60 protein-coding genes (2 of these 60 cut by a window edge) are annotated in these 57,671 nt (G+C 45.3%); 50 read left to right on the top strand and 10 right to left on the bottom strand.

Going from position 1 to position 57,671, the window contains the following annotated elements; all coding sequences use genetic code 11:
• Positions 1-279, top strand: the 3' portion of a protein-coding gene (locus AC58VC_RS01185) for a metallophosphoesterase family protein (protein ID WP_497367059.1). 219 nt of this gene lie to the left of the window's left edge; the window shows 279 of its 498 coding nt (coding positions 220-498); its start codon lies off the left edge, out of view; the stop codon is at positions 277-279.
• 25 nt (positions 280-304) lie between these two features.
• Here AC58VC_RS01185 and AC58VC_RS01180 read toward each other — a convergent pair whose 3' ends face one another.
• Positions 305-580 (bottom strand): MoaD/ThiS family protein, encoded by a 276-nt coding sequence (locus AC58VC_RS01180; RefSeq protein ID WP_497367058.1) that lies wholly within the window; start codon positions 578-580, stop codon positions 305-307.
• A 1-nt stretch (position 581) separates the two neighbouring features.
• Complete coding sequence (locus AC58VC_RS01175; RefSeq protein ID WP_497367057.1) at positions 582-1,682, bottom strand: WD40/YVTN/BNR-like repeat-containing protein; 1,101 nt, start codon at positions 1,680-1,682, stop codon at positions 582-584.
• Positions 1,683-1,846: 164 nt separating this feature from the next.
• On the opposite strand from AC58VC_RS01175, the gene AC58VC_RS01170 reads away from it, so the two are divergent.
• Positions 1,847-2,884 carry a YheC/YheD family endospore coat-associated protein gene (locus tag AC58VC_RS01170; RefSeq protein WP_497367876.1) on the top strand — a complete coding sequence of 346 codons (1,038 nt, stop codon included), beginning with the start codon at positions 1,847-1,849 and terminating at the stop codon, positions 2,882-2,884.
• Positions 2,885-2,957: 73 nt separating this feature from the next.
• Here AC58VC_RS01170 and AC58VC_RS01165 read toward each other — a convergent pair whose 3' ends face one another.
• Positions 2,958-4,085: a glycosyltransferase gene (locus AC58VC_RS01165; protein WP_497367056.1), complete on the bottom strand. Its 1,128-nt coding sequence runs from the start codon at positions 4,083-4,085 to the stop codon at positions 2,958-2,960.
• Between the two features lie 79 nt (positions 4,086-4,164).
• Here AC58VC_RS01165 and AC58VC_RS01160 point away from each other — a divergent pair, with 79 nt between their 5' ends.
• The 13 genes from AC58VC_RS01160 (at position 4,165) to AC58VC_RS01100 (ending at position 17,953) form a co-directional block, all read left to right on the top strand.
• Positions 4,165-5,007, top strand: coding sequence for a class I SAM-dependent methyltransferase (locus AC58VC_RS01160; protein ID WP_497367055.1), 843 nt, complete (start codon positions 4,165-4,167; stop codon positions 5,005-5,007).
• Positions 5,000-5,695: a glycosyltransferase gene (locus AC58VC_RS01155; protein WP_497367054.1), complete on the top strand. Its 696-nt coding sequence runs from the start codon at positions 5,000-5,002 to the stop codon at positions 5,693-5,695. Before AC58VC_RS01160 ends, AC58VC_RS01155 begins: the two co-directional genes overlap by 8 nt.
• 4 nt (positions 5,696-5,699) lie before the next feature.
• Positions 5,700-6,785 (top strand): glycosyltransferase family 2 protein, encoded by a 1,086-nt coding sequence (locus AC58VC_RS01150; protein WP_497367053.1) that lies wholly within the window; start codon positions 5,700-5,702, stop codon positions 6,783-6,785.
• Positions 6,782-8,686, top strand: coding sequence for a glycosyltransferase (locus tag AC58VC_RS01145; RefSeq protein WP_497367052.1), 1,905 nt, complete (start codon positions 6,782-6,784; stop codon positions 8,684-8,686). Before AC58VC_RS01150 ends, AC58VC_RS01145 begins: the two co-directional genes overlap by 4 nt.
• Before the next feature lie 85 nt (positions 8,687-8,771).
• The gene (locus tag AC58VC_RS01140) at positions 8,772-9,077 is read left to right on the top strand and encodes an alpha-helical endospore appendage domain-containing protein (RefSeq protein WP_497367051.1); all 306 of its coding nucleotides are present in this window, start codon (positions 8,772-8,774) and stop codon (positions 9,075-9,077) included.
• Positions 9,078-9,243: 166 nt separating this feature from the next.
• The gene (locus tag AC58VC_RS01135; RefSeq protein ID WP_497367050.1) at positions 9,244-9,567 is read left to right on the top strand and encodes an alpha-helical endospore appendage domain-containing protein; all 324 of its coding nucleotides are present in this window, start codon (positions 9,244-9,246) and stop codon (positions 9,565-9,567) included.
• Positions 9,568-9,599: 32 nt separating this feature from the next.
• Positions 9,600-9,983: an alpha-helical endospore appendage domain-containing protein gene (locus AC58VC_RS01130; protein WP_497367049.1), complete on the top strand. Its 384-nt coding sequence runs from the start codon at positions 9,600-9,602 to the stop codon at positions 9,981-9,983.
• Positions 9,964-10,521 carry a hypothetical protein gene (locus AC58VC_RS01125; protein WP_497367048.1) on the top strand — a complete coding sequence of 186 codons (558 nt, stop codon included), beginning with the start codon at positions 9,964-9,966 and terminating at the stop codon, positions 10,519-10,521. The genes AC58VC_RS01130 and AC58VC_RS01125 overlap by 20 nt, the downstream gene beginning before the upstream one ends.
• A 151-nt stretch (positions 10,522-10,672) precedes the next feature.
• Positions 10,673-11,836, top strand: a complete 1,164-nt coding sequence (locus AC58VC_RS01120) for an exosporium glycoprotein BclB-related protein (protein ID WP_497367047.1) — start codon at positions 10,673-10,675, stop codon at positions 11,834-11,836.
• Positions 11,837-11,937: 101 nt separating this feature from the next.
• A complete protein-coding gene (locus AC58VC_RS01115; RefSeq protein ID WP_497367046.1) occupies positions 11,938-13,107 on the top strand; it encodes a BclA C-terminal domain-containing protein in 1,170 nt (389 codons plus the stop codon).
• 141 nt (positions 13,108-13,248) lie between these two features.
• Positions 13,249-15,516 (top strand): type IA DNA topoisomerase, encoded by a 2,268-nt coding sequence (locus AC58VC_RS01110; protein ID WP_497367045.1) that lies wholly within the window; start codon positions 13,249-13,251, stop codon positions 15,514-15,516.
• Between the two features lie 13 nt (positions 15,517-15,529).
• Positions 15,530-16,204 carry a uracil-DNA glycosylase gene (locus AC58VC_RS01105; RefSeq protein WP_497367044.1) on the top strand — a complete coding sequence of 225 codons (675 nt, stop codon included), beginning with the start codon at positions 15,530-15,532 and terminating at the stop codon, positions 16,202-16,204.
• 54 nt (positions 16,205-16,258) lie between these two features.
• Complete coding sequence (locus tag AC58VC_RS01100) at positions 16,259-17,953, top strand: M3 family oligoendopeptidase (RefSeq protein ID WP_497367043.1); 1,695 nt, start codon at positions 16,259-16,261, stop codon at positions 17,951-17,953.
• On the opposite strand, the gene AC58VC_RS01095 is transcribed toward AC58VC_RS01100, so the two are convergent.
• The gene (locus AC58VC_RS01095; protein WP_497367042.1) at positions 17,950-18,882 is read right to left on the bottom strand and encodes a zinc dependent phospholipase C family protein; all 933 of its coding nucleotides are present in this window, start codon (positions 18,880-18,882) and stop codon (positions 17,950-17,952) included. The two genes, AC58VC_RS01100 and AC58VC_RS01095, sit on opposite strands and share 4 nt — an antisense overlap.
• 203 nt (positions 18,883-19,085) lie before the next feature.
• Between AC58VC_RS01095 and AC58VC_RS01090 the strand changes: the two genes are divergently transcribed.
• On the top strand, positions 19,086-21,332 hold the full coding sequence (locus AC58VC_RS01090; RefSeq protein ID WP_497367041.1) for a PAS domain S-box protein: 2,247 nt from the start codon (positions 19,086-19,088) through the stop codon (positions 21,330-21,332).
• A 57-nt stretch (positions 21,333-21,389) separates the two neighbouring features.
• Here the strand turns inward: AC58VC_RS01090 and AC58VC_RS01085 are convergent, their stop codons facing one another.
• A complete protein-coding gene (locus AC58VC_RS01085; protein WP_161411863.1) occupies positions 21,390-21,620 on the bottom strand; it encodes a hypothetical protein in 231 nt (76 codons plus the stop codon).
• Positions 21,621-21,881: 261 nt separating this feature from the next.
• Here AC58VC_RS01085 and AC58VC_RS01080 point away from each other — a divergent pair, with 261 nt between their 5' ends.
• From AC58VC_RS01080 to AC58VC_RS01065, 4 genes are all read left to right on the top strand, one after another.
• Entirely contained in the window at positions 21,882-22,538 is a 657-nt protein-coding gene (locus tag AC58VC_RS01080; protein WP_161411862.1) for a deoxynucleoside kinase, read from the top strand.
• A gap of 447 nt (positions 22,539-22,985) precedes the next feature.
• On the top strand, positions 22,986-24,188 hold the full coding sequence (locus AC58VC_RS01075) for an FAD-dependent monooxygenase (RefSeq protein WP_497367040.1): 1,203 nt from the start codon (positions 22,986-22,988) through the stop codon (positions 24,186-24,188).
• Between the two features lie 66 nt (positions 24,189-24,254).
• Positions 24,255-25,235, top strand: coding sequence for an NAD-dependent epimerase/dehydratase family protein (locus AC58VC_RS01070; RefSeq protein ID WP_497367039.1), 981 nt, complete (start codon positions 24,255-24,257; stop codon positions 25,233-25,235).
• A gap of 79 nt (positions 25,236-25,314) precedes the next feature.
• Positions 25,315-25,623, top strand: coding sequence for a DUF4870 domain-containing protein (locus tag AC58VC_RS01065; protein ID WP_477501653.1), 309 nt, complete (start codon positions 25,315-25,317; stop codon positions 25,621-25,623).
• A gap of 58 nt (positions 25,624-25,681) precedes the next feature.
• On the opposite strand, the gene AC58VC_RS01060 is transcribed toward AC58VC_RS01065, so the two are convergent.
• Positions 25,682-26,434 carry an MBL fold metallo-hydrolase gene (locus tag AC58VC_RS01060; protein WP_497367038.1) on the bottom strand — a complete coding sequence of 251 codons (753 nt, stop codon included), beginning with the start codon at positions 26,432-26,434 and terminating at the stop codon, positions 25,682-25,684.
• 244 nt (positions 26,435-26,678) lie between these two features.
• Between AC58VC_RS01060 and AC58VC_RS01055 the strand changes: the two genes are divergently transcribed.
• From AC58VC_RS01055 to cyoD, 5 genes are all read left to right on the top strand, one after another.
• Positions 26,679-26,936: a hypothetical protein gene (locus tag AC58VC_RS01055; protein ID WP_497367037.1), complete on the top strand. Its 258-nt coding sequence runs from the start codon at positions 26,679-26,681 to the stop codon at positions 26,934-26,936.
• Between the two features lie 275 nt (positions 26,937-27,211).
• Positions 27,212-28,195: a ubiquinol oxidase subunit II gene (gene cyoA / locus AC58VC_RS01050; RefSeq protein ID WP_497367036.1), complete on the top strand. Its 984-nt coding sequence runs from the start codon at positions 27,212-27,214 to the stop codon at positions 28,193-28,195.
• Positions 28,196-28,229: 34 nt separating this feature from the next.
• Positions 28,230-30,215 carry a cbb3-type cytochrome c oxidase subunit I gene (locus AC58VC_RS01045; protein ID WP_497367035.1) on the top strand — a complete coding sequence of 662 codons (1,986 nt, stop codon included), beginning with the start codon at positions 28,230-28,232 and terminating at the stop codon, positions 30,213-30,215.
• Entirely contained in the window at positions 30,215-30,832 is a 618-nt protein-coding gene (cyoC, locus tag AC58VC_RS01040) for a cytochrome o ubiquinol oxidase subunit III (protein ID WP_497367034.1), read from the top strand. The genes AC58VC_RS01045 and cyoC overlap by 1 nt, the downstream gene beginning before the upstream one ends.
• 1 nt (position 30,833) lies before the next feature.
• On the top strand, positions 30,834-31,160 hold the full coding sequence (gene cyoD / locus AC58VC_RS01035) for a cytochrome o ubiquinol oxidase subunit IV (protein ID WP_497367033.1): 327 nt from the start codon (positions 30,834-30,836) through the stop codon (positions 31,158-31,160).
• Between the two features lie 72 nt (positions 31,161-31,232).
• Here cyoD and AC58VC_RS01030 read toward each other — a convergent pair whose 3' ends face one another.
• Positions 31,233-31,367: a hypothetical protein gene (locus AC58VC_RS01030; protein WP_497367032.1), complete on the bottom strand. Its 135-nt coding sequence runs from the start codon at positions 31,365-31,367 to the stop codon at positions 31,233-31,235.
• Positions 31,368-31,545: 178 nt separating this feature from the next.
• Between AC58VC_RS01030 and AC58VC_RS01025 the strand changes: the two genes are divergently transcribed.
• Positions 31,546-33,027, top strand: coding sequence for a L,D-transpeptidase family protein (locus AC58VC_RS01025; protein WP_497367031.1), 1,482 nt, complete (start codon positions 31,546-31,548; stop codon positions 33,025-33,027).
• Positions 33,028-33,113: 86 nt separating this feature from the next.
• On the opposite strand, the gene AC58VC_RS01020 is transcribed toward AC58VC_RS01025, so the two are convergent.
• Positions 33,114-34,229: an aminopeptidase gene (locus AC58VC_RS01020; RefSeq protein WP_497367030.1), complete on the bottom strand. Its 1,116-nt coding sequence runs from the start codon at positions 34,227-34,229 to the stop codon at positions 33,114-33,116.
• Between the two features lie 167 nt (positions 34,230-34,396).
• Here AC58VC_RS01020 and AC58VC_RS01015 point away from each other — a divergent pair, with 167 nt between their 5' ends.
• Positions 34,397-34,939, top strand: coding sequence for a hypothetical protein (locus AC58VC_RS01015; protein WP_497367029.1), 543 nt, complete (start codon positions 34,397-34,399; stop codon positions 34,937-34,939).
• Positions 34,890-36,095, top strand: a complete 1,206-nt coding sequence (locus AC58VC_RS01010) for an MFS transporter (protein ID WP_497367028.1) — start codon at positions 34,890-34,892, stop codon at positions 36,093-36,095. The genes AC58VC_RS01015 and AC58VC_RS01010 overlap by 50 nt, the downstream gene beginning before the upstream one ends.
• A gap of 44 nt (positions 36,096-36,139) precedes the next feature.
• On the opposite strand, the gene udk is transcribed toward AC58VC_RS01010, so the two are convergent.
• The gene (gene udk / locus AC58VC_RS01005; RefSeq protein WP_127456463.1) at positions 36,140-36,775 is read right to left on the bottom strand and encodes a uridine kinase; all 636 of its coding nucleotides are present in this window, start codon (positions 36,773-36,775) and stop codon (positions 36,140-36,142) included.
• 112 nt (positions 36,776-36,887) lie between these two features.
• Positions 36,888-37,205, bottom strand: coding sequence for a hypothetical protein (locus tag AC58VC_RS01000; protein WP_497367027.1), 318 nt, complete (start codon positions 37,203-37,205; stop codon positions 36,888-36,890).
• A 308-nt stretch (positions 37,206-37,513) separates the two neighbouring features.
• Here AC58VC_RS01000 and AC58VC_RS00995 point away from each other — a divergent pair, with 308 nt between their 5' ends.
• From AC58VC_RS00995 to AC58VC_RS00890, 22 genes are all read left to right on the top strand, one after another.
• Entirely contained in the window at positions 37,514-37,894 is a 381-nt protein-coding gene (locus AC58VC_RS00995; RefSeq protein ID WP_497367026.1) for a hypothetical protein, read from the top strand.
• Positions 37,895-37,907: 13 nt separating this feature from the next.
• Positions 37,908-39,443, top strand: a complete 1,536-nt coding sequence (locus AC58VC_RS00990; RefSeq protein WP_497367025.1) for an ATP-binding protein — start codon at positions 37,908-37,910, stop codon at positions 39,441-39,443.
• Positions 39,440-41,005, top strand: coding sequence for a DUF3369 domain-containing protein (locus AC58VC_RS00985; protein WP_497367024.1), 1,566 nt, complete (start codon positions 39,440-39,442; stop codon positions 41,003-41,005). The genes AC58VC_RS00990 and AC58VC_RS00985 overlap by 4 nt, the downstream gene beginning before the upstream one ends.
• Before the next feature lie 76 nt (positions 41,006-41,081).
• Complete coding sequence (locus tag AC58VC_RS00980; RefSeq protein WP_186456120.1) at positions 41,082-41,222, top strand: hypothetical protein; 141 nt, start codon at positions 41,082-41,084, stop codon at positions 41,220-41,222.
• A gap of 332 nt (positions 41,223-41,554) precedes the next feature.
• Complete coding sequence (locus AC58VC_RS00975) at positions 41,555-42,502, top strand: metal ABC transporter solute-binding protein, Zn/Mn family (RefSeq protein WP_497367875.1); 948 nt, start codon at positions 41,555-41,557, stop codon at positions 42,500-42,502.
• A 43-nt stretch (positions 42,503-42,545) separates the two neighbouring features.
• Positions 42,546-43,307: a metal ABC transporter ATP-binding protein gene (locus AC58VC_RS00970; RefSeq protein ID WP_497367023.1), complete on the top strand. Its 762-nt coding sequence runs from the start codon at positions 42,546-42,548 to the stop codon at positions 43,305-43,307.
• A gap of 10 nt (positions 43,308-43,317) precedes the next feature.
• Entirely contained in the window at positions 43,318-44,259 is a 942-nt protein-coding gene (locus tag AC58VC_RS00965; protein WP_497367022.1) for a metal ABC transporter permease, read from the top strand.
• Positions 44,252-45,145 carry a metal ABC transporter permease gene (locus AC58VC_RS00960; RefSeq protein ID WP_497367021.1) on the top strand — a complete coding sequence of 298 codons (894 nt, stop codon included), beginning with the start codon at positions 44,252-44,254 and terminating at the stop codon, positions 45,143-45,145. Before AC58VC_RS00965 ends, AC58VC_RS00960 begins: the two co-directional genes overlap by 8 nt.
• A 118-nt stretch (positions 45,146-45,263) precedes the next feature.
• Positions 45,264-46,115 (top strand): patatin-like phospholipase family protein, encoded by an 852-nt coding sequence (locus tag AC58VC_RS00955; protein WP_497367020.1) that lies wholly within the window; start codon positions 45,264-45,266, stop codon positions 46,113-46,115.
• Between the two features lie 243 nt (positions 46,116-46,358).
• On the top strand, positions 46,359-47,909 hold the full coding sequence (locus AC58VC_RS00950; RefSeq protein WP_497367019.1) for an ABC transporter ATP-binding protein: 1,551 nt from the start codon (positions 46,359-46,361) through the stop codon (positions 47,907-47,909).
• On the top strand, positions 47,906-48,955 hold the full coding sequence (locus AC58VC_RS00945) for an ABC transporter permease (protein WP_497367018.1): 1,050 nt from the start codon (positions 47,906-47,908) through the stop codon (positions 48,953-48,955). The genes AC58VC_RS00950 and AC58VC_RS00945 overlap by 4 nt, the downstream gene beginning before the upstream one ends.
• Positions 48,952-49,587: an ABC transporter permease gene (locus tag AC58VC_RS00940; protein WP_497367017.1), complete on the top strand. Its 636-nt coding sequence runs from the start codon at positions 48,952-48,954 to the stop codon at positions 49,585-49,587. The genes AC58VC_RS00945 and AC58VC_RS00940 overlap by 4 nt, the downstream gene beginning before the upstream one ends.
• Positions 49,588-49,596: 9 nt before the next feature.
• Positions 49,597-49,866 (top strand): hypothetical protein, encoded by a 270-nt coding sequence (locus AC58VC_RS00935; RefSeq protein WP_497367016.1) that lies wholly within the window; start codon positions 49,597-49,599, stop codon positions 49,864-49,866.
• Between the two features lie 63 nt (positions 49,867-49,929).
• The gene (locus AC58VC_RS00930; RefSeq protein ID WP_497367015.1) at positions 49,930-51,072 is read left to right on the top strand and encodes a BMP family ABC transporter substrate-binding protein; all 1,143 of its coding nucleotides are present in this window, start codon (positions 49,930-49,932) and stop codon (positions 51,070-51,072) included.
• A gap of 30 nt (positions 51,073-51,102) precedes the next feature.
• Positions 51,103-51,786 carry a biuret amidohydrolase gene (gene biuH, locus AC58VC_RS00925; protein ID WP_497367014.1) on the top strand — a complete coding sequence of 228 codons (684 nt, stop codon included), beginning with the start codon at positions 51,103-51,105 and terminating at the stop codon, positions 51,784-51,786.
• A gap of 52 nt (positions 51,787-51,838) precedes the next feature.
• A complete protein-coding gene (locus AC58VC_RS00920) occupies positions 51,839-52,294 on the top strand; it encodes a cupin domain-containing protein (protein ID WP_497367013.1) in 456 nt (151 codons plus the stop codon).
• A complete protein-coding gene (locus AC58VC_RS00915; protein WP_497367012.1) occupies positions 52,287-52,976 on the top strand; it encodes a cysteine hydrolase family protein in 690 nt (229 codons plus the stop codon). Before AC58VC_RS00920 ends, AC58VC_RS00915 begins: the two co-directional genes overlap by 8 nt.
• A 14-nt stretch (positions 52,977-52,990) precedes the next feature.
• Entirely contained in the window at positions 52,991-54,682 is a 1,692-nt protein-coding gene (locus AC58VC_RS00910) for a PucR family transcriptional regulator (protein WP_497367011.1), read from the top strand.
• A gap of 281 nt (positions 54,683-54,963) precedes the next feature.
• A complete protein-coding gene (locus AC58VC_RS00905) occupies positions 54,964-55,989 on the top strand; it encodes an ABC transporter substrate-binding protein (protein ID WP_497367010.1) in 1,026 nt (341 codons plus the stop codon).
• Between the two features lie 27 nt (positions 55,990-56,016).
• Positions 56,017-56,307 carry a thiamine-binding protein gene (locus tag AC58VC_RS00900; RefSeq protein WP_127456450.1) on the top strand — a complete coding sequence of 97 codons (291 nt, stop codon included), beginning with the start codon at positions 56,017-56,019 and terminating at the stop codon, positions 56,305-56,307.
• Positions 56,307-57,074: an ABC transporter permease gene (locus AC58VC_RS00895; protein ID WP_497367009.1), complete on the top strand. Its 768-nt coding sequence runs from the start codon at positions 56,307-56,309 to the stop codon at positions 57,072-57,074. Before AC58VC_RS00900 ends, AC58VC_RS00895 begins: the two co-directional genes overlap by 1 nt.
• An 18-nt stretch (positions 57,075-57,092) precedes the next feature.
• Positions 57,093-57,671: the 5' portion of an ABC transporter ATP-binding protein gene (locus AC58VC_RS00890; RefSeq protein ID WP_497367008.1), read on the top strand. The gene runs 186 nt beyond the window's last position; 579 of the gene's 765 nt are visible here — the first part of the coding sequence; its start codon is at positions 57,093-57,095; the stop codon falls past the right edge of the window.

Raw genomic sequence — 57,671 nt, 5'->3', positions numbered from 1 at the left:
ATCGTGAACGCCGGGAAATATCGAATCGGGCTTATTCATGGTGACGGCTTCCGTAAGACGACAGAGGAAAGAGCCCGTGAAGCATTCCGGGAAGAGCAGCCGGATATTGTCATTTTCGGGCATTCTCATGTTCCTTATAGTCAAACCATTGACGGGATACTGATGTTCAATCCAGGCTCGCCAACGGATAAAAGAAGGCAGCCTCAATATTCCTATGGCATTATTGAATTAGGCGATCGAATTCAGGCTCAGCACTATTTTTATGAGAGTAAAGCTTAGCTTTATGAATTCTGCAAGCGCAGGGTTACCCGCCGGAGACCGCTTGGAAAATAGTGAGTCGATCTCCGAGCTGAAGCGGGATATCTAGATCATCCAGCCAAGCGATATTCGTATCATTATAGTAAAGCAGGACATGCTTTCGAACTTGTCCTGTTTCTGTCCAAAGGTGAACTCGCAGCTTAGGGTAGCTAAGCAGAAGTTGATTAAGTGCTTCTTGCAAAGTGAGCGCATGCAAATCAAATTTCACTTTGCCGCCTGTGCAATCACGCAGCAAAGAGGGGAGACTGACCGTAATGTGCATACTAGTCCTCCAGAATTAGTGTTTTCACCGTGAGGATGCGCGAAAATTGGCCTGGAAGACGCTCCCAGTTTTCTCCGCGATCTAAGGAACAGAACACTTCACCAGATGTGGTGCCAAAGTAAAGTCCATATGGATCTAGATTGTCAACGGTCATGGCGTCGCGCAGCACGCTAACGTGGCGTTCCTCTTCCGGCAGTACATCACCGATCGGCTTCCATCTATGTTCGCCAGGTGCCATGCGATAGACGAGCAGCTTGCCGTCTCGCATCGAGCGCTGTTCGCTGCTTTCCAGCGGAATCAGGAACAAATCACCAGTTGGCGCTATGGTAATGGGGAAGCCGAAGGGCATGTCGCCTTCTCGCAGTGTCAGTCCTTCTTCAATCGGAAACCACGTGTCTCCGCCATTCAAGGATTGGAATACACCGCTATGCTCCTGCATATACAGCACATTCGAATTTTGCGGATCGAGCACCATTTTGTGCACACAATAGCCCACGCGCTCATCCGGCTGACCTGTTGGGACGCGGTTCAAACCGTTATTGCAAGGATGCCAGCTAGACCCGCCATCTAGCGTTCGGAAGACACCTACTGCCGAAATGCCAACCCACATTCGCTGGGCATTCCGAGGGTCAACGAGGATGGTATGTAAGCACATACCGCCTGCTCCGGGGAACCAATCAGGGCGAGTAGGGTGCTTCGTTAATCCATCTAACTCCTGCCAAGAAAGACCGCTGTCGCGGCTGACGAAAATACCGGCTTCTTCGACACCAGCGAAGAGGGTTTCAATCTCCGTCGCGTGGCCTTGAACGATTTGCCATATACGATTCAAAGAGAAACCGCTTTCAGTTGAATACGAAGGACTTTCTTCGATTTGTTCCCATGTTTCGCCTCCATTTTCAGAGATCCGAAGCGTGGCGCCATAGGCGGCGTGCGAGGTGCCGACATAAAGCTTATTTCCGTTGCGTGTGTCTCCAAGAATACTGTAGGCTTCCCAACCGGGTAGGAAAGGTCCTTGCAGTGACCAATTTCGTCTCTCCGTCGTAGAAGTATAAATAAAAACACCTTTATTGGTACCCACTAGCAATTGAACGCGCTTAGCCATAGATTCCCTCCTCATTGCTTCCTATTAGCCTACATTCGACGAATGTTAAAAAATTCCTTCTCGTTTTTCGTTTGCTTAGGTATTTACCGTGTTATCCACTAGTAGAGATACATACACTGACAATGTTCTAATTTGCGGATGGTGGTGTTGTATTGGTGCGAACGATGGTAGGCGTCTTGCTGGACTTAAAAACATATAAGGGGATTTCAAAAGGAAGAACTGGGAATGAACGTATTGCGTTATATAACAAAGCAGCTAACAAGCACGGACTCATGCCTTTTTACATGTGTTTAATGTATGTGAACAGGAACTCAGCTGTGGGTTATGTCTACTCCAATCATAGATATAAGCTTGTCCGTATGAAAATTCCTCGTGTTACACACAACCGCACTATAACTCTAACGCCATATTTAAAAAATAAATTAAGCCAGCTATCACGTTACAGCAACGTATTTAATAGGCAAAATCGTTATGATAAATATCGCATTCATCATCTCATTCATAAGAATGAACATCTCCGCAAGCATTTGCCGGAGTCTACGAGATACACGCGCAAGCAATTGGAACTGGCAATGTCCAAGCACACATCGCTCTTTATTAAGCCAACGAATAGCAGTGTAGGGAACGGCATCATGAAAGCTTCAAAGCAAGTAAGCGGAGCTTGGAAACTGCATGGCGTATTCAGAAAACCTAGGCTTGTATCCCGGAAGCAGGCCATTTTATTAATCAATAATAAAGTTCGTAATCAAACGTATATGATTCAAAAAGCCATACCGCTAGCGACTTACAAGGGCAGGCCTTATGACATAAGGGTGTCTGTCCAGCGAGGTGAAAGTGGACAATGGCAGATCACTGGCATCGTAGGCAAAGTCGCAGCTAGAGGCCGTCATGTGACCAATGTGGCGAAAGGTGGTCAAGTGAAGCGGTGCGAGGAGCTTTTTAAGTCGAGCGGGTTTCATGCCTCACAGCTTACGCAGGAATTACATCAAGCTTCGCTAGCGATAGCAAGGCATCTAGGCACTTGTCTGCCCCACATGGCTGATCTTGGACTTGATGTAGGTGTTGATGAAAACGGAGGCATCAAGTTAATCGAAGTGAACGGAAGAGATCAGCGATACTCCTTCAGAAAGGCGAAAATGCATGCAACTTTTTATCGAACCTATGAAACTCCTCTGAAGTACGCGAAGTTTTTGCTGAAATAACGACAGCACGAAATCACATTCTTGGGATGCCGAGAGTGGTTTTCGTGCTGGTTACCTGTATGGACTAGAAATATTAGGCTTCGATGTCATTCAGCCTGTTAAGCGCCTCTTTGGAAATGGTGTAGGTAGGGGACAGTTCATAGGCTTTTTCATAGGCGTTTATTGCCGCCTGGTTATTTCCTAATTTTTCCCAGCATAGACCTAGATAATAATAGGCGTGAAAGCTTCCTGTGCCTCGCAAGGTTAGATGCTGCCCTGTCGTTTCCCCTGACGCAATGCAGTGCCGAAAAACGTCAATTGCCGCAGCATACCACCCCTTCAAATAACAAATGACACCCTTATAGAAATGAAGATCAACATAATCGGGATACAAGGCAATAGCTTTCTCGATACCAGGCCAAGCGCCATCAATGCTGCCAGTGTTAAAGAGGATGGCATATTTCAGTTTATACAGCATAGAAGGGGGCATTTTACCCGCTTGAATGAAGCGAACAATGGATAGATTTACATACTCAAATGCTTTGTCATACTGCTGGGCTCGGTAGTATTCGCTGGCTATGTGGTATTCAATCCAGGGGTTAGAGCTTGCTGCCGGTAATCTTGCTTCCTGCTGTAGAAGGGTCATGTTGCGAGCAAACTTGTTTTTCTGAATCGTAATAGGCTCCATATATCCACGGTGAAATAATTTTAGCGGAATAGTACCCAATATTTCCGCGCTCTCACGATCAGGGTAAATGTCGTCGACATTCAGTGTTTCATGTATAGCATATTTAAACTTCAGCCCGATATGGTTGCGGAAAAAACGAGGATGAGCAATATGAAATGCTTCGTCTTCATTTGGCGATTCGCCAATATAATTAACTAAATGGAGGGATAAGACGGAGGCATGTGTTTCCTGCAGCACCTTATGCAAATCGAAATCACCTAGAGGCGAGAGCTCCTCATCAGCATCTAGATAGAGGATCCAATCTGATTTGGCATGCGTTAGCCCATAATTCCTGGCATCGGCAAAATGGTTATTCCATTCGTAATTAAGGACAGAAGCTCCCATATAATGGGCAATCTGGCTGGTTTTGTCTAATGAACCTGTGTCTACGATGATCATTTCATCGATCCAATTGTGGACACTTCGTAAACAGGCTTCGATTAGGCTTTCTTCGTCTCTTACAATCATGCACAGCGAAACTGTAGGGCGGCTCATTCAAAGGCACCTCCGGTTTATACACTTATGGCCATAGATATGCGAATACCTTCATTTAAATGAAAGAAGGGATGATCACATGCAGCCATGTCCGCTTTGTCAAGAAAATGAAAGCATGCTTTTCCATTCGTATGAGAAATTTACGCTTGTGATGTGCAAGTCTTGTCAGCTTATTTATCGGTTACAAGTCGACCATGTTCAGCAGGAACAACTAATTAAGAATATATATGATAGCACTTGGGTAGCGATGAGGGATATTTATGCCGTGAATACGTTTAAAGAACATGCATCTTTCAGCGCATTGCTGCTTGATATGTTTTTTCGTAAAAAAGGCAAGTTGCTTGAAGTAGGTTCAGGAACCGGAGAATTTCTATGGTTAGCCAGGGAAACAGGCTGGCAGGTGCAGGGGATCGAACCGTCAGCCGTTGCTTGCGAATACGCAAAGGAGCGATATGGTCTAGAGCTCAGAAATGAACTATGGGAAAAGAGTCTTTTTGAAGAGGATGAAAAGTTTGATGCGATTGTTTTTTGGCACGTTTTAGAGCACATACCATCTCCGATTTCATTTATGAAGCAAGTAAATTCCTTGCTAGCGCAGGGAGGGAGAGTGCTTTTCAGTTTGCCTAATCAACATTCGCTGACAAATGTGCTGCAAGGATCTTCTTCACCGATATTTGTTGAAGAGGACCATCTGATTCATTATGCCAAAAGACATATTGAGCAGTTGATGGCCTTGAGCGACTTTGAAATCATCTCCTTGTTTTCCAGGGAGGAGCCAACTAGGCTCGAATATGATTTGCGCATCCACCCGGTGGCGATTCCCAATATGTCTGAGAGGGATAAAACGAAGATGATGGTTGGACTTCAGTCAGGCTGGCATGGGCATGAAATTTATTGCGTTGCGGGGCCTCGCCATGAGTAAACTGACACTTTCCATGGTTGTAAAAAATGAAGGACACCGCTATTTGCGTGAAGCTTTGCTCAAGCACCGCGAGTGGATAGATGAAGCGGTCATCATCGATGATGGAAGTACAGATGATACTTCAGAGATCTGTGAAGAGCTTCTATCCGGCATCCCGCTACAGTTGATTCGCAATCCTGAATCACGTTTTGCCAATGAAGTACAGCTAAGAAAGCAGCAATGGGAAGCGACTGTGCGAACGAATCCGGAATGGATACTGAATTTGGATGGGGATGAGCTTTTAGAGGACCAATTTGCCAACCAAGTTGGCGACTTGCTAAATAATTGTGAGCAAGATGCCATTTATTTTCGGCTATACGATATGTGGAGCGAAACCAGCTATCGGGATGATGCTTATTGGAGTGCCCATCATTACTATCGTCCTTTTCTGATTAGGTACAAACCGGATTTTCCATATCTCTGGAAAGAGACGCCTCAGCACTGCGGCCGATTCCCGGCTACGATCAACCATTTTTCCTATCTATGCCACCCTGCCAGAATCAAGCATTATGGCTGGGCCAAACCGGCAGATAGGAAAGAGAAATATGAACGCTACATGCGGCTTGATCCGAATGCGCAATATGGCTGGAAAGAGCAGTATGATTCCATTTTGGATGAACATCCCAACCTTGTGACTTGGGAGGAATAAACAATTGATAACGATAAGTTTATGTATGATTGTCAAAAATGAGGAACAGTCACTTCACCGTTGTCTTCATTCTGTGAGAGAAGTAGCGGATGAAATTATTATCATAGATACAGGTTCTACAGATCGGACTAAAGAGATAGCTTCTCCGTTTACAGAATTTATTTATGATTTGACCTGGAATGATCATTTCGCTGAAGCTAGGAACTTTGCCTTTTCGAAAGCGACCAAGGATTATCTCTTATGGCTGGATGCGGATGATGAGCTAGAAGAAGAGGACCGGTTGAAGTTCATAGCACTAAAAGCTTCCATAGATCCGTCCGTTGACAGCGTGATGATGCCCTATCACCTAGCTTTTGACGCCGATAACAAAGTAATCACGAGCCTTAAGCGCAACCGTTTAGTTAGGCGAGCATGCGGATTTCGTTGGGAGGGTCCCGTTCACGAAGTACTGATTGTCAGCGGGCACGTGATTCATTCCGACATAGCCATTACACACAAGAAGGATAAGGAGTATACGGACCGGAACTTGCGGATATATCAGCAGCGCGAGTCTGCGGATGAAATCTTTTCTCCCCGTGATCTGTATTATTTTGCAAACGAGCTTAAAGATCATGGTCTTAATGAAAAAGCGGTGACGTATTACGAGCGTTTTCTTTCTACCAAACAGGGGTGGCGTGAGGATTGTTTTGCCGCTTGCTTAAAAATGGGAGATTGTTATGGGATTTTAACGAATCGGCAGATGCAGCTGAAAACTTGGTTTAGAACTCTGCTATATGGGAAGCCAAGAGCGGAGATGTGCTGTCGGGTGGGCAACTTTTTCCTCGAAGACAACCGGCTAGAACTCGCGATTTATTGGTTTCAGAAAGCAACATCCTTAGGAGAACCAACCGACTATGCAGGTGTGGTTGATCATGCAGCTTGGACGTGGTTGCCACACCTGAACCTCTGTTTGTGCTACGACCGATTGGGGCAGAAGCAGAAAGCGGAGCTGCACAATGAGATTGCATCCGTGTACAACCCGACTCATCCCAGCATTCTGCATAATAAAGTTTATTTTGCTAATCTCCGCCGAGAGGAGAAGGCAATTTGAGTCCTAAAAAGCGCGTGCTGATTGGAAGTCCCATTCGTCAAATGCCCGAAATTCTTAGTCCTTTTCTCTCTTCACTTGCAGATCTTGAACGTAAAAACTTCACGGTAAGTTATTTATTCGTTGATGATAACGAGGCAGAAGCTTCCAAGCAATTACTGCTTGATTTTCAAACGAAATATGGCAGGACAATTATTCACGAGGAGGAGAAACAGCCCGAAACTTATGAGAAGGACGAATTCACGCACTATTGGCCGGAAGGAACGATTTGGAAAGTAGCCAGAATGAAGGACGCAATCCTTTCTTATGCTTTGGCGAATAGATTTGATTATGTATTTCTGATTGATTCCGATCTCATTATACACCCCCGCACACTAGAACAGCTTGTTTCAGCAGACAAAGCGATTATCTCCAACATTTTTTGGACGAAATGGCAGCCGGATACGATGGAAATGCCGCAGGTCTGGCTGAGCGATCAGTATACGCTGTATCACAAAAACAGGCAGGAATCATTAACCGATGAGGAATCAGCTAGGCGGACATGGCAGTTCTTTGCACAACTAAGAGTCCCGGGTATCTATGAGGTGGGTGGGCTTGGAGCCTGTACCTTAATCAGCCGCAAAGCCATTCAAGCTGGTGTATGCTTTGCAGAAATTCCCAACTTGTCATTTTGGGGAGAAGATCGGCATTTTTGCATACGAGCACGCGCGATGGGCTTCTCACTATATGTAGACACCCATTTTCCGGCTTATCATATTTATCGCAAATCAGAATTAGCCGGCGTTGATGCCTATAAGCAAGGCAGTATTGGGGTGAAAGACGCGGAGCGCAAAATCACAATCAGTTTGTGCATCATTGTCAAAAATGAAGAAAACGCGCTTCCTATTTGTCTCCATTCCGTTCGCGGGATTGCGAGTGAAATCATTATTGTCGACACAGGCTCCACGGATAAGACAAAGGAAATCGCCTCAAGCTATACGGATCTAATTTATGATTTTGTTTGGGTCGATGACTTTGCCGCAGCTCGAAACTTTGCTTTTTCCAAAGCTACACAGCAGTATATCCTATGGTTGGACGCTGACGATACGTTGACAGAGAAAGATCGATTGCTATTCCTCGAGTTGATTCGGACGTTGGAATCGCCTGTGGATCGCGTGACAATGAATTACAATCTCGGCTTTGACGAGAATCAGAACGTGACGTACAGTCTGCGCAGGAACCGTCTTGTGCGCCGAGAGTGCCAGTTTCAATGGATTGGCGCTGTGCATGAATATTTAGCGGCAAGCGGCTCTGTGCTCCACAGTGACATTGCGGTCACACACAGGAAAGATAAACGGCATACGGACCGCAATTTACAAATATATCGAAATAAACTCGCCGAAGGAGAAATGTTAAGTTTACGTGACCAGTTCTATTATGCTAACGAATGCAGAGAGCACGGTTTTTATGAGGAAGCTGTGATGTATTATGAAGATTATCTTCAATCGCCAGACGGTTGGTTGGAAGATAAGATTGCCGCAGCACTTCATTTGGCGACTTGTTACAGCCATTTAGGGAAGAGAGACGAACAGCTCTTGGCGTTGTTCAGGGCTTTTGAATTCGATACACCTCGTGCTGATTGCTGCTGCCGAATCGGCTCTATTTTTCTTGAGGAACACGATTATTTACAAGCCATTTATTGGTATGAGTCCGCTGCGCAGTTTCCTAAGCCGAAGGAATCAATGGGCTTTATGGATCATTCGTCCTGGACGTGGCTGCCGCATGTTCAGCTATGTTTATGCTACGACCGGATCGGTAAGTTGGATAAAGCGAAATTCCATCATGATATTTCCTATTCATACAATCCAACTCATCCATCCGTTATCCATAATCAACGATACTTTGAACAAATTGGGATTAACTAGTACTAAAATAAATGTTCGATAAAACAAGTTCTGTTGCATATATATTAGCAACTTAAGCTTATCGAGTGAGATTGGAGGGAAGAGAATGTCACAAGCCAATATACCGAATATTACACCGCAAATATCGCTTACGTTAGGCGGGACTGTCAATTTATTGTTAGCTTCTATCGCTTTGGAAGAGCTGGCATTGGCACATATCGTCAATGCGGAAGCAGAGAAAATACAATATGTGCTTGGCACACTATTTCCAACAGTTACGCCGCCTACGACCAGCATCTCGAATCTTTTGCTCATTAATGACAGTGTGAGAAGAACTTTACAAGACGTGATTAAGAAAGAAATGCTGCTGCAATTTAAAATGGAAAATATTATGGAGCTTTTCCCAACTTAAAGTCCCATAAATTAGTCTGTAACAAAAAGCCCGCAGGGGCTTTTTGTTTTTATTTTCCAAAAAGAGATCGAAAAAATCATGAATGGAGACAACCATCATATACTAAACTGAAGGTGCGGATATATGCCGAAAAGTTCCTATCTCACATATACAGGAGTTGAAAGACATGTCCATGCCTAATATTCCTGACATTAAACCAGAGATTATCCTGAAACGAAAAGAAGTCATTAATTTATTATTGACCTCAATTGCGCTTGAAGAGATCGGACTTTCCCATATTATTAATGCCGAAGCCGAGAAATTACAGCACGTTCTGAAAGACCGCTGCCTGACCATTAACGAAGCATTGCTTATTAATTCCAGCGTTGATCGAATGATGCGAAATATTATTAGCAATCAGATGCTCTTGACCTTTAAATTATCGGATATCATGAAACTCGAAGAAAAGGATGAGATTACGGAGTATCTTATAGATGAATGTGAAGAATAGATGTTATTTTCAGGCAAAAGGGGAGTGAATCGTTGAGTGTCCATGCAAAGTTCCCATTTGAGCAAGTACCTCCATCCTACTCGGCTGCGATCACTCATCTACTGCAGTCTATCGCTTCTGAAGAGGAATCCCTCGCGAAACTAATGCGAACAGAAGCAGATAAAACATCATCCTTTGTTGGAAGAGATCTCGATTTCCCTACAGCACCAACCACACAGGAAGTTCTTCTATACAATCACAGTGTCATTCAATTCCTGGATTCCATGGTGATGACCCAATGGTTAATGCTTAAGAAGCTGCACACCATCTCACATATGCAGTTCCTTCAAACAAGATCGTCAACGCTGCTTAAAGAAGGGGAGCCAGAAAATATTATGGAACTGGAAAACTTGGAGTATGAGCATTTCGACTACTGATCAAACGGTAAACCAATGTGCAGCTGCTATCTCACAATTAAGTTTATCCATATTCCAGCTTGTAGAAGCTTTATTGTATCGGTTAAAAAGTGAAGTGGATGAAGACAGGGACGTTCTGTCTTTTCAAATTTGTGTCTTACTCACATCTTTATTGGATATTCATGCCGCTCAACAACGTAAACACCAAAGTCTTTCCTGGATTAAAAAAAACAAGCATGAGCTCTTTTCATCCTCGGAGGTAGGCGAGATGATAAGTCATATAGAGACACTACTCCAACAAACGGATCTTCCATCAAATAAAGAATGTGTGGAGAGGTTAGATGAAATTAAATTTTTTTATCATCGGAATAATCCGATTCAGGATGAGAGTGAGCTGTTCAGTTTAGAAAAACGTGTAGCTGTATCTGAACAATTACCAACAGTAAGTCTCCAAAATGTGAGGGAAACTTCAAACAATCCAACCAATAAGTCAATCTCACCACCACTCATTTTTACTCAACAACGTGAAAATAAGCGTAATAAGAATAGACGCTCGTGAAGGGTCGTCCCTCAGTCATTAGTGACTGGTTGGGACGGCCTTTTTTTGATTTTGTAGACGCTTCATTTCATTTTCCGAAATTAGGTATAAATGCGATCACCATTTCGAGATAGGAGAATACGCTGTAACTATCGAATGGAGGTTGAGATACATGTCTCAGGCTAATATACCTAATATATCACCTACTATAACTGTAACGCGTGAAGATGCAATTAATTTATTGCTTTCGTCGATTGCGATGGAAGAGCTTGGATTAAGCCATATACTTAATGCAGAAGGTGAAAAGCTCCAGTATGTACTGGGCACACTGCCGGGATTAACAGGACCGCCGGCGACAATCAGTGATATCTTACTTATTAATGAGAGTATGAAAAGTACAATTAATACGGTAGCTAGAAAAGAATTCCTACTACAGTCCAAGTTGGAAAGTATTCTTGAGACTCCTATCTCTGTAGGAGCAACAGGTCCTGCGGGTCCAACGGGCCCTACTGGTGGGCCAGCCGTTGGACCGACAGGTACGACAGGAGCACAGGGTATTGCAGGAGCGACTGGAGCAACGGGGCTGACTGGAGCAACAGGGGCAGGTGCAACAGGGGCGACTGGAGACATTGGTCCAACGGGTGCAACAGGTTCAATCGGAGTGACGGGGCCAACAGGAGCTGGTGCAACAGGTGCTACTGGTGTTGCTGGTCCGACGGGAGCGACAGGATCGATCGGCGTAACGGGGCCGACAGGAGCAGGGGTAACGGGAGCAACGGGCATAGCTGGACCAACAGGTGCAACAGGGCTTGATGGGTCTGGACCTATTATTCCATTCGCGTCGGGATTGCCAGCGAGTTTGACAACTATTCTTGGCGGAGTGGTTGGGACCGTAAGTCTAATAGGTTTTGGCAACATGGCGCCAGGTGTTTCAATTTTAGGTGGAATCATTGATTTAACGGGTGCTGGAGGAACATTGCTTAACCTTTCCTTCTCCATGCCTAGGGCAGGAACGATAACGTCTATCGCTGCCTATTTCAGTACAACTGCTGCCTTGTTGCTGCTTGGCTCTACCATAACAATTACTGCTCAATTATGGAGCTCAGCGACGCCGAGTAACTCGTTTACAGCTATCCCGGGTGCTGTGGTTACTTTGTCTCCAGGCTTAACAGGGCTTTTGCCGCTTGGCACAATCTCTAATGGGATTACGACTGGTTTAACCATACCAGTGACAGCTCAAACAAGGCTTTTACTAGTATTTTCGTGCACAGCTACTGGAGTATCTTTGATAAATACAGTTATTGGTTATGCGAGTGCAGGGGTTGCAATGGTTTAATTCGAACTTAAAAACATAATGAAAAAGGGGTTGACTTCTGCAAATAGTCAACTCTTTTCGTTTTTCAATGATTCCATAGAAGAGAATGGGGGGATTTCATAATGTCTTTAAGTGACTTTCCTAATATTTCACCGACAATTTCAATTACAAGAGAAGAAGCCATCAATCTGCTACTCGCCTCGATCGCCTTGGAGGAACTGGGATTAAGTCATATTTTGAACGCTGAAGGAGAGAAACTCCAGTATGTATTAGGGACTCTTCCAGGTATAACACCTATTGCAGCAACAATCAGCGATATCTTGCTTGTCAATGAAAGCATAAAGAATACGATTGCTGCGGTGAGTCTTGAGGAAGCCATTCTGCAAGCTAAATTAGCAGATATCTTAGCAGCTCAAACGTTACCGGGTCCTACTGGGCCTACTGGGCCTACTGGACCGACGGGTCCTCTCGGCGGACCATCAGGACCAACAGGAATAACGGGAGAGACTGGTGCAACTGGTGCAACTGGTGAAACGGGGGCAACGGGGGCGACGGGAGTAGCGGGAGTGGCAGGTGCGACGGGAGCAACGGGTGCGACAGGTGCGACGGGTGCAATGGGTGCAACGGGTGCGATGGGGGTAACGGGTACGACAGGTACCACGGGAGCAACGGGAGCAACAGGAGCGACAGGTGCAACGGGTGTAACGAGTGCAACGGGAGCAACGGGAGTAGCGGGAGCAACAGGAGCCACGGGAGCAACAGGCGCGACAGGTGCAACGGGAGTAGCGGGAGCAACAGGAGCCACGGGAGTAACGGGTGCAACAGGCGCAACAGGTTCAGGAGCAACTGGAGCCACAGGAGCAACCGGTGCAACAGGTGAGACGGGAACTAGTCTGACCGCCAATTCAGCGTTTGCGGCAAACACTTCAGGCACTTTATTGGTCGTATTGGGTGGACTTAATATTCCGCTGCCGAATAACCAAGATATTGGCCCAGGAATCACGATTAATGGTGCCAATACGACTTTTACGCTCACAAATGCGGGCCGGTATTATATTTCTTATAAAATAAGCGCCACAGCAGGAGTGCTCGCGCAGTCTCGCGTTATGTTAAACGGCGTTTCCGTTCCAGCGTCTGTGACAGCGCCTGCGGTTGCCGCGTCCTCTTATTTAGCTGATTTTATCATTACTGTGACGGCAGGGTCGACCATTATTCTCCAATTATTCGGACTAATTGCTACAGTTATTTTGTCACCTCCAGGAGCGACCATTAATATCATTCGACTTAGCTAAATTTGACTAACAGAGCCGTCTTCCTTGTCTGTGGAATTCATAAATTCGACCTTTGCCATATTGCAGAGGTGAATAAAGTGGGATACACTGAGGCGATAGATGAGATCCATTTAGAAAGTATGAATAAGGAGCGATACTCTTTTGAAGACACTAATTATTGCGGAAAAACCGGACATGGGGCGAAATATAGCCGCCGCAATAGAACCTAAAGCCAAAAATCTTAGGTCCTACCTGGAGGGTGAGCAGTACATTATCACCTGGGCGATCGGACACTTAATCGAGTTGGCTGAACCAGATCAATATGATGACAAATATAAAAAATGGAACATAAGCCACCTGCCGATCATTCCGGATGAATTTAAGCTGATTCCCAATCCGCGGACGTATGATCAACTGAAAGTGATTGCTGAACTTGCGAAAAAATGTGATCAACTCGTCAACGCCTGCGATGCCGGGCGAGAGGGGCAGCATATTTTCTCGCTAATCCAGCGGCACTTGGGACTGAAGCAGCCGGTGAAACGTCTCTGGATTTCTGACTTAACGTCCGAGACGATTCGCAATGGCTTTGCAACGCTTAAAGACGGATCCGAATATGAGAATCTGACTCGGGCGGCACGCTCCCGAAGTGAAGCCGATTGGTTGATCGGCATGAATGGCTCACGCGCTTTTACAACAAAACATAATGTCCTGCTTTCTGTTGGTCGCGTTCAAACACCTGTCCTTGCCCTCATTTATGATCGCCAGAAACAAATTGAAGCCTTTTCCTCACTCAAGTTTTACGAGCTGGAGGGGTACTTCACACAAGGCGAGACCACCTATCGAGGCATGTGGCAGGGCGACCGCTTAACAGACCAACCGAAAGTGGAAGCATTAGCGGCCAAAGTGAAGGGGAAACCGGCGCGCATTATTTCATATGAAGTAAAGGAAACGAAGGAATACCCTTTTAAATTGTATGATCTGACGCTGCTGCAGCGCGAGGCGAATGGGAAATATGCCTTCTCGGCCAAGAAGACGCTTGATACCGCTCAGGCGCTTTACGAGAAGCATAAGGTCATTTCATATCCAAGGACAAATTCCAACTACGTCACGGAGCAAAATATTCCGGAAATGCATAAGTCATTATCGGCCTTGCAAGGAACCGCTTATCATGACCTAGTGCAAGGCGCTAATCGTAATCTGGTGCATAAAAACAATAAAAATATTTGCAATCCATCTAAGGTGGAAGACCATCATGCAATTCTGCCAACGAATCGTAAAGCATCTGGACTCACGCCGGATGAGCAGAAATTGTACGATTTGATTGTGAGACGGTTTTTATCGCAATTTTATCCGCCTGCCGAGTATAAGGTTCATACGGTAATGACAGAGGTCGAGCAAGAGATGTTCAAGACGACTGTCAAAGAACTTCTCCATCTGGGCTGGAAGGTCATTTATGCCGATCAGAAAAAAGAAAAGCCCAAAAGTACGAAGGGCAAAGAGAAGGAAGAGGAAGAAGACGAAGAGGTAGAAGTCAGCGAGCCTTTCTCGATAGATGCTCAAGGTCAAGTTGTTTGTAGTGACGCTGTCGTCAAAGAGAAAGATACGCAGCCGCCAAAGCATTTTAATGAAGGCACCCTACTCAAAGCAATGGAAAGTGCCGGCAAGCAGATTGAGGACGAGGAGCTTCGCGATGCGATGAAAGATTCCGGTCTCGGGACGCCTGCCACACGCGCAGCGACCATTGAACGGTTGAAAAAGGTAGGCTATATCGACATGCAGGGCAAGAAAATTTTGCTTACCCAAAAGGGCAGGATGGCCGTCGAATTAATTCGCGGAGCCGGCATCGAGCTACTTACATCTCCGGAAATGACGGGCCAATGGGAGCGCAGGCTGAACGAGATCTCCCGCGGCACAGCGTCGGACGAGCAGTTTATGCATAATGTCAAAAGATTCGCAACATTGATTGTTGACAAAGTAAAGGTGCAGGCTAGAGCTTCCAAAACAGCTTTTGAAGGTGAAACGCCATCTGCCGGGGGGAGTAAGAGAGGAACAACGGCACGAGCGAGCTCGTCAGCTTCTTCATCAAGCGCCGCCAAAACGAAAACAGCGCCTAAGAAATCAGCTGATGCCAAGACCAGCCCATCAGACGGTGCAAGTACTTTTCTGGTGACTTGTCCACGGCCAGGCTGCGGCGGATCTCTTTTTATGGGGCGTAAAGGGTATGGGTGCTCTCATTATAAGGAAGGCTGCAAATTTGTCATCTGGAAGGAAAGCTTTGGACGGAATTTGACCGATACGCAGGTGCAAGCACTTGTTAATAAAGGGAGAACAACCAAATTGAAGCTCGTGCTCCCAGACGGAACTGCAGCAGACGGACGTATTGTATTGAAAAACATCGATACGGGGGAGCTTGGCACGGAAACCGAGTAATGGAGGATCGAAAGTGTTTTATTTAACGAACGATTGGACTAAAATTGTGGGCTCCGAGCTGGAAGAGCCTTATTTTCAAACATTATGTGACTTTCTCATCGACGAATACCAAGTGAATACGATTTATCCGGAACAAGATGAAGTTTTGAATGCTTTGCATTTAACCCCCTACGAATCTACGAAAGTTGTTATAATTGGACAAGATCCTTATCACGGAAGAGGCCAGGCTCATGGCCTCAGCTTTTCCGTTAAACCGGGCATCACACCGCCGCCGTCTTTACAGAATATATACAAAGAATTACAGTCAGATCTAGGCTGCTTTATTCCCAATAACGGCTACTTGGTGAAATGGGCCAAACAAGGTGTACTTCTCCTAAACACAGTCCTGACTGTACGCGAAGACACGCCTAATTCTCATAAAGGGAAGGGCTGGGAGCGTTTTACCGACAAAGTGATCGAGGCATTGAATTCACGGGAGCAGCCCGTGATTTTTGTACTTTGGGGAAGTCATGCCCAAGCCAAACAGCGGCTCATTGATACAAATCGGCACTATATACTGAAGTCGGTTCATCCAAGTCCACTATCTTCCTATCGTAGATTTTTTGGCAGCAAGCCGTTTTCGCAGATAAATGAGCTTCTTAAAGGGCTTGGCATACAGGAAATTGATTGGCAAATCCCCAATTTATGAGGATAATGAAGATAAGGCCGTTATTTTGAAAAAAAATGCGAGGGAGAGAAGTCAATGAAATTCCAAGACTTTACGTATGTAAGACCTGAATTTAGCACATTTGAAGCGGCGTTTAAAGAGCTATTAGAACAGTTTAAGCAAGCAGCTTCCTTTGGAGAGCAGGATCAAGCAATGGAAGCCATCGTAAAGCTTCGAAGTGAGCAAGAATCTATGGAATCTATTGCGCGAATTCGGCACAGTGTGGATACGACGGATGAATTTTATAAAGCAGAGCAAGAGTATTTTGATGAAATTGAACCTCTATACCAAGGCTCGATCACAGAATTCTACAAAGCGCTGATCGGTTCCGCCTATCGTGATGAGCTGGAAGCCAAATGGGGCAAGCAATTGTTCAGAATTGCTTCACTATCACTCAAGACTTTCTCACCTGAAATCGTTGAAGATCTCGTCCAGGAAAACAAGCTGGCTAGCGAGTACTCAAAGCTGCTTGCTTCGGCTAAGCTGGTTTATGCAGGGGAAGAGCGAAATCTATCACAGCTAATCCCTTTTCAATTATCAACAGACCGAAATGTTCGCAAAGAATCGAATGATGTAAAATATAACTTTTTTATCGAAAACGAAGCGAAATTGGACGAACTTTATGATCAACTTGTGAAGGTCCGTACAGCTATTGCTAAGAAGCTTGGTTACAGCAATTTTGTGGAATTAGCTTATGCGCGTTTGAACCGCTCCGATTATAATGCCAAAGATGTGGAAGCGTTCCGCAATCAAGTATTGGAGCACATTGTGCCTGCTGCTACGAAATTGAAGGAACGGCAGAAGGCTAGAATTGGCGTAGACGCTCTTCATTATTTCGATGATAAGTTCGGCTTCCCATCTGGAAATGCGACACCCAAAGGTAATAGCGATTGGATTGTCGAGCAAGCACGGAAGATGTATGCGGAGCTTTCGCCGGAAACAAATGAATTTTTTACGTTTATGATCGAAAATGGCTTAATGGATCTGGTGGCTAAGAAGGGGAAACGCGTTGGAGGCTACTGCTCTTATATTAGTACATACCAAGCACCATTCATTTTCTCTAACTTTAACGGTACTGCTGGAGACATTGATGTCTTAACACATGAAGTTGGCCATGCCTTCCAAGGTTATAGCTCTAGAGAATTCCAAGTACCTGAATATGTTTTCCCTACCCTGGAGGCTTGTGAAATCCATTCTATGAGCATGGAGTTCTTGGCTTGGCCTTGGATGTCACTATTTTTCGAGGAAGAAACAGATAAGTATAAATTTAAACATTTGAGTGAATCCCTCTTGTTTATTCCATATGGCGTAGCTGTCGATGAATTCCAACATCGGATCTACGAGCAGCCGGAGCTGACACCTGCCCAGCGTAAACTCGTTTGGCGCGAGATTGAGCGGAAATATTTGCCGCATCGGGTTTATGAGGATAACGACTTTTTGGAAAGAGGAGGCTTCTGGCAACAGCAACCGCACATTTACAAAAGCCCGTTCTACTACATCGACTACACACTTGCGCAAGTATGTGCGTTTCAGTTCTGGAAACGGGCTAATGAAAATCCGGAGCTTGCCTGGGAAGATTATTTGCGACTTTGCCAGCAAGGTGGGAGCCAAAGTTTCACGGAACTTGTTCAAGTTGCTAACTTGATCTCGCCTTTCCAAGATGGCTGCGTAGCTTCTGTAATCGGCCAAATCGAGAATTGGTTGGATCAAGTCGACGACGCGAACCTTTAAAGCATGGGCTTCACATGTGTGATTTCCAAACCGCTGTCACAATCTTTCCCCGTCTCGTAAGAGCGATTGCCTAGAACGGCAGTAAAGGCCTGTAGGTCGGCAGACGAACCTCGAAGCAAAATTTGAATTGCCGCTTGAAGGACGATTTCACCGTCTGCCAAAGCGATATTCCATAAGTCCCAGACGCTATGCGTATAGGTCTCTTCAAGCGATGTCGGACAGTTCCAAATGGTGTGGGCTTCGTTAAGATAGTCGAGCGGAGCCACACGCTTTTTATAAACCAGCGGCGCAATTTTACCAAAGGTTAATACCCTCTTGATTCCTTTAGGATCATGGAAAAGTCGCTGCGCCTTCATCATATCGAAATAAGCGTCGTTCCAATCTTTCTCCGTAATGTTCGTAGCAATGTCCGGGTAGTTGTTTGCCGTTGCTTGGGTAAGAGCAGGTACAACGCCAAGCGGCAGCTTTTCACCCACATAAATTTCTTTCCAAACTGGTGTTTTCCATGTCTGAATTCCACGTTTACGCTTTACGATAAGGGTATCCATAATAATTTCAAATCGTTGATGGTCCCATTTTTTGAAACCTGATTTATAGAAAACATATGGATGCATGTTGCGATCTAAAATATGATGCGTAATAAATCCAAGTACATAAACAACAGCTGGATTATACAGTCCACGGCCTTGTACCTGACGAAGCATATCCTCGAGAAATGGACCGCAATTTTTCGTATGCATAAGACTTCCTAATTGATTTAGCGTTTTATCTTTTTTCCAAGGCAGGAAATGATGATAGAACAAGAAATCCGGTCCTTGACAGCCAAGGGAGAAAACTTGTCGCATTTGTCTGTCATTCAGCATTTGGTCATGCCCCATTTGCGCTATCAATTCTTGGCCGAATATGAGATGAGTCCAGATGTTTGGCAAGCTGTGAATCCTCCTTCGTACAACCCGTTAAAATATAGTGAGCCCCCTTACATTTTAACATAACAATTGCGCTCAAGGTCACAAATCGCGAACTATTTATGTTCCAACAGCTACTAAAGAAGGAATAATATGCAAGTTGTCGAATTCAAAAAACGATCGGTACTGGAAGCCATCCAATGCATATCTATGATAGGAGAAAACGTATGAATAGGGTCAATAATCCGCAGGATCGTTCAAACCATGCAGATCCTGACAATATTCAGGGTTTGCTTTCGAGCACAGAGCCGTCTTTTGCCGCAGTCTTCGAATTCACCACGATGGGAATCGCCATTATTTCGCTGAACGGGTTATGGTTAAGAGTGAATAATAGCTTATGCACTTTAACTGGATACGCGGAGGAAGAGCTTGTTAACAGGGAATTACATGCGATTTTTTCACCGGATGAATCCGAAGAATTAGATGCTTATTTCCAACAAATGGTTTCTGGAGATACAAGCTTCTATCAACTTGAGAAAAAATTGATTCGCAAAGATGGTAGCATCGCCTGGGTAGAATTCAGGATTTCTTTAATGAGAGATTCACAGGATGAACCGTTTTACTATATGTCTCAAATCAGTTATCTTTCACAGAAAACGGAAATGGAACGGAAGCTTGCGGAGAGTGAACAGCGGTACAAATCATTAATCGAGCATAATCCTGCTGGCATTCTTACCTGTGATCTAAAGGGGACGATTAAAAGTCTGAACCCTGCTATGGAAAGGATTTTAGGATATACAGAAGGAGAAGTAGTCGGTCAATCCATTAACCGCCTCTGGAAGCAGGAACATCAGGGAGATAATTGCATCAATAGTATCGTCTCAAAGTCAGATAACTATATGCTTCGAGTTAAGCATAAGAGCGGTGAGCAGATAGAGTTAGGCTTGAAGAACGTGCCCATTATCGTTGATGGCATGAATGAAGGCATTTATGTGATTGCCAGAGACATTACGCAGCATAACAAAGATCGCGAATCACTCAGAGTAGCTCAGCAGGATCTGCACGATACTGTACGCAGACAGCAAGGCATGACGATGAAGTTCAGGCAAATGCAAGGGAAATTCATTCACACGTTATGCGACGGCGAACTTCTCTATCGACTGGGATTTCAACCTTCGAATATTCTTGGCAATCATCTCTACGAAATTTGGCCTTATTCTATGGCTGTTAATATGGATTCGTTTTACCGCAGGGCGTGGAATGGTGAAGAAAATGTCATGTATGAAGCGACCTTTCGAGGGATTACTTACTTAACTTCCTTGCGCCCGATTATTGAAAATGGCCGCGTGGTCGAAGTTATCGGATCCTGCGTGGATATTACAGAACGAAAACGAATGGAAACAGAGCTTAGGGAAACGAAAGATCTTCTTGAATCGTTCATCAGCAATACAACAGATGCCATTTGTGTACTTGATTTAAGGGCGAGAGTTATTTCGGTCAATGGGGCTTACGAGCAAATATTTGGCTGGCATCAAGACGAATTATTGAATAAGCCGCTGCCGATTTATCCTGATTTCTTGGAGGAACAACGCAAAGAAATCTACGATATGCTGAAGGCTGGCAACCAGATTTCAGGGCTTGAGACCGTCCGACTGCGGAAGGATGGGCAACTTGTACATGTGAGCGTGACGAAAACGCCAATCAAAAATGAGAAAGGCGAAATCATTGGCTTTGCCGGCATCTCACGGGACATCACAGAACGGAATCGAACGGAGGAATTGTTACGTAAATCAGATAAGTTATCTGTCGCGGGACAGTTAGCCGCAGGGTTAGCGCACGAAATCAGAAACCCCCTTACTTCACTACGCGGCTTCTTGCAGCTGCTGCAGAATGATGTAAAGGGGAAACAGCACTATTTTGACATTATGCTCTCCGAATTAGATCGGATCAACTTTATTGTCAGTGAATTTCTTGTGATTGCTAAGCCGGAGGCGATTCATTACAAAAAAAGCGATTTGAAGGATATCCTTCAATCCGTTACTGCACTGCTCGAAACGCAAGCGGTATTATGCGATGTGGAGCTTGTTTTAGAATTTGAAACGGAACGTACAGAACTCGTTTGTTCGGAAATGCACTTGAAGCAATTGTTTATTAATTTGGTCAAAAATGCGATGGAAGCCATTGAGAAGAATGGCCAAATCAAACTGACAGTGTCCATGCAAGGAAATGATGTGATAAGGGTTCGGACAGAAGATAACGGCTGCGGTATTCCGGAAGATCGATTAAAGCAATTAGGGGAGCCTTTCTATACCACTAAGGAGAAGGGGACAGGTCTCGGGTTGATGATGTGTTTCAAAATTGTCGAGGCGCATAAAGGGACAATGACCATCCAGAGCCTTTTAGGAGAAGGAACGGCCATTGATGTGTGTTTACCTACGATAACAATTGGACATAACACCAAGGAATGGAACTGAGTTCGCGTGAAAAAACCGTCTTTCCACTTATGGAAAATGGCGGTTTTTTTTCATTAGTTAGAAACTGATGCTGAATTCATTGGATTCACGGGAATACCATTTCGAAATAGACGCGTCCTGTTCATTTTGGATTCGCACTTCATCAGGCGTATATTTGACAATAATTCCTGAGCTGACTTGATAATAAACGCCTAAGGGATCTAACGACCAAACATAGACAGGTGTTTTGGTCAAGGCTGCAATGAATATCTCTATATCTGTATCCAGTAGTTTGGTTCCGTAAATCATCGACACACCTCTGTCTTATTATTTTATGAACTTGCACTTATTATTAGTGACAGTATGAACAAATAAACAATCACGGAAACATAGGAACATTTTTTGTGGTGTTTCCAAATTAGACGAAGTACAATCAAAGTTGTGTATTTTGGTGAAAAATAAAGGCAAAAAAATAATGTTTGCAGGACTATAAATTCCTTGTATAATAGGTAAGCTTTGCGAAAATTGACAGTAGGTAAATTATGATTGGGTAGAAGGAGAAAGGGGTCAATGGCTGTGATTGTGGTTGGGGGAATGATCGGTCTCGGTAAAACATCAGTATCTACTTTGCTAGGAAAAGAACTGAATTCAAGTGTTTTCTATGAAAGTGTCGATGATAATCCGATTTTACCGCTGTTTTACACGTCATCTCCGGAAGAGATTGAGAAGAAGCGTTATCCGTTTCTGCTTCAGCTGCACTTCCTGAATACAAGATTTAAGGCGATTAAACAAGCGCTGGTACATAATCGAAATGTACTTGATAGAAGCATTTATGAGGATTGGTACTTTGCAAAAGTTAATAGGGAGCTTGGGCGAATCTCTCAACTAGAATTTGATGTGTACGAAGGGCTTGCTGACAATATGATGTCTGAGCTTGCTGAACTTCCGAAAAAAGCGCCAGATTTGATGGTATATCTCAAAGCTTCCTTTGATACGGTGATGCATCGTATCGGCTTAAGAGGACGCAGCTTCGAGCAAGATCAATCTTTGGTTGATTACTACCGACAGCTCTGGTCGGGGTATGATGATTGGGTGATGAATCATTATCATGCATCTGAAGTGTTGATTGTGGATATGGACAAGGTTGATGTTGTGAACCGTCCGGAAGATGCGCGAGAACTAGTGGATCAAGTACGAGCTAAACTTTCCGAATTAGCGATTGTTTAATAATGAAGACCCCCTCTAATCAGAGGGGGTCTTTCGAATTATATACAGGGTTGAAAAGTTTAAAAAAGTTAGCATATTGCCCTGTGCAGTTGCATATACATATCGAATATTGACGGTGTCCCGCTTTATTTGTCGGAAAATACAAGAAGGCTGCGCAAAAAATTCATAAAGGATCGGTGATGAATTTGTTATTTATCGTATGTTACAACGGGAAACCTATGTGCCCTCCACTGCCGAAATTGGCTGCTTCTGAAAAAATGCAAAAACTCAGCCTGTTTTTCTCCAACTTGGAACTCATTGAAGTGCAGCAAGAGAAAGTTGCTAACTGATCGTTAACTAATAATTTAGATGCTTGATAGCTATGCTCCTTACTCTTTGGATTAAGGAGTATTTGTCTTTCGCAGAATATGATAAAGTAGATGGAAATGACTGGATTTGAGAGGGGGCATGGAATCTATTGCACCTAGGAAAAAAGCTATTATCATTGGGGCAGGCATTGGCGGCCTAAGCACAGCCTTGTTTTTGCAAAAAATCGGCTGGGAAACAGTCATTTATGAGAAAAAGGAGACGCGCGCTGAATTCGGAGCAGGGATTGTCATGGCCGCGAATGCACTACATGTCTTATCTGATCTTGGAGTCGCCGAAAAGGTGAAGCACGCAGGCGCGAAAGTTGGTCAGGCGGACATCCGCTCTTGGGATGGCAGAGCCATCACGGCGGTTCCAGTAGCCAAACAAGCAGCTCTTTATGGAACCTATAGCTATCTTATTCATCGTGCAAAGCTGCAAGCAATTTTGGTTGAGCATCTGAGTGATGAAACCATGTTGCATGATCGAAAAAAGTTGATTTCTTTTAACCAACTTGATGATGGGGTTATCGTTCGTTTTGAGGATGGTACGGAAGACAGCGGGGATATTTTGATCGGTTCGGATGGGTTGCACTCTGATGTGGCTAAGCTATTGTTGGAGCCTGGTCCGCTGCAGTATTCTGGATTTACGGCTTTTCGAGGCGTAGCTGCCTATGTTGACCCTGCGTACACGCTAGAGAATGGCGGAGGTTTTGAAGCTTGGGGCAGAGGACGGCGATTTGGATTCTCACAGCTAGGCGAGGGTCAAATTTATTGGTTTGTTGCGATCAATGCCTCTGAAGGACAAGAGGTACGGAGAAAGAAAGAGCATGTCCTTCAGCACTTACAAGGTTGGCATGATCCAATTGAGCAGGTGGTGCAGGAGACAGACGAACAGGCGATTCTCAAACATGATATTTATGATCGAAAGCCGCTTCATTCTTGGAGCAAGGGCAGAGTGGTATTGCTTGGTGATGCGGCGCACCCGATGCTGCCGAATTTGGGACAAGGTGGAGCGCAAGCGATGGAGGATGCCTATGTACTCGCAAGGTGTCTAAAGGAAGTCGCGGAGGTTTCATCAACTAGTATCAAAAGTGCTTTCGAGTCCTACGAAGCGATTCGAATCCCTCGAGCTAATCGTGTTGTGCGGCAGTCGAGACGCATGGCTCGAATGGTGCAAATGAATAACTCGGTGACGATAAAAGTACGTAATCTAGTGCTTAGCTTATTTCCTGATTCATTCAAAATAAAGCAGCTGCATTGGTTGCTTGGCTACCGCATGTCAGATTGGGACAGTAAGAAGTGATTAAAATGATACGATTAGACGTAATTTTAATTGAAGAGAACGGAGCTCAAATCTAGGAGGATATACATGAAAATACTCATTCTTGGTGGTACCAAGTTTCTTGGCAGAGCCCTTACAGAAGCGGCCGTGGCGAATGGGCATGAAGTTACTTTGTTTCATCGCGGCTTACATGATGCTGGTGCCTTTCCACACGTTCAGCATATTAATGGTGACCGTAATGTTGATTTGAACCGCCTGCAAGGGCCTGAGTGGGACGCTGTGATTGATACCAGCGGGTACGAACCTGAGGCAGTCTCAGCGGCCGCGAAGCTGTTAAAGGATCAAGTGAAACACTACACGTTCATTTCTACGGTTTCCGTCTATGAGGATCTTAAGAAAGTAAATATTAATGAATCAGCGCCTGTCGCTAACTTGACGGAGCAGATGGATGCTGGGCAGAAATATGGGGCAAAGAAAGCTCTAAGTGAACAAGCTGTGCAGGAGGAATTCCCCAATCGGGCGCTAGTTATTCGTCCAGGTCTCATTGTTGGACCTTACGATCTATCAGATCGTTTCACGTATTGGCCTTCTCGTTTTCATCGCGGAGGCGAAGTGCTGGTGCCTTTGCCGAAAGAACGGAAGGTGCAATTTATTGATGTGCGTGACTTGTCTGCTTGGATTATTCGTTTAGTGGAGCAAGAAGTTGTAGGGACCCTACATGCGAGCGGAAGTGATTATACAATGGAAGAGGTCGCCCAAGCTTGCAAACAAGTAAATCCTCATGGAGTTACGTGTACGTGGGTGACGGAAGATTTCCTTGTGGCAAACGGGGTTGGGGAATGGATGGAACTGCCGCTTTGGATTCAAAGCGATAGTCTCGTCGGTATGTTTTCTTTAGATAATACGAAGGCATTTGCAAACGGATTGAAAACAAGACCATTGATTGAAATTGTTCAGGATACGTTGGCATGGGATCAAAGTCGATCTGCTACTACATCGCGTGCAGCCGGAATGGACCCTGTCCGTGAAGCGGAACTATTGCGGATATGGTCGAAAAATATTTTTTGAATTGTGTGAAAATCAATAGAATAGATGGAAAACTCCGAATATAATGGAATAGTATACTTTGAGAAAAGAGGTGCTGTCCATGTATGATTCCACAGATATTCAAAGTAATAAAGGAATGGCTATTATTGCGTATATCTTGTTTTTCGTTCCGCTTATTGCTGCTAAAGATTCCAAGTTTGCTATGTATCATGCGAATCAGGGGCTTACGCTATTCCTCTGCTGTGTCATCTTGAACGTGGTTTTGGGAATCATTCCGATTATCGGTTGGATTCTGCTACCGCTCGCAAACTTGGCGCTTGTCATCTTTGCCGTTCTTGGCATTGTCGCAGCCGCTCAAGGTCAGGTCAAACCGCTGCCGGTGATCGGTGCTTACACGCTATTAAAGTAGTTTGACGTACATAAGGGAAGCAGGTTGCCTCTAAGGGCAGCCTGCTTTTTTTCTTATGTCAAAGCTCAGTTGCTAGTTCAGCAATCCGAGCGTTGGGATTATGATTGAACAGCCCGCCATGATAGCAGATAACCGTTTCGATGTCATAGTGAGTGAACTTCTTTAGCGACTGCTTCGCCTGCTCATAATCTGAGCAATAAGCTGGAATAGGACCCATCAGTTGTCCTTCCGCAACAACCAAGGCATCCGCGGCAATCAACGTTTTACTTGGCATGTGATAAAAGCTGAGATGCCCCGGTGTGTGCCCAGGACTCAATATGACTTGCAGACCTCCAGAGATCGTAAGGATCTCGCCATCTACCAAGATGCCATGGACAGTTCCTTTTGGGGGATTTTCTAAATTCGTGCGAAAAGCTTTCCGCCATTCGGGCGAGACATCGGCAGGTAAACTCGCGACAGCGCGCTCAATGGCTTCCGGAGTGACTTTGATCAACATGTTCTCGCCTTCGATATAAGGTTTCTCAAGTTGACTCGCAAGTACAGTTAATTTTCCTGGCATTTCAGATAAGAAGGTAGGCAAGCTCCCGATATGATCAATGTCTTGATGAGAAATAATGATCGTTTTTAGTTGTTTAAGAGGGACATAAGCATTGTCGAATGCTTTACAAATGAGAGGGTAGTTGCCAGGGTAACCGGTATCGATTAATACCGCTCTGTCGTTATCACTCAGTAGGACAGGATGAATTACGTTTGTATGTCCCATGATGGGAACTTCCAACTCCAACATATGTATTCCGTTTGCGATTTGCATCTTAATCCCTCCAAAGTGAAAGTAAAAGAATGAACCTATCATACCTACGGAGGGTGTATAAAGTCAACTAAATATTTAATTATAACACAAAATTAATGTAATGTCAATAGTTATTTTTGTGAAAACCTAATTTATACATTTGTCCAAAATTTGATCAACGTGTGAATAAAATATGAACATTTTTTTATTTTTTGTGTTATACTAACTGTATTAGACTTTTACTTCTGAGTTTGGAGTGATGATGATGGCTGTTAAAACAGTAACGGTTAGTAATGAACGCAGTGAACGTGATGTGGTACCATTGGTGAAGTTAATGACTATCGCGGCATGGGCTTTGCTTGGCATAGGTTTAGTTTTAAGTTTACTCAGTTTGGATCATTTCAGTGATCAAAATACGACGTTAATGGTTGGAATCGGATTCATGGTAGGCAGCGTTTTCGTTTATGTGATTCGCACAGCGATTCATCTGGTCCATTCCCGTGCCGTATCGAAGACGGAATGAGAACACAAATCATGAATAAATTTAGCCTTTCAGGTGAATAACTTGAAGGGCTTTTTGATTTTCATGGATTTTCATACATTTACATAATAGTCAACAAACGTTGTGTGACATTTGTTTTACAGTAAAACGTCGATCCTTTGACGTATTTGTTAAGTCCTTCTAGTGCCCGTGTACTTTTAAATGCAATTTGTTATCTTAGTATTAGATAAAAAAGCGCATGTTAATAAATACTTAGAAACAGCACTTTGTAGATTGTGGATTAGGAGGTTAGTTGGATGAAGAAGAGAAAACTCGTACAAGCACTGCTGCCTTTGATGATGATTGCCATCGTCGTGTTATTGGCAGGCTGCAGCGATCAAGCAATGGTACTCGATCCTAAAGGGCCAATTGCTGAAACGCAAAAAGATTTGATGTACATCTCCACGGTAATGTGTTTGGTAATTCTTGTTCCGGTTTTGGCACTAACGGCATGGATTGTATGGCGGTATCGGGATCGAGAAGGAAGCAAAGCTTCTTATAAACCGAACTGGGCACACAACACAACGCTAGAAGCTGTATGGTGGTCAATACCGATTATCATGATTGCAGCACTCGCTGTAATCACCGTTAAATATACGTATGCCTTGGAGCCGTCTAAACCGATTAAGTCGGAGAAAGCTCCCGTCACCATCCAAGTGACTTCACTTGATTGGAAATGGTTGTTCACTTATCCGGAGTTAGGCATAGGAACACTTAACTATGTGCAAATTCCGGAGGATACACCGATCAAGTTTGAACTTACCTCCGACGCGCCGATGAACTCCTTCTGGGTTCCGCAGTTAGGTGGACAGATTTATACGATGTCTGGAATGGCAATGACCTTGTATTTGCAGGCCGATGAGATCGGTCATTATTTCGGAACGGGAGCTAACTTCAGCGGATCCCATTTCGCAGATATGACATTCGACGTAAATGCGACTTCCCAAGCGGATTTCGATGCCTTTGTAGCAAAAACGAAACAATCGCCAACCAAATTAACCATGGAAAGCTATGAAGAACTGGCGAAGCCTGGTCAATTGAAAGGCGTTCAGTATTTCTCCGCTATTCCAGATGGGCTTTTCCAAAAGGTTGTAACGAAATATATGAATGGTCAATCCGCTCATAGCGGTCATGGAGCTTCTGAAACTAATCATGATGCGATGAAATCTTCATCAACAGAGAAAAATGAAGCGAAAGACCATAAGCAAATGGATCATAGTCAAATGAATATGTCAAAATGATAGAACGAAGTTTTTACGAAAGGAAGTCATGCTCATGTTGGATCGTATTAAAGAGTTCGCATCAGAGTTTTTCGTAACGGGCGACCCGATTATTTTGGGCGCTCAAGTAAGTATCGGGCTCTCGATGATTGCCATGGTTTTCGTACTGAGCTATTTCAGGAAATGGGGCTGGCTCTGGCGGGAGTGGTTAACAAGTGTTGACCATAAGCGGATCGGGATCATGTATATTATTTGCTCCATCCTGATGCTTTTCCGCGGCGGTGTTGATGCGCTAATGATGCGTTTACAGCTCGCAATGCCAAATATGGAGTTTTTACAAGCCGATCATTATAACGCAATTTTCACAACGCATGGCGTTATTATGATTTTGTTTATGGCGATGCCGCTCATGTTCGGTTTATTTAATATCGTTGTTCCTCTGCAAATTGGAGCGAGGGACGTTGCCTATCCATTCTTGAATTCACTCAGCTTCTGGTTGTTCTTCTGGGGTGCGATGCTGTTCAACGTGTCGTTCGTCATTGGCGGATCGCCGGATGCAGGATGGCTTAGCTATCCGCCGCTTTCGGAGCTTTCCCATAGCCCAGGCGTCGGACAGAACTTCTATATTTGGGGGATTCAAATCTCAGGTATCGGTAGTTTGGCGACAGGGATTAACTTTATCGTAACGATTATCAAAATGCGTGCGCCAGGCATGACTCTGATGAAAATGCCGATGTTTACTTGGTCTGTATTTTCCAGCTGCGTCACGATTATCTTTGCTTTCCCAATTCTAACGGTTACATTAGCGCTGTTATTCCTGGATCGTTTCTTAGGTGCGCATTTCTTCACCTTGGATGGCGGCGGGAATCCGATGATGTATATCAACTTGATATGGATGTGGGGACATCCTGAGGTTTACATTGTCGTCCTTCCGGCATTTGGGATTTTCTCTGAAATTGTTGCCACGTTCTCTAAGAAAAAATTGTTTGGTTACAAATCCATGGTTTTCGCCATGTTCATCATTAGTTTGTTGTCCTTCTTCACATGGGCGCATCACTTCTTCACGATGGGTTCAGGCGCGGATGTGAATGCCTTCTTCGCACTCACGACGATGTTGATCGCGATTCCTACCGGGGTCAAAGTCTTTAACTGGTTATTCACCATGTTCAGAGGGAAAATTCGTTTCTCGACACCTATGATGTGGACCATTGCGTTTATACCTTGTTTCGTCGTAGGAGGAATGACAGGGGTCTTGCTTTCTGTTGCACCTGCTGATTTCCAGTTCCATAACAGCTACTTCCTGATCGCGCATTTCCATCAAGTTTTAATTGGCGGTGTAGCTTTCGGATACTTCGCAGGTCTGTACTACTGGTGGCCGAAAATGTTCGGCTTCAAGCTTAATGAGCACTTAGGCAAATGGGCTTTCTGGCTGTGGAACATTGGCTTCTATGTCTGTTTCATGCCGCAATATTTCTTAGGCTTAGACGGTATGACTCGCCGTACGTATACGTACGATTTCGATATGGGTTGGGGACCGCTTAACATGGTATCCACGATCGGTGGTTTCTTGATGGGGATCGGGTTCCTATTCCAAGTATGGCAAATTGCACACTCCATTAAGTTCAGAGAGCCGGATGTGACCGGAGATCCGTGGGACGGCCGTACGCTTGAGTGGTCTATTCCTTCACCGGCACCAATTTACAACTTTGCTGTCCTTCCAGAAGTGTCTACGATCGATGCATGGTGGGAGACGAAACAGAAGCTTAAACAAGGTAACCATGCCAAACCGGCAGCAACGGCACCAGTCGTCTATGAACCGATTCATATGCCTAAAAATTCGGCCATTCCATTCCTGAAGTCTGCGCTGTGGTTTTTCGCAGGATTTGGCTTCGTCTGGGATTGGATGTGGCTCACGATTCCAGCGCTAATCGGTGTCGGAATTTGCATGATAGCCCGTTCGTTTACTTATGACACAGACTATTATATTCCTGTTGATGAAATTAAACGGACAGAAGCCGCATTGAAAGGAGCGAAAGTCTAATGGCACATGCAGCCGCGAATGGTGGGCAGCACGCTCATGCACACGACCATGAACATGATCACGAATCGCTCAAGACCTTCGGATTCTGGATTTTTCTAATCACGGATGTCATTTTGTTCGGATCATTATTCGCCACATACATGGTTCTCCATCAGAATACGAATGGGGGACCTACACCGGAAGAACTTTTCAAAATGCCGGGTATTATCGCCGAGACCTTCATTCTGCTTACCAGCTCTTTCACAAGTGGTTTAGCAGTGCTAGGCATGAACAAGGGGAACATGAAGCAGCTGATTGGCTGGCTTATCGTTACAGTGCTTCTAGGGGCTTCCTTCGTCGGGCTTGAGGTAACGGAATTCGTTAGCATGGTTAATCACGAGGGAGCATCCATTAGTACAAGTGCTTTCTTGTCTGGTTTCTTTGCACTAGTAGGGACACACGGGCTTCACGTTTCAGTGGGGTTGATCTGGATGATCGGGTTAATTCTGCAGCTCAAACGCAGAGGTATTACAGCTGTGACAAAGCGCAAAGTGGAAATCATTTCTCTTTACTGGCATTTCCTTGATGTCGTTTGGATCTTTGTCTTTACAATCGTTTATTTGATGGGGGTGATGTAAGATGAGCCAGCACCAAACGGGTACTCATGATAACCATGCACATGGGTCGTTAAAATCTTATATCATCGGCTTCGCGCTCTCCATCATCCTAACCATCATTCCGCTGGTTGTTGTTATGAACCACATGATGAGTAAGACAGGAACACTAATTTTGATTCTCATCATGGCTGTTCTGCAGTTTGCGGTGCAATTGTTCTTCTTCATGCATGTGAAGGAAGGCGAGAATGCGCGTTGGAACATTATGACGCTGATTTTTGGTCTCATTATCCTCGTGACCATCGTTGGCGGTTCTATTTGGATCATGACTTACAACCAAGTGGCACATTAATCTAAAAGTTTAAACGAAAAGACGCTCACAACCGCAAACGCGCGGGAAGGGCGTCTTTTTCGTTTCATCAGCTTAGCATGACGATTTTTTGTTGCGCTCTTTCATTTCACGTTTATCTTGTTGGACGGCTTTTTCGCCAAATTGATCCAAGCGAGAAGGGCTGCCGGATGGTCCATTATTTTTTGGTTTGCTGTTTCTCCCACTCATCTTTATCACCTCCGAGATTCAGCTTTTGCTAAAAGGGAAGGGTTCATGCTGGTGCTTTCAGGAAGCAAGAAAAGGGTTGTCAATCGGATAGTTATCATGATACATTATGTATCAGAGATACTAATCGTATCAGTCATCCGATTGGGACAAGCCAATTTCTTGAACGGAGAGGAGCCGAATGATACGCCATACCCAGCGATTCCGTAACCATCTCGATGACAATCTCATTCATTTGCACAAGAACTTGTTCATTTCTCCGTCCGATCCCCTGTACTATGAGAAGGTCATCCGGTATCTAGATGCTACTTCACCGGAAGCTCATTATAAGATCGGGCAAAAGTTTCAAAGAAGAGGTAATTTCAAACGAGCTCTTTTTCATTACAAAGAAGTTCTTCGCACTTACCCATCTCCTTTCTATTCCGCTGCGAATCGAGCGATTCGTGACATCGAGGAGGAGAAAGCCGCAAATGCGATGAACTTGCAGCATGCTTTTCCGGAGGAAACGAAGGGCATATTGCCGCCATTTATGAAAACGATGCTTATCGTTCTACTTGTCCTTAATCTCTTATTAATTGTTTTGTTTGCAGGGAGTAATCCTCTCTACAAAACAATTTCTACGATGAAGGTGTGGGGCGCTGGTAGCGACATCACCTACGAAACGGTGGATGCCCCATTCGTGATGTATATTGCGCCTGAGACGCAGAATGAAGCGATCGAAGGAGCCTTGCACAAGCAGGCTCTGGAACTTGCTCAGGAAATGCCGAAGTCGAACATCTTGATTTACGGGGTTATTTCGCAGGATAACGCTAATCAAGGGAAAACGATGCTGCTCAGGGATGAAGAACTGACAAAGGGTGCTGTTGTCGTTACCGAGTATCATCCCGCGACAGATGAAGCTGTCAAAATCCGTTTCTTGAATACCGAATTTGGAAAGCACCAACCGCTTAGTGCGATTGGTGCTAATTTAGTTCGCACGGCACTTATGGCATACACCAAAAATAATGGGAGCCCGCCAGCCCGTCTAGACGCGCTGCTGCAGGACTATCCGAACAATTATCTCAGCTTTATTCCATTGGAAGCGACAACGGGCTCTAATGGCATTTCTGAGGCTTTCACGGGGAAAGGTGGCTGGGTTTATGCGCCAGATGCCGCGAACCCCGTGCAGATGTTCTATGCGAATTCCCCAAATGTACAGGATATCCCATACGAACCGGTTCACATTGAAATCAATAAAGAGGAACATCAACTCAAATTGGTAAGCGGAGATTATATTTTATGGGATAAAGAAATCGGCCTTGGCGCGAATGATCGTACACCGCAGGGGCAGTTCCTCGTGCAGGACCGCGTGCAGAACCCTCAGGGAAGCCGTACGCAAAGTTACGGGGAAGCAGGCTTGGGTCTGGGGGTAATAGCGCTTCACGGCACTTACGATGAGAGCTCCATCGGCTCGGACAAATCCCTTGGGTGTGTAAGATTGACGAATGGGGATGTTCAGGAGCTGTTTCCATTTGTTCCAAAGGGCGCAGAAGTGCAAATCCAGGCCACAACATGGGCGGCGGCAAGCCATGAGCAGGTGAAGAACACCAATCTGCTTATCCCTCCCGCGCGGCCGACCTTAGATGAGTCGCCAGATGACGTCATATTTCACTGGCTTGGATAAGTCATTATGCAAAACTTAATGCCATTACATAAATAAAGCAGCTGAAGCTATCCGATCATTAACGGATGCCTCAACTGCTTATTTGATTACATTAAGTTTTCTGGATTGAGCTTCTCAAGCTCAGGCAGGACGAAACGTCCGTCTTTGCGAATAAGTACATCGTCAAAGTATATTTCTCCGCCGCCGTATTCAGGACGTTGGATTAGGACCATATCCCAGTGAACGGATGACCGGTTCGTGTTATCCGCAGTTTCATAGGCCTGACCTGGTGTGAAGTGGATGCTGCCGTCAATCTTCTCATCGAATAAAATGTCTTTCATTGGATGCTGAATGTAAGGATTCACGCCGATAGCGAATTCACCGATATAACGCGCACCGTCATCCGTATCCAGAATATCATTCAATTTCTTGGTGTCATTGCTGGTCGCTTCCACAATGCGGCCGTTTTCGAAACGAAGCACGATGTTCTCGAAGGAAGTGCCGGAGTAGATCGTTGGTGTATTATAACTGATTACACCATTAACAGAGTCTTTCACTGGCGCTGAGTATACTTCGCCATCTGGAATATTTCTCAGACCGGAGCAAGGGACTGCGCCAATATTTTTGATGGAGAAGGAGATGTCCGTTCCTTTGGCAACAAGACGAACTTTATCTGTTCGCTTCATTAGGTCTACCAGCGACTCCATAGCTGTCGCCATTTTGCTGTAATCGAGGTTGCAAACATTAAAGTAGAAGTTTTCGAATTCCTCGGTGCTTTTGCCAGCAAGCTGGGCCATAGAAGGATTCGGGTAGCGCATGACGCACCATTTGGTATTGTTAATGCGCTCGTCAAAGAGCGGACGTTGGAAATATTTCAGGTAAAGACGCATTTGCTCATCGGGTACATCAGACGATTCTGTAATGTTATCTCCGCTGCGAACAGCTACATAAGCATCCATCTGTTTCATGCGGGCAAGCTCGAAATTAGCCCATTCACTAAATTGCTCTTCGGTGCCATTCATCTGCAAGCTTCTCGTGATCATAGGATCACGCAGCTCAATAAATGGCTTGCCGCCTACGGCATATACTTCTTCGATGAAGCATTTGGCGAGCTCAGGATCTTTGACGCCAATCATCTCGATCAAAATGTTCTCTCCGGGTTGAAGACTAACCGAGTAGCGGATAATGTTGCGGGCAAATGTTTGAAGTCGCGGATCTCTCATTCTATAGGTCTCCCTTAATTGAAAATTAGTACTTAGAAAGTATATCGCAATGGGAGCCTTAAAGCCAATTGAGACCTCATTTCATGGAACTTTAAAGGGTATGCTACAATAGAGAATTGTGAAGAAGACTTGCTTGAGCACATCATAACAACAAGAGGAGGACACGCATGGGAAGAGAGCAGATCAAAGTGCCTTTTGGGTATGAACCGCCAGCACAAACGCACAAAGGCACGGTTTTTGTATTCGAAACATTCGAAGATTGGACGGAGTCCGACATGCATGCTTTTACGGCATGGGCAGAGGAAAAGAAATTCGTCAGAGCTATCTTTTACCCGCAGCATGAAGAAACGCTTCGTAGAATGGACATTTCGTGCAGCATGCCCTATTATGCCAGGGTGAAGCATCTGGAAAGCCTAGTGAAACAAGTGAACACCACGGTTCAAGTGGATTTGGACACACGGGAGGGAAAGCGTAAGAAATATACGCCTATCGATACCTCATTGCATTTTTTAACGGAGAAATCATCAGGTCCTTATTTTTTATGCCTAAGTGATCGGTACGCCAACCTGTTTGTAACTTATCCGTCTTTCAAGGAATGGATTAAAATTCTAAGACTTTATATTAATGAGCAGTTCCATGTCCCACTTCATGGCAAGCTGAATGAATATGCTCAAAGATGGGAAACCGTTCGTTTTGGAAATGGCTCTTAAAGAGGGGCTTGCTCCCCAAAAATTAACCATATTAATTATGGTGATCATCGTAGCTGGCATGAGTCAAGGCATGCTTCTGCCGCTGCTAACGATTTTGCTGGATCGATCAGGGGTATCTACGGATGCCAATGGTCTGAACGCTGCTGCGCTGTATATCGGGATCTTCTCGACGATGTTCTTCATCGAAAAGCCAGTCAGGCGGTTTGGCTATAAACCGGTCATTATGGTTGGGATGGGACTGGTCATCATGGCAAACTGCTTATTCCCTGCTTGGCAGCAAATCGGGTTCTGGTTTGTGCTTCGTTTGCTAGTGGGGATAGGGGATAGCGCTCTTCATTATGCAACGCAGCTATGGATTGTAACGTCTAGCCCTAAAGAGCATAGAGGACGGAATATCACACTGTATGGTATGGCATACGGCATTGGGTTTAGTTTAGGACCCGTAGGGATTACACTATTAAAAGTGGGCATATGGGGGCCGTTTCTGACCACAAGCAGCTTTTTTCTACTTATTCTGCTGCTTTTGACGAGGTTGAAAAATGAGCGTCCTGAAAGGGGCGGACGCGTGGAAGCTGTACATAAGCGTGCTTCTAAAGTTGCTGCCCTGGCATGGTTCCCGCTAATTACTTCGCTGCTATATGGGTATATGGAAGCCTCGATGAACAGCAACTTTCCACTCTACGGCTTACGTATTGGTCTGTCTGAGCCTAATATCGGAGTTTTACTACCTGTGATGGGGGTAGGCAGTCTCATTATGCAGCTGCCGCTGGGCATTTGGAGTGACCGCATCGGGCGGAAGAAGATTCTCATTTCATCCGGGCTAATCGGCGCTCTTGCCTTTTTTTGTATCCCATTTGCGGGAACTAAACTATGGTTGATTGGCTTGCTATTTGGCATTGCCGGAGGCATGGTGGGTTCGTTTTTTTCGCTTGGACTAGCCTACGCGGCAGATATTTTACCTAGACATTTGCTTCCTACGGCCAACGTATTGGCCTCTATCCAGTATAGTGTAGGGAGCATAGCAGGTCCTTTAATGGGAGGAACGGCTATCCGCTATTCGAATGTAGCTAGTATTTTTTATGTGCTGAGCTTCATTTATGTTCTTTTCGCACTCTCTGGACTTATGTTTCGCCGTGAAACTATGACATCGACATAAAGAAAGACACTCTTACCAAGAATGGCGAGAGTGTCTTTCTTTAATTAGCCTATTTCGTAATCGGCTGCCTGATCCGTCATATAACGTTCCGTCAGAATCGTCAGCATGGAGATGCCGATCTGGTTCTCTCCGCCTTCAGGAATAATGATGTCCGCATATTTCTTGGAAGGCTCGATGAAAGCATCATGCATCGGCTTCACTGTCGTCAAATACTGATCGAAGACCGATTGCAGCGTGCGCCCTCGTTCATTAATGTCCCGGGAAAGACGACGTAGAATACGTACATCCGGGTCGGTATCAACAAACACTTTGATATTGAGTGCGCTGCGAAGATCTTCATCGGTTAATACATGGATGCCCTCTAGCAATACAATGGGTTTAACTTCAACTCGGATCGTTTCTTGCGAACGAGCATGCTTTGAGAAATCATAGACGGGGATATTGACCGCGTTACCGTTCTTCAATTCATTAAGATGCTTAAGAAGCAGCTCGTTCTCAAACGCTCGCGGGTGATCGTAGTTAATGCGTTCCCGCTCTTCGAAAGTAAGACCACTATGATGAAGATAATAATTATCTTGTGAAATTAATGTCACGTTCGTGGATCCCAGCTTGTTGATGATCGATCTGGCTACTGTAGTTTTTCCTGAACCGGTACCTCCGGCAATTCCGATAACGAGCATGAAATGGTGCCTCCCCAAATAACTTGAAAACCTTCCCCAGTAGTTTAACATAATGTTTATATAAAGAGAAAAAGCGATCGAATTTCGATCGCTTTTTACATAGAACAGACGTTTATCGAATTTGCTTAGGGGTGTGAAATTTCACCTGATTGGCGTCGACGTCCTGAGAAGCTTGGATCAACTGCTCCATCGTTTGCTGGATTTGCTGCCCATACTGCTCATTATTGTAGGTTTGAAGCTGCGCATGCGCGTCTCTGACTTTATGCCTGGCTTGCGTGAGAGCGGCTTGAGCGGATTGAATATCTTGAGGGTGAGCCTGCATAACGGCTCTTTGCAGTTTATACTCAGCATCTGAAGCCAGTCTTATGGCTTGATCTGCTGCGTCAATGGCGTGTTGGACCTGCATCGAAAACTCACGGGTGTCGGACATAGGGGAGAGCCTCCTAAGGATCGAGTTATTTTAAAATGAACAGTGACTTTACTACATTGCTCCAAAGCTGGGGAAATCATTCTTGATTCGGGAAATGAAATTATTTCCTGGGTAAGCGCAAAATGTGAGCGTTCTCATTATGATTCGACATAAGAAGTCTGAAAATTAAGAATACAATGAATAGTGCGCTGATAAAGGGTTTTGTTTCCAAAATATAAGTGGACAAACCTTGCGAATATTCATAAGCTAAAGAGGATAGCTTTTTTTGACATGATTAGACAATTAGCGATTAAATAGGGGATGAAAAGATGAGAACTTGTAAAAGTATATGCTTGGCAGCTGCAATGGCCATCTTGATTTCCGGATGTGGGTCACCGAAATCGAGTGTGGCGCCAGCTAGTGCGTATACGCCAACTTTAGAGGTCAGCGCGGTAGTGAATGGAGATGCCGTAACGCTGCAGATGACGACGGATCTGAAGATTTCCAAAGAGCATTATGATCATCAACGTGTTGAGGGGGAAGGCCATGTGCATATTTCCCTGGATAAAGGCGAGAAAATTGTCGTGACGGACAAGCAGAAAGTGCTGGACCATTTAAGCAAGGGACCACATGAAGTCAAAGTGTCTTTACATAACAACGATCATACACCTTACGACGTTAGCAAAACAGTAACGTTTGATGTGAAATAGGAGCCTCTTTCATATGCCAATACTGCGAAAGAAGCTGAGTTTACAGAAACGTATTGTCTTTCTGATTACATTTGTGACCGTCATTATGATTTCTACGATGATGGTGTTCGACACGATGAGTTTAAATCAATCCATCAAAGAAGCTTATGTGAGCCAAATTAGCGGCATGACCATCGCCATCAATGGGCGTTACGAAGAATCACGTTCGGTTTCGGATGTGCAGCAAATTTTTGACTATATTCAATATAAAAATAATCGCGTACTTGAAATGAAATTATATAGCAAGGACGGAGCTATTCTGGCTGCATCTGATCGTGAGGAAGTCGGTAAGCGGCTTGATTCCTCAAACATTATTATTCCAAAGCAGGATAAAACGATCGTTGACCGGTTACCGATGGCGCAAAGCGATAAACCGGTTGTCCGTTTAATTGCACCGCTGCAGGAAGATGGGGTAGTTGTTGGGGCTGTTGAAGTCATTTTCGACTCCTCCGAGGAGACATTGCTGCTTAAGAAGCGCACGAAACTCATTTTAGCTGTTGGGATTAGTATTGCTATCATCTTATCTATCTTGCTCTGGCTCATCTTACGTACGATCGTGATTCGACCGTTAAGCAAGCTTCGCGAAGCCGCTGTGATTGTTAAGCAAGGAGGGGAGCTTCCTAGGCTGCAATTTCAGACTTCCCCCGAAATAACAGAGGTATCCGAGGCCTTTAATGATATGGTTAAAAATCTGGATGAACGCTATCAGGAGCTCCAGCAAGCGCTGAACACGCTGCAAATTACGCAGGATCAACTGGTTCAATCAGAGAAAATGGGAGCCTTGGGGAACCTTGTTGCCGGTGTCTCTCACGAAATCAATACGCCGATTGGCATTGGTATAACCGCGATCACCTATTTAGATCAAAAGAGTAAGGATTTCCGAAGCTTGTACGAAACAGGTAAAATGAAAAAATCTGATTTAGAGCAGTTTCTTTCTATTATCGGTGAGACGAATACTATGGTTCAGACGAATTTAGAACGAGCCTCTTCGTTAGTTCGCAGCTTTAAGCAAATTTCCGTGGATCAGAGCGTGGTAGTGAAACGTACGTTTCTTTTGAGGGAGTATCTAGAAGGAATCGTTGCCAGCTTAAAGCCGTCTTTGAAGAAAACAAGACTTCGTGTAGACATTTATTGTGATGATCGCCTTAATCTCTATACATATCCGGGAGCTTTGTCCCAAATAGTTACGAATTTAGTGATGAACTCATTGAATCATGCCTATGTGCCAGAGGATGAAGGCAGCTTAAGCATTCGTGTAACAGAGCACCAAGATCATATTCTGCTCGCTTATTCCGATGATGGGAAGGGAATGACGCAGGAGGTGCTGGATCATATCTTTGATCCTTTCTTTACGACTAGCCGCGGCAAAGGCGGTACGGGTTTAGGAATGAATATCGTTTATAATCTTGTCACGCAATCCCTGTATGGCGGCATCCAGTGCTTCAGTACGCTAGGACAAGGTAGTTTGTTTATGATCACGATTCCGATAGAGGAGGAGCCAGAGTTATGACGAGACAGGATGGGTTAATGGACCTGGATGAGCTTCTTTTTGCCGATGAGGAAGAGAACGTTCCCACAATTGACGCAGTGATGGAACAGGATCCATGGATTGTCTTAATTGTCGATGACGAGAAACAGATTCATCAAGTGACGAAGATGGTTTTGCAGGATTTTGAGTTTGATGGCAGAAAGTTGGAGTTTCACGGTGCTTTTTCCGCTGCAGAAGCCAAACAGGTCCTACAACAGCAGCCTAATGCAGCATTAGTCTTGCTAGATGTTGTTATGGAGCAGGAAGATGCTGGACTTCAAATTGTAAGATACATACGCGAGGAATTAAAAAATACAGCGATACGAATTATTTTGCGTACAGGACAGCCCGGTCAAGCACCTGAGCGCACAGTTATCATGGATTATGACATTAATGATTATAAAGAGAAGACTGAACTAACGACTCAAAAGCTGTTCACGACCGTCGTTACGGCACTGCGCTCGTACCGCGATTTGAAGACAATTGAGAAAAGCAGAACAGGCCTGGAGGAAATCATTAAATCTTCAGCAACGCTGTTTGAGCTGCAGTCGATGAAGAAGTTTGCCTCAGGCGTTTTAACGCAAATGACCTCGATTGTCAATTTGCATAAGAACGCCATTCATTGCAGTTTCGCGGTAACAAAGGGCGTTGAAGATATTTATATATTGGCTGCAAGCGGCGATTATGCGTCCAATCAGGACGAAAGAGCACGTGATGTTGTTCCCGAGCAGGTTCTCGGTGAGATTGAGCAAGCTTTTTTAACGAAAAAAAGCTCCTTTGCCTCAGACCGTTTCGTGATTTATTTTCAAAGCAAGATGGGCATGGAAAATGTCATCTATATGAACGGCTTCAAAGCGCTCAGCGAATGGGAACGATATTTGATTGATATTTACTGTACCAATGTGTCTGTTGCATTTGAGAATATATATTTGAATGAAGAATTGGAAAGTACGCAGCAAGAGATCATTTATACAATGGGTGAAATCACGGAAACAAGATCCCGGGAAACAGGACACCATGTGAAGAGAGTAGCGGAGTATTCGCGCTTGCTGGCGATAAAATATGGACTTTCAGAGCAAGAAGCAGAGGTTATACGCCTAGCTTCTCCAATGCATGATGTGGGGAAAGTCGGGATTCCGGACGCGATTCTGAATAAGCCAGGCCCATTGACGCAAGATGAATTCGAAATTATGAAAACCCACTCGAATTTGGGGTATGAAATGCTGAAGCATTCGAACAAGCAAGTGTTGAATGCCGCGGCTATCATTGCGCAGCAACACCATGAGCGTTTCGATGGTTCTGGATATCCGCATGGACTTCGCGGTGAGGATATTCATCTCTATGGGCGGATAACGGCGCTTGCCGATGTGTTTGACGCACTGTGCAGTGATCGTGTCTACAAAAAAGCATGGGAGCTAGAAAGGGTGCTGGATCTATTGAAATCAGAACGCGGTCATCACTTTGACCCTGTGGTCGTGGATCTTTTTCTGGAGCATTTGGACGAATTCCTGGTGATCAAAGAGTTCTATCGAGAACAACGTTAACGGTATTAAGGATTGATAAAGCATAATAAGCCAGCAGCCTTCTCATACTAGGTGGGAGATGATGGAGGTGAAGGCAATGACCAAAGTGAATCGTCCTGATAAGAAGAAAAACCAGCAGAATGACGCTTCCTTGATGGAAGAAGCTCAGACATTAACGAAGCAAAATGCTGCTGAATTTCCGCCTAGCTTAAATAACATTAGCAAAAACAATTCATAGGTAAAAGCGGTAAGGCTGTCTTTTTAATCTGAAAAGACTATCCTCAGGTAGATAATCTACTTTGAGGATAGTCTTTTGTTTGTGTACAACTACCCAAAAGTCCTGAATGTCCTAAACCTTTCCCTTATGTGCATGTACGGCTTGATAAAAATGAACTCTTGATTTGTGGATAAGGATAAAAATAATGTATTAAGGAAAATATTTTTCCCTATTGCAACTTTTTCTAATCTGGGTAATAATGTTCTTGAGATAATGTTTCCCTAGGTAAACAAATGTGGGCTTGTACAAATTAGAAAAGTAACAATTCGGGGAGGATTTAACGTATGAAGGTAATGACGGCAAGAGGGATTTGGAAGAAATTTTCAGCAGTGGCTTTACTAGGAATCATGATGACGATAGCAGCATGTGGGAAAACAGAGGAACTACCAGCATCTTCAACGGGGAAGGAAATTAAAGTAACGACGACGATTGGGATGATAGCCGATATCGCTCAGAATGTGGGCTCCACCCATGTCAAGGTAACCGGACTTATGAACGCGGGAGTTGACCCGCATTTATATAAAGCTTCACAGGGTGATATTAAGAAGCTGGATGATGCGCAAATCATTTTCTATAATGGTCTGCACTTGGAAGGCAAAATGGTTGAGATTCTGGAAAAGATGGGGAAAGAAAAACCAACTGTTGCTGTTTCGGACAAAATTGATCGTAAGTCATTGCGCTCCGGTACGGAGATGGCAACGGAATATGATCCGCATATCTGGTTTAATGTGAAGTATTGGATGAGTGCGACGGAGCAAGTACGTGACTCTTTAAGCGAATTGGATCCTGCTCACAAAGAAGACTACAGCAAAAATGCAGCAGCTTACTTAGCGAAGCTCGAAGAATTAGATCGTTATGCGCGTGAACAAATTGCTTTAATTCCAGAGTCGACTCGTGTTCTTGTTACAGCGCATGATGCGTTCGGTTATTTCGGAGATGCCTATCACATCCAAGTGAGAGGTTTGCAAGGCATCAGTACCGCTTCCGAATATGGCTCTAAAGACGTGAGTCAACTTCGTGATTTCCTAGTTGAGAAAAAGATCAAAGCTGTATTCGTGGAGTCCAGTGTTCCGAAAAAATCTATTGAAGCTGTCATTCAAGGAGCGAAGGAAAAAGGTCATGATATCCAAATTGGTGGAGAGCTATTCTCAGATGCCATGGGAGCTGCGGGAACCGTAGAAGGAACTTATGTAGGGATGGTTCGTCACAATGTGGATACGATTGTGAAGGCTTTGAAATAGCAGCGGTTCGTTTTATAACAGAAATCATTAAGGGGGAATTGATATGAAATATTCGGAAGCACCGCTAACCATTCAGAATATGACGGTAGCTTATCATAAGAAACCTGTTTTAGAGCAGGTATCTCTAACGATACCAGAAGGCAAGTTGATCGGGATTATAGGTCCGAACGGGGCAGGAAAATCCACTTTAATCAAAGCCGCACTCGGTTTAATCCCGAGCTTATCCGGAGAAGTGAAGATTTATGGCAAGCCCTATAAAGAGCAGCGCAAGCTGGTTGGTTATGTACCGCAGAGGGAATCCGTCGATTGGGATTTTCCAACGAATGCGCTCGATGTTGTTACCATGGGGCGTTACGGCCACTTGGGTTGGTTTCGTAGACCAGGAAATAAAGAAAAACAAATTGCTATGTCATGTTTAGAGAAAGTAGGGATGGCTGATTTCGCCGAACGCCAAATCAGTCAGCTGTCTGGAGGTCAGCAGCAGCGTATCTTCTTAGCAAGAGCGCTTGCGCAGGATGCCAGCTTATATTTTATGGATGAACCCTTCGTCGGTGTTGATGCCGCTACGGAGAAAGCAATTATCACTTTGCTAGGTGAGCTTAAGAAGCAAGGGAAGACAGTGCTAGTGGTCCATCATGATCTATCCACGGTCCAAGAATACTTTGACTGGGTGATTCTGCTCAATGTAGGAATTATTGATATTGGTCCGACGAGCGAAGTATTTACAAAGGATAAATTGCAGCAAACGTACGGCGGTAAACTGGCGATCTGGGATCGGGAAGATGCCAACACGCGAATAGGATGAGGTGATCAACATGTTAGACTCCTTGCTTCACTTATGGCTGGATCCTAATGCAAGGTGGATATTATTAGGATGCTCATTGCTCGGTTTAAGTAGTGGTGTATTAGGAAGTTTTGCCTACTTGCGTAAACAATCGTTGATGGGTGATGCCTTGTCACATGCAGCGCTTCCCGGTGTGTGCGTAGCCTTTATGATTACTGGTTCCAAGTCGATCCTATTCTTTCTCATTGGCGCAGCCGCCGCGGGTTTGCTTGCCACACTTAGCATTGGTTGGATTACGAGACATTCCAAAATCAAACAAGATTCAGCTTTAGGCATTGTACTATCTGTTTTTTTCGGAGTTGGCATCGTGTTGTTAACACAAATCCAGCACAGCTCCAGCGGTAATCAAAGTGGTTTAGATAAATTCCTGTTTGGGCAAGCGGCGTCCATGGTGCATTCCGATGTCATTACAATGGCTATCATTTCATTTTTATTAATTAGTGTATGCACATTGTTTTTCAAAGAGTTTAAACTGCTTAGCTTTGATCCTGGGTATGCCAGAGGGCTTGGTTTTCCGGTGTCGATCTTAGATCATTTCATGATGTTTTTGATCGTAGTTGCCGTCGTGGTCGGCATTCAAGCCGTTGGTGTCGTGCTGATGGCAGCCTTGTTAATTACACCGGCTGTAGCTGCGAGATATTGGACGGAAAAGCTCGGTCTGATGGTCATCTTATCTGGTATTTTCGGGGCGTTCAGCGGCTTCGTAGGTACGTATTTAAGCACAATGGGCAGCAATTTGCCAACAGGTCCGCTTAGTGTGTTAGCAGCAACGGGGTTATTCGGGCTCTCTCTCTTGTTTGCACCCAAACGCGGACTGCTTATCAAAATGATCCGTCAAACTTCAATGAAGCAGCAGGTATTGAAGGATACGGAACCTTATGTCAAAGCAAAAGGGGTGAGCCAAGTTGAATGATTTTTGGATTATCCTAACGGCGGCGCTTGTTGCCGCATCCTGTTCATTAGTTGGCTGTTTTCTCGTACTCCGGAAAATGGCCATGATCGGCGATGCGATCAGTCATTCTGTGCTTCCTGGTATCGTGATTGCTTTCCTGATAAGCGGGTCCAGAGGTTCGATCTTTATGCTGATCGGGGCAGCGGTTATCGGTCTGATAACGGTATTATTAATTCAGTTGTTCCAACAGAGCGGCTTGCAGTCAGATGCTTCTATTGGTGTGGTTTTCACCGCTATGTTCTCTATCGGAGTTGTGCTTGTTTCATTGTATACAAGACAAATCGATCTTGATTTGGATTGCGTCCTATATGGTGAAATTGCTTATGTGCCATGGAACACGATTGAGATTGGAGGCATCAGCATTGGGCCTAAAGCGGTTTGGGCGGTAGGTTTTGCCCTTTTGCTTAGTACACTTGTTATCGGTCTCTTCTATAAACAGTTCAAATTATGCTCGTTTGATCCGGCTCTTGCAGCCGCAGTTGGGATTCCAGTCATATTGTTCCACTATCTCTTAATGGGCTTAGTCTCGATAACGACGGTAGCTTCCTTTGAGAGTGTCGGAGCAATTCTTGTTGTAGGCATGTTAATTGTGCCTGCAGCCACAGCCTATCTGTTGACTGAGAAGTTAAGTCTTATGATCGGGCTTAGCATCGCGGTTGGAGTTATCAGTTCGGTGGCGGGGTATTACGTTGCCTACTTACTAGATGCTTCGATTGCCGGTTGTATGATAACCGTGGCAGGTGCTATGTTTGCCCTAGCTTTCCTTTTATCCCCAACCAATGGAGTTATCATTCGGAAAATCCGTCAAAAACGTGGATTATCTGGGGTAATTCCCGAATCCGCATAAAAAAATGGCTTGAACCTGCTTCTTTGTCTCTTTTACGGAGACGGAGGAGCATTTCTTTTGATTTACATTTCCTGTATGCTAAAAGGGGGCTAAAGACAGACAGAAAGAAGGTGTCACCATGGAAGGAATTGGACTCGTACTGGAAGGCGGGGGTATGCGAGGCGTATACACCGCGGGAGTCTTAGAATACTTTATGGAGCAAGATTGGTATTTACCGTATGTGGTTGGTGTATCAGCGGGGGCCTGCAACGCGGTTTCATATATTTCCAAACAACCTGGTCGCAATAAGAAAGTAACCATTGACTATATTGGAGATCACCGATATTTGAGTTATCGCAATTTATTGCGCCATAAGAGCATATTTGGTATGGATTTCATATTTAATGAACTGCCTAATAAATTAGTGCCTTTTGATTACGAGGCTTTCTATCGTTCACCTCAGCAATTCGCTATAGGAACTACCGATGCGCATACAGGAGAACCAGTCTATTATACGAAGCATCAGCTCGACCAGCAAACAATGCCGATCGTTCAAGCGTCTAGTTCGCTGCCTTTTGTAGCACAGCCTATTCAGTATGATGGCCGTACATTATTTGATGGCGGCTTGGTTGATCCTATCCCTGTGAAGAAATCGGTCGCAGATGGGAACAGAAAACATATCATCGTGTTAACCAAAGAAATGGGCTATCGCAAGACCCCTTTTAAACAACGCTGGTTAGCTAAAAGCTTCTACCCTAAGTATGATGGCCTCGTAGATGTGTTAGTTAATCGCAGTGAAATTTATAATGGCACGCTAGAGCTTGTAAGGCAGATGGAAGCCGATGGCAGCGCGATCGTGATTCGTCCTTCGTCCAAAGTACTTGTAAGCCGGATGGAGAAAAATCCAAAGAAACTAGAAGTTTTACATGAACTTGGTTATCAGGATGCGAAGCGGCTGGGTTCGCAGTTGAAAGACTGGCTTGTTAATTAAAAAAGTGATCTTGATATGCAAACAAAATCGTCCAAGTGAAACCACTTTCCAACCATGGAAAGTGGTTTTTGTGTTATTAAAGATAACATAAAAAGAATCTAACTAGTGTTTTTAACCAATGGAATCCAACTATTATTAGTTTTTCCTACTAACGACATCCCATAATCCGTGTAATATAATTAGAAACATCAGAGAAATAGAGAAAATATGTTATGAAAAATAACACGGATGAAGAGGTGTCGTATGGAGACCAACCAGGATTCAATTCCTCAAGTGCCTTTACTGGAAGCTACTCAATTGGTCAAACGCTTCGGGGAGTTACTCGCATGTAATAGGGTTGATCTCCAGGTAATAGCCGGAGAAGTGCATGCCATACTTGGCGAGAATGGAGCGGGCAAGAGCACGCTGATGAAAATGATTTCAGGCGTGTACAGCGTCGACGAGGGAACGATAAAGTGGCTCGGTGAGGAGGTCAAACTTCATCCACCTGTGAAAGCCAAAGATCAGGGCATTGGCATGGTTTACCAGGATTTCCGTCTCGTACCCGCACTAAGTGTACTCGAGAACATTGCTTTAGCTATCACGGAAAAGGGCATCTTCATGAATCATATGAAAATACGTCAACAAATCCTTGAGGTCTCGGCACGCTACGGGATTTCCATTAATCCTGACGCCTGGGTGTGGCAACTGGATCTTGGAGAGAGGCAGCGTGTTGAAATTCTTAAGGTGCTGCTGATGAAGGGGACACGGCTAATTATTTTTGATGAACCTACCAGTGTACTGACGCCAGTTGAGGTTGATGCGTTTTTACAAATGCTGGATCGTCTGCGAAAGGATCAATACGCGGTATTAATAATTACCCATAAAATTAATGAGGTTATGGCTGTTGCTGACCGTGTGACTGTGCTTCGCCATGGGGCTGTGATTTATACAGCAACCAAAGCGGCAAATTTTACAGGTGATCAGCTTGTGGCCAGTATGATGGGGACGAAACAGCTTGTGAAGCTGGAAGAACGAACGTCTTTCTCAGCCCAATCTCATTTGCCTGTGCATGCCTTGCAAGGACGCGAAATGACGATTCAAGATGATCATGGCCAGATGATCGTGGATAGGATGGATATATCGATTGAGAAAGGAAAGATTGTGGGTATTGCTGGCATCTCAGGTAATGGTCAAAAGGAGCTGATTGAGGCGCTTTTTGGTCTGAGAGCACTCTCATCAGGTTCCCTAATTATTAATGGTATTAATCTAACGCATGCCCCAGTCAAGGCTTATATTGATGCAGGTATGGCTTTAGTTTCAGAAGACCCTTTGACAGATTCGGTCATTGCTGGTTTTACCATTTTGGAGCATATGGTGCTTGCAGGACTTCCGATGAAAACCAAGGGCTTGGGCATGGATTGGTCGCATATCCGCGCTCAGCTTCAAGCGAGAAAAGAAGTGCAGGTGCTGGGACTTGCGGATCCTAGTAGACGGGTAGACCGCCTGTCAGGAGGGAATGTGCAGCGGATGATCTTATCGAGAGCACTTCTGAAGGAACCGAGTATCCTTCTTGTTAGCTATCCAAGCCGAGGGCTCGATATCGGAACGACGCGTTCGATTCAGAATATGCTCATAGATCTAGCTGATAAAGGCGCCGCCATACTCTTGATCTCAGAGGATCTAGGTGAATTGTTCGCACTATCGGATGAGCTGCTAGTATTAGCGAATGCCAAGCTGCATGGGCCGTTCATACCTTCGGAAACCGATGCCTATACGATAGGCCAAATCATGTTGAAGGGGGAAACGGCATGAGCGTGATTTTGCCACTAAACCAACGACCTGTCAAACCGAGAGGGGGAGTCATACTCACTCCTGCACTGGTTGTCATTGCACCGCTTCTCGCCTTTGCGCTATTTCTACTCGCTTCTGGGGTTAATCCCATATCACTGTATGGTACGATGCTTCGTTCAACCTTTGGGGATTTGTATGGATTTGGAGAAGTGGTCATTAAAGCCACGCCCTTCATTCTAACGGCTCTCGCGGCAGCACTGCCAGCGAAGGCAGGGATGATTAATGTAGGTGGTGAGGGGCAGCTGGCGATTGGTGCACTCGCCGTTACATCCGTTGGCGTATACCTGCTCCCATCCATTCCTGGCTGGCTCGGCGTACCCATTCTCGTCATTGTCGGCGCCTTCGGCGGCGCATTGTGGGCGGCGATTGCAGCTGTTGGGAAAGTGAAAGGTAAAATGAATGAAACCATTACAACATTGCTTTTAAATTATGTGGCATACTTCACGATTGGCTTCTTCGTACATAGTCTCCTCAAGGATCCTGCCTCATTTAATTGGCCTTTCTCCAAAGAACTCGCTGAACAACTTCGTTTACTCACGTTCTCTAATTCCAGTCGTGTACATATTGGCATCTGTCTTGCATTGATCCTAGCAGCAATCGTATGGTTCCTCATTAGCCATACTCGCTTAGGTTTCCGAATTCGAGTGGTTGGCGGTAATGTGCTTGCAGCTAAGCGTGCAGGTTTACAAGATACCCATATCCAGTTCTGGATCCTGATTGCAGCAGGCGCTTTGGCTGGGATCGCAGGCATGATTGAAATCTCAGGGATTGAAGGACGGCTTCGCCCGACAACCGGGATGAACTATGGCTATTTAGGCTTCTTGGCCTCATGGATGGCATGGAATCACCCTTTACGGTTGGTCGCAACTTCTTTTATCATCGGAATGATCAGTGTTGCTGGAAACTCACTTGAGATGAATAGTGGATTACCTGCGTCCTCTGTTCAAATTCTTATGGCCTTTGTTCTCTTCGCTATTCTTGCTGTAGGTAGGAGGAAGCAAGCATGAACGTCATTGATATTGGAACAGGTGCCATCCGAGCAGGTACATCTGTCCTCTATGCAAGTCTAGGGGAATTAATTGCCGAGAGGGCGGGTGTTGTCAACCTAGGGACGGAAGGCTCGATGTTAGGTGGTGCGCTAGGTGCATTTGCAGTGACCGTGTGGAGCGGGAATCCGTGGTTGGGAGCACTTGCAGGTGGGCTGTTTGGTGCCGCATTGGCTCTGATTCATGCCCTCTTGGTCATTTCTCGCAAAGCCAATGCATTAGCCAGCGGTTTAACCGTGATGTTCTTCGCCATAGGCTTAACCTCCTTTCTTGGCCGAGGTTTCGTGAATAAACAGATCAGTGGCTTTGAACCTATTTCCATTCCTTACTTATCCCAAATCCCGTTCATAGGACCGCTGCTATTCCAGCATGACGGGCTAACATATATCTCGATTCTCCTCGTTCCTACCCTTTGGTTCCTCCTCTTCAAAACAAGGATCGGCGTCATTGCACGGGCGACTGGTGAACGTGAGGAAGTCGTCTACACCTATGGATTCTCGCCGAAATTAATTCGGTATTGTGCAGTGATGGCAGGAGGCTTTCTTGCGGGAATAGGGGGTGCGCAGCTTTCTACTGCCTACACGCATACCTGAGTTGAAAATATGACGCAAGGTAAAGGTGTTGTAGCCGTTGCTCTTGTGATTTTCGCAGCCTGGAGGCCAGCCAAAGCTATGCTCGGAGCTTATTTATTTGGCGGATCGCAAGCCTTCCAGCTTGTTATCCAGCAACAAGGGTACGATATTTCTCCCTTTTTATTATTCATGACACCCTACGTGATCACATTGCTGGCGTTATACTTGGTAGCTCGCAAGCAGCGGAGTCAGATGCCGGAAGGTTTGTCCAAGGTTTTCACAGGAGCGGGAGGTGGTTGAGCAGCAGGTTGGGTCTGGAACAAGTCTAATATATAAAAAATAGGATAGTGGAGGTCTTTAACCATGCGACTCATTGGAAAAAAGTGGGGACTCATTGCTAGTTCAATTGTTTTAACATGGACCCTTGCGGCATGCAGTACGAATTCTACACCTGTTTCTACGGCTTCATTGAGTGGCGGGGCAGCTGGTACAGGCGGGAAAGCTGTAGGTTTTATCTTCGTTGGCGCGAAAGATGATTATGGCTATAATCAAGCGGCCTATATTGGCAGTCAAGCTGTAGAGAAAGCTTTTCCGGATTTAAAAGTGCTGCGTAGTGAAAATGTGCCCGAAACCGCAGAAGCCGAGCGGGTCATGGAAGAGATGATACGGAATGGAGCTAAAATTATTTTTCCAACCTCGTATGGTCATTTAGATCCTGCCTTGAATGTAGCGAAGCGTCATCCAGATGTGCTCTTCTATCATCAAGGTGGTTTGAAAACTGCAGCTAACTTAGGGACTTACTTTGGCACGATTTGGGAACCTGTCTATTTAGCGGGGATTGCTGCTGGTAAAATGTCGAAATCAGGCAAGTTGGGTTATATCGTTTCTGTGCTGATTCCTCAGGTATTGCTGAACGTCAATGCTTTTGAGTTAGGCGCCAAATCCGTTAACCCAAGTGCAACGACGACAGTTGTATTTACAGGCAGCTGGTGCGACCCTGCTCAGCAAGCGAATGCAGCGAACAGCATGATTGATCAAGGTATTGATGTGTTGTCGCAGCATCAGGATTGCACAAAAACTGTTATTGAAACTGCGGAAAGACGCGGTGCGCTATCTGTCGGTTATCATGCAGAAGCCTCCGTGCTAGCACCAAAAGGCTGGATTACGGGTTCGATTTGGAACTGGTCAGATTTGTATGTGGATATGGTGAAAACAGGTGTGGCAGGTACGTTTAAAGGCAGTAAATATGATGGGAAATATCGTGGTCAGCTCAAAGATCATGTCGTTCAGTTGACCTCATTCGGCAGTCAAGTCCCTGATGAGGTGAAGAAGCTTGTGGATAAAGGGAAAGTAGATTTGATCGCAGGTACATTAAATCCGTTCAATGGCCCCGTCAAAGATCAGAAGGGGACAGTCAAAATTGATGCGGGAGCGAAACTTGAACTCGATAAACTGGAAGCGACTGATTATTTCGTTGAAGGTGTTATCGGCAGTATTCCTAAATGAACATGAACCTAAGAGCAAGGAGTAGATTGCATGAACATTGAAGCAATACCGTATGCGTGGCCCTATGATAATGAACTGAATCCAGCGAAGATGGCACTTCTCATCATCGATATGCAGATTGACTTCTGCGGGAAAGGCGGGTACGTCGATCGTATGGGTTACGATCTTTCTTTGACAGCAAAGACCATTGAACCGATCAAACGGCTGCTAGCTGAAGTGCGTGCCATTCCTGAATTCACGGTCATTCATACGAGAGAAGGCCACCGGCCTGATCTCTCGGATTTACTGGCGAATAAGCGCTGGCGAAGTCAACAGATCGGTGCTGAGATCGGCTCTCCAGGACCCTCCGGCAGGATCCTTGTCCGTGGCGAGCCTGGATGGCAAATCATTGAAGAGCTTGCCCCACTAGAGGGGGAAATGATCATTGATAAACCGGGTAAAGGGAGTTTCTATGCCACGGATTTGGATTTGGTTCTACGAAACCATGGGATTACACACCTTCTTCTAACAGGGATCACCACCGATGTATGTGTACATACCACAATGCGAGATGCCAATGATAGGGGGTATGAATGTTTACTGATCTCGGATTGCACAGGTGCAACGGATGAAGGCAATCATCAAGCTGCTTTGAAAATGATTACGATGCAAGGCGGCGTGTTTGGCGCTGTTGCGCACTCGGAGCAGGTGATTGAGGCATTGAAGAGGCTTTGAGTGAAATAAATAATAAATAATAAATAATGCTAATCAAGAATGGAGGATGTCAATGCTAGCAAAGCAAACGACCGTTTTACAAGGAGAACCATTGCCATGGACACCGATTATCGCTCATCCTGAGCTCTACCATCGGGAAATCATGGATGCCGCCATGGCGGATGCCTTAGGGGTTAGAGTCAGCTCCATCTTGTGGGAGCGGATCGGCGTTGGCGGTCAGGTGCTGCCACATTACCATGATGTTGTGGAAGTGATTCATATCACAGTTGGCAAAGTGAAGCTGCTATGCAACGGGAAGTGGGTCAGCTATCAGGCTGGCGATACGTTCCATGTTCCCGCACAGACGATCCATTCTGTAGCAAATGATGATTCGCAGCCAACAGAACAAATCAGCATCTTCTTACCCGCAGATACGAATGTGCCGAGCAACAGCTTTTTTCAAACCTATCTTGTGGATGCCGCTGTTTATGGACATCCAACCGCTTCTGGAGCGAAACTAAATGTCTGAGCTTTTGGAGCTTCCAGCAAAGCCATTCCCCTTCCAATGCGACAAGCGCACTACTGCGCTTGTCGTTATTGACATGCAGAATGACTTTTGCTCACCGGGCGGGTTCGGTGAGCTGCTGGGCAATCATATTTCCCAGACGCGGGCCATTATTCCGAAGCTGCAGCAGGTGCTGGCAGCTTGTCGCGAACATGGCGTGCTGATCATTCACACCCGAGAGGGGCATCTGCCCGATCTCTCGGATTGTCCGCCGACGAAGCTGCGGCGCAGCCAGCTTCAAGGCGCAGGCATCGGCGACATGGGGCCGATGGGGCGCATTCTCGTGCGCGGCGAGCGTGGGCACGAGATTGTAGCTGAGCTCGCTCCTGCCGAGGGCGAGCTCATCATTGACAAGTCCGGTAAAGGGGCCTTTTACCGGACTCCGCTCGATGCGATGCTGCAGGCACGGGGCATCGCTTCATTGGTGTTGACGGGCGTGACCACGCACGTCTGTGTGCATACAACGCTTCGCGAAGCGAACGATCGCGGGTATGAGTGTCTCGTCCTGGAGGACGGGACGGCGGCTTTTGACCCCGCGGACCAGGAGGCTGCGATCCGCATGGTCTACCAGCAGGGAGGCATACTCGGCTGGGTCGGTTGGGCGGATGATTGGATGGCGGCGCTGCGCAACGCTAACGACATGTAAGGAGGCTAGTGCTGATGAGTGAGCAGCAAGCGGGACATGGTTTGATTTGCCGAGATTTGCTTGGAATGCCGCATCTGGCGGGCTCCAAGGTTCTTGCTGGTCATCTAGGTTTGGACACAGCGGTCATTCGCGTGAATGTGATGGAGGTTCCGGATGTAATTGACTGGGTCATGCCAGGCGAATTTCTCATCTCGACGGGCTATCCGTTTCGCGATGACCCAAGCGCTTTTGCAGAGTTGATACCCCAACTTGTGGAGAAAGGGGTCGCAGCCTTAGGTATCAAGACGAAACGATTCCTAGATGAAATTCCTCCTCGGGTCCTAGATGTAGCAGAACAATATCAGTTTCCTATTATTGAACTGCCGCCAGGAACGGTATTCTCGGAGGTTGTGCGTGAAGTCATGGAACGCGTTCTCGTGCATGAAGCCGCTCAATTGGCTTTGCTGCAGCAGCGATTTCAGAGATTTTCAGAGCTGCTATTGGAAGGAAAGGGATTAGAGGATTTACTAGGACATGTGGAAGATGAACTTGCGAATCCAATTTTGCTGCTTAGTTCCGCAGGTAAATTACATGTATCTAAGTCAACGGCTCAACTTGTACTGGAGATGGGTTTGAAGAAGCGATCAACGTTAGAACATTTGCAGAAAAATAGTCGATTAGGCATCCATCATCTCTCCATTGGAGATCGGGAAATAAAGATGACAGTAACTAAAATCAAAGAGCAGTATGGCGCGGAATCTTTTCTTTTATTGTTGGAGTGGCATCAGGATTTAACACCAACTGATACCCTTACTTTGGAGCGGCTCGGGGTATTGATTCATTTGGAAATGATGAACATCAACGCCAGACGAGAAGTGGAAGCAAAATATATTGATCAGTTTTTGCAAGATTGGCTCGTTGGACGAATCGGAACTCGAAGGGATTTGGATTTGCGTGCTGAAGCATGCGGTTGCCCTATTGATCATAATGGTCATTTCCGCGTGGTCCTCGTTCGATGGCTGTCAACTGTCCCAAGTGCGCTGCAGCTTAAACGAATTGTACAACAATTACGACAGCAGGAATCGCTGCGCAGCCGAGATTTATTATATTCAATTGTTGATGATCGATTAGTCGTATTGTTCAACTCAGAGGTGAGTCTGCAGGAGAAGGAGCTGAAACAGCGTTTAAGAGCTGCTCTGCAGGAAATTCACAGCACACAATCACCATTCGCCTTTTCTTTTTGTTTAGGGAAAATCGTGAATTCCGCCGAGGAAGTGAATGAAAGCTACTTGCAAGCATCCAATGTGTATACGATTAGTTATATTTGCGGCATGGGGCAAGAATGGATCACGTATGATGACTTAGGAATTTATAAAATCTTGTATTTACTACCGCAAGGTCGTGAGCTAACCAAATTTCGAGAGGAGTGGGTTGCCCCTCTAGAGGCTTACGATTGGAAACATCAAAGCTCGTTAATACATACGCTGCTCATTTATTTTGATCAACACGAGAACGTGCGTAAAACCGCACAGAAGCTGTACACACATCACAATACGGTTATTTATCGGTTGGAACGTGTGAAAGAGCTGCTCGGCGTGGATCTTCAAGAAGCGGATGATCGGTTGCAGCTGCAGATTGCTTTGAAGCTCTATACAATGGAAATGGGCTTTCATGAGAACGGTAAAGAAGTGGCAAGTGAGCATACCTTATTAGCTGGAATGGATTAGCATACATTCGGTATAGGATTGCAATTTGTCGAAACATGCGGTATGGTAATATCAAACCAATAAGAACCCACGGGAGCTTGAGTAGTCAGGCTGAGATTGTGACCGAAATGTCACTAACCGTTAATCTGATCTGGGTAATGCCAGCGTAGAGAATTCACACAAAATGCATGTCCATTTTATTAATTTTGTATGGGTTTATTATTTTTCTACCAATGGCGCTCCCGGATAACGGGAGCTTTTTCTTGTGGTTACATAGATAATAGGGAGAGGGAAACAAGAAAATGAACTGGAAAAAAATTGCACCACTCATGCTCGTGAGCTTGACTGTTCTGGCAGCAGGTTGCGGGAAACAAGAGGCTAAACCAGCCAATTCTGCAAGCCCGGCTAGCACTTCCAAGCCGCTTACTGATGTGAAGGTTGTCCTGGACTGGACGCCGAACACTAACCATACGGGTCTGTATGTGGCGAAAGACCAAGGATTTTTTGAACAAGAAGGACTGAATGTACAAATCATTGCGCCTGGCGAAGCCGGAGCGGATGCCATGATTGCTTCGGGGGCGGCTGAGTTCGGCGTCTCTTACCAAGAAAGCATTACGCAAGGACGCATCCAAGGCGTACCGCTCGTTTCCATTGCTGCTGTCATTCAGCACAATACATCAGGTTTTGCTTCACCGGTAGCGAAGAATATTAAGACGCCTAAGGATTTCGAAGGCAAAACATACGGTGGCTGGGGAGCACCGGCTGAAAGTGCAATGATCGACTCTCTGATGCAATCCGAAAAAGCCGATCCTAGCAAAGTGAAAATTGTGAATATCGGTGATGCCGATTACTTCACAGCTGTCAAAAGAGATATCGACTTCGCATGGATCTATTATGCTTGGACAGGTGTGGATGCCGAGCTTCGTGGGGAGCCGATGAATATGATTTATTTGAACAAATATTCGGATAAACTGGACTACTACACACCAGTATTGGCTACGAACGAAAAACTGATCAAAGAGAAGCCAGATCTAGTTAAAGCGTTCACGGCAGCAGCAGCCAAGGGTTATCAATTCGCAATCAGCAAGCCTGAGGATGCCGCCAATATTTTGATTAAAGCTGTTCCTGATTTGGATGCCAAACTCGTGATGGCAAGTCAAAAATGGCTTAGCCCTCGTTATCAGGATGATGCGCCGCGTTGGGGCGAACAAAAACGTCAAGTATGGGAAAATTATGCGAACTGGATGTTGGAGCATAAGCTTTTAGAGAAAAATCTCGAAGTCGACGCAGCATTTACGAACAATTTCTTGCCTGCTAGCACGAAATAACTTTACTATTCGGAAGGGGCATTTCCTATGGCTAATGCACTTGTAAGTATTCAAATTATTCCTAAAACAAAAAACGGTGAAGATGTTATCCCTTATGTGGATCGCGCGATTGAAGTGATCGCCAAGTCAGGCGTGAAATATTTCGTTTCCCCGCTCGAGACGACGATGGAAGGGGAGCTCGATCAGCTTATGCTCATCATTCAAGATATGAATGCAGCGATGATTGAGATGGGCAGCCCTAACGTTATCTCGCAAGTGAAAATATATTTTAACCCGTCTGGCGCTTCGATGGACAAGCTGACGGAGAAATACAGATAATGAAACTGAAGAACGGATTGAAAGCAGGGTGGCCACCGATTGTTGTGGTCATCCTTCTCTTGCTTATTTGGCAGCTTGCAGTGACGTGGGGAGGAACGGCAAGCTGGCTGCTTCCTAGTCCGCTGAAGATCTGGCAGGACGGCACTACGGACATGCCACGAGTATGGATGCATACATTTGCTACAGTACGTTTAATGTTAATAGGGTTTATTGTTGGTGTAACGGGAGGAGTTATCGTAGCAAGCTGCTTACATCGCGTGCCTTTTCTGAAGGCTGGATTCTATCCACTCCTCATTCTGTCACAAAATGTCCCGGTTATCGCGCTGGGACCGCTGCTGATTATTTTATTTGGTTTCGGCATTTTACCGAAAGTTATCTTAATTGCACTTGTTTGTTTCTTCCCTGTCACCATGTCGACACTGGACGGATTTATGCAGACAGACCGAAACATGTACAACTACATGCAAATGATTGGTGCTAGCAGACGTCAGATATTTTATAAATTAGAGCTGCCGCATGCACTCCCTTTTCTCTTCACCGGGCTCAAAATTTCCGCTACATATAGCGTAATGGGAGCTGTCATCGCAGAATGGCTGGGCGGTGGTGTAGGACTTGGGTATTATATGATTTTGCAAAAATCGGGCTTTCGCGCAGATCGCGAATTTGTCGCTATTATCATCATTGTTGTGCTTAGTTTGTTATTCTTTTGGCTTATTGCCGGGCTTGAAAAGCTCGTTGTTCGGTGGAACGCGAAACGGTCGTCTTAAGGAAGGGGAGAAAAGAGTTTGAGCAAATTAGAGCTAAAAGGGATACATCACACGTTCGCTGGCAAAAAACAGCGAGTCCCTGTGCTTACCGATGTCACGCTGCATGTCAAAGAGGGTGAGTTCGTGTCCATTATCGGGCCATCCGGAAGTGGGAAAAGCACACTGTTTCACATTATTGGCGGGCTCATCGCTCCTTCCGGAGGCGAGGTTTGGCTAGATGGATTGAACGTGACTGGAACCAAAGGGCTCATCAGCTACATGCCGCAGCAGTCGGCGTTATTCCCTTGGCGCTCTATTGAAGCGAACGTAGCGCTCTCGCAGGAGGTTGCAGGAGTATCACGTGCTGCCGCATTGGACAAAGCAAGGGAATGGCTGCCTAAGGTTGGTCTAGGGGGCTATGAGCACGAGCTGCCGCATGTATTGTCAGGAGGCATGCAGCAGCGCGTCTCATTCTTGAGGGCGCTGCTCAGCCCCCAAGAGGTCATGTGCCTTGATGAGCCTTTCGGCTCATTGGACGCATTAACAAGGCAAGCCATGCAGTCTTGGCTGCTGAATATATGGGAACAAAACAAACGGTCCATTCTGTTTGTGACTCAC

The sequence above is a fragment of the Paenibacillus sp. J22R67 genome, from assembly GCF_059692175.1.
This window is presented reverse-complemented; position numbering and strand designations above follow the sequence as displayed.

Coding starts and splice junctions, on each gene's coding strand:
- AC58VC_RS01180 (WP_497367058.1), bottom strand. CDS start 580: ATGCACATTACGGTCAGTCTCCCCTCTTTGCTGCGTGATTGCACAGGC.
- AC58VC_RS01175 (WP_497367057.1), bottom strand. CDS start 1,682: ATGGCTAAGCGCGTTCAATTGCTAGTGGGTACCAATAAAGGTGTTTTT.
- AC58VC_RS01170 (WP_497367876.1), top strand. CDS start 1,847: ATGGTAGGCGTCTTGCTGGACTTAAAAACATATAAGGGGATTTCAAAA.
- AC58VC_RS01165 (WP_497367056.1), bottom strand. CDS start 4,085: ATGAGCCGCCCTACAGTTTCGCTGTGCATGATTGTAAGAGACGAAGAA.
- AC58VC_RS01160 (WP_497367055.1), top strand. CDS start 4,165: ATGCAGCCATGTCCGCTTTGTCAAGAAAATGAAAGCATGCTTTTCCAT.
- AC58VC_RS01155 (WP_497367054.1), top strand. CDS start 5,000: ATGAGTAAACTGACACTTTCCATGGTTGTAAAAAATGAAGGACACCGC.
- AC58VC_RS01140 (WP_497367051.1), top strand. CDS start 8,772: ATGTCACAAGCCAATATACCGAATATTACACCGCAAATATCGCTTACG.
- AC58VC_RS01135 (WP_497367050.1), top strand. CDS start 9,244: ATGTCCATGCCTAATATTCCTGACATTAAACCAGAGATTATCCTGAAA.
- AC58VC_RS01125 (WP_497367048.1), top strand. CDS start 9,964: ATGAGCATTTCGACTACTGATCAAACGGTAAACCAATGTGCAGCTGCT.
- AC58VC_RS01120 (WP_497367047.1), top strand. CDS start 10,673: ATGTCTCAGGCTAATATACCTAATATATCACCTACTATAACTGTAACG.
- AC58VC_RS01115 (WP_497367046.1), top strand. CDS start 11,938: ATGTCTTTAAGTGACTTTCCTAATATTTCACCGACAATTTCAATTACA.
- AC58VC_RS01100 (WP_497367043.1), top strand. CDS start 16,259: ATGAAATTCCAAGACTTTACGTATGTAAGACCTGAATTTAGCACATTT.
- AC58VC_RS01090 (WP_497367041.1), top strand. CDS start 19,086: ATGAATAGGGTCAATAATCCGCAGGATCGTTCAAACCATGCAGATCCT.
- AC58VC_RS01085 (WP_161411863.1), bottom strand. CDS start 21,620: ATGATTTACGGAACCAAACTACTGGATACAGATATAGAGATATTCATT.
- AC58VC_RS01080 (WP_161411862.1), top strand. CDS start 21,882: ATGGCTGTGATTGTGGTTGGGGGAATGATCGGTCTCGGTAAAACATCA.
- AC58VC_RS01075 (WP_497367040.1), top strand. CDS start 22,986: ATGGAATCTATTGCACCTAGGAAAAAAGCTATTATCATTGGGGCAGGC.
- AC58VC_RS01070 (WP_497367039.1), top strand. CDS start 24,255: ATGAAAATACTCATTCTTGGTGGTACCAAGTTTCTTGGCAGAGCCCTT.
- AC58VC_RS01065 (WP_477501653.1), top strand. CDS start 25,315: ATGTATGATTCCACAGATATTCAAAGTAATAAAGGAATGGCTATTATT.
- AC58VC_RS01060 (WP_497367038.1), bottom strand. CDS start 26,434: ATGCAAATCGCAAACGGAATACATATGTTGGAGTTGGAAGTTCCCATC.
- AC58VC_RS01055 (WP_497367037.1), top strand. CDS start 26,679: ATGGCTGTTAAAACAGTAACGGTTAGTAATGAACGCAGTGAACGTGAT.
- cyoA (WP_497367036.1), top strand. CDS start 27,212: ATGAAGAAGAGAAAACTCGTACAAGCACTGCTGCCTTTGATGATGATT.
- AC58VC_RS01045 (WP_497367035.1), top strand. CDS start 28,230: ATGTTGGATCGTATTAAAGAGTTCGCATCAGAGTTTTTCGTAACGGGC.
- cyoC (WP_497367034.1), top strand. CDS start 30,215: ATGGCACATGCAGCCGCGAATGGTGGGCAGCACGCTCATGCACACGAC.
- cyoD (WP_497367033.1), top strand. CDS start 30,834: ATGAGCCAGCACCAAACGGGTACTCATGATAACCATGCACATGGGTCG.
- AC58VC_RS01030 (WP_497367032.1), bottom strand. CDS start 31,367: ATGAGTGGGAGAAACAGCAAACCAAAAAATAATGGACCATCCGGCAGC.
- AC58VC_RS01025 (WP_497367031.1), top strand. CDS start 31,546: ATGATACGCCATACCCAGCGATTCCGTAACCATCTCGATGACAATCTC.
- AC58VC_RS01020 (WP_497367030.1), bottom strand. CDS start 34,229: ATGAGAGATCCGCGACTTCAAACATTTGCCCGCAACATTATCCGCTAC.
- AC58VC_RS01015 (WP_497367029.1), top strand. CDS start 34,397: ATGGGAAGAGAGCAGATCAAAGTGCCTTTTGGGTATGAACCGCCAGCA.
- AC58VC_RS01010 (WP_497367028.1), top strand. CDS start 34,890: ATGAATATGCTCAAAGATGGGAAACCGTTCGTTTTGGAAATGGCTCTT.
- udk (WP_127456463.1), bottom strand. CDS start 36,775: ATGCTCGTTATCGGAATTGCCGGAGGTACCGGTTCAGGAAAAACTACA.
- AC58VC_RS01000 (WP_497367027.1), bottom strand. CDS start 37,205: ATGTCCGACACCCGTGAGTTTTCGATGCAGGTCCAACACGCCATTGAC.
- AC58VC_RS00995 (WP_497367026.1), top strand. CDS start 37,514: ATGAGAACTTGTAAAAGTATATGCTTGGCAGCTGCAATGGCCATCTTG.
- AC58VC_RS00990 (WP_497367025.1), top strand. CDS start 37,908: ATGCCAATACTGCGAAAGAAGCTGAGTTTACAGAAACGTATTGTCTTT.
- AC58VC_RS00985 (WP_497367024.1), top strand. CDS start 39,440: ATGACGAGACAGGATGGGTTAATGGACCTGGATGAGCTTCTTTTTGCC.
- AC58VC_RS00980 (WP_186456120.1), top strand. CDS start 41,082: ATGACCAAAGTGAATCGTCCTGATAAGAAGAAAAACCAGCAGAATGAC.
- AC58VC_RS00975 (WP_497367875.1), top strand. CDS start 41,555: ATGACGGCAAGAGGGATTTGGAAGAAATTTTCAGCAGTGGCTTTACTA.
- AC58VC_RS00970 (WP_497367023.1), top strand. CDS start 42,546: ATGAAATATTCGGAAGCACCGCTAACCATTCAGAATATGACGGTAGCT.
- AC58VC_RS00965 (WP_497367022.1), top strand. CDS start 43,318: ATGTTAGACTCCTTGCTTCACTTATGGCTGGATCCTAATGCAAGGTGG.
- AC58VC_RS00955 (WP_497367020.1), top strand. CDS start 45,264: ATGGAAGGAATTGGACTCGTACTGGAAGGCGGGGGTATGCGAGGCGTA.
- AC58VC_RS00950 (WP_497367019.1), top strand. CDS start 46,359: ATGGAGACCAACCAGGATTCAATTCCTCAAGTGCCTTTACTGGAAGCT.
- AC58VC_RS00945 (WP_497367018.1), top strand. CDS start 47,906: ATGAGCGTGATTTTGCCACTAAACCAACGACCTGTCAAACCGAGAGGG.
- AC58VC_RS00940 (WP_497367017.1), top strand. CDS start 48,952: ATGAACGTCATTGATATTGGAACAGGTGCCATCCGAGCAGGTACATCT.
- AC58VC_RS00935 (WP_497367016.1), top strand. CDS start 49,597: ATGACGCAAGGTAAAGGTGTTGTAGCCGTTGCTCTTGTGATTTTCGCA.
- AC58VC_RS00930 (WP_497367015.1), top strand. CDS start 49,930: ATGCGACTCATTGGAAAAAAGTGGGGACTCATTGCTAGTTCAATTGTT.
- biuH (WP_497367014.1), top strand. CDS start 51,103: ATGAACATTGAAGCAATACCGTATGCGTGGCCCTATGATAATGAACTG.
- AC58VC_RS00920 (WP_497367013.1), top strand. CDS start 51,839: ATGCTAGCAAAGCAAACGACCGTTTTACAAGGAGAACCATTGCCATGG.
- AC58VC_RS00915 (WP_497367012.1), top strand. CDS start 52,287: ATGTCTGAGCTTTTGGAGCTTCCAGCAAAGCCATTCCCCTTCCAATGC.
- AC58VC_RS00910 (WP_497367011.1), top strand. CDS start 52,991: ATGAGTGAGCAGCAAGCGGGACATGGTTTGATTTGCCGAGATTTGCTT.
- AC58VC_RS00905 (WP_497367010.1), top strand. CDS start 54,964: ATGAACTGGAAAAAAATTGCACCACTCATGCTCGTGAGCTTGACTGTT.
- AC58VC_RS00900 (WP_127456450.1), top strand. CDS start 56,017: ATGGCTAATGCACTTGTAAGTATTCAAATTATTCCTAAAACAAAAAAC.
- AC58VC_RS00895 (WP_497367009.1), top strand. CDS start 56,307: ATGAAACTGAAGAACGGATTGAAAGCAGGGTGGCCACCGATTGTTGTG.